The sequence below is a fragment of the Marinobacter mangrovi genome (genome assembly GCF_016798325.1).
Taxonomy (GTDB): Bacteria; Pseudomonadota; Gammaproteobacteria; order Pseudomonadales; family Oleiphilaceae; genus Marinobacter_A; species Marinobacter_A mangrovi.
Genome location: NZ_JAERVO010000002.1, coordinates 230175 through 286371 on the forward strand (window position 1 = coordinate 230175; position 56197 = coordinate 286371).

The following is a 56197-nucleotide window of genomic DNA, read 5'->3' on the forward strand; positions in this document are numbered from 1 at the left end:
TCAGCCACACGCCTTCGCCCATGCTGGCCTTGGGTGCTTTGGCGACAAAAGGCAGGGGCATCGAATCCCAGATCAGATCCCGTTCCTGCGGGCCATTGGGCTCGATCATCGTCCACGGGGTATGGTCCGGTGCCACGGTCTGGAAGGCGCGGGTCATCTCGACCTTGTCATGGCCGATGCGGTAACTGGCTTCACTGGGAAACACGCGACAGCCCAGCCCATACACCAGGGCGTTGAGTTGCCAGTATTCCGGGAACAGGACCCAGTCGGCTTCGCTGAGCGCGTCCTTGTGTTTCAGGAAATGCTCCGGCTTGATCACTGTCGTGTCGGGAAAGCCCAGAGTGCGGAAAACATCGAATGAGAGACAGCGCATTGCCGTAAAAGCCGGAAGCCAGAATTGGGCGCATTTTAACCAGAATGCGGCAAAAGGGAAGCGCGTTTTTATCCGTATTCTGGCTCAGGACGGGGTGGACGTGGAGCGATGTCGCGCCTCGAAATCCTCCAGTTCCACATTGATGGCGTTGGTGGAAATGATGATCTCGTACAGGGAGTAGAGCAGCGACAGCGACAGCAGCACCAGACTGATGCCGAAGCAGACCACACCCAGCCAGTGGGCGCCCATGAACAGCGCGAACATGGAGATGGTGCATAGCAGGAAACTGAGTACCCCGCAGGCCTGCATGCGTTTGGTCAATGTGATGCGCTTGCGCAATCCACCGATCTGGCGCGCCAGGATTTCATATTCCCGCTCGGTTTCCATCTGCTTCAGTTGGCGAATCAACTGCGCCAGCACGAGAAACCGGTTGGTGTAGGCCAGAAGCAGCAGGGAAATGGCGGGAAACAGCAGTGCAGGCGTCGTCAGTGACAAGGCGGGCTCCTTGCTTGGGTGAAAAGGGATTGCCCGCTCATAGTGTAAGAATTTCCCGGTCCCGTCGAGAGGGACTCAGGCTGCCTGCTTCAACGGGTAGTGCGCCAACACCGCCAGGGCCTGTTGGGTATCGCCTTCCGACTCCGGGTGAAACCCCGGACGCATCCAGCGCAATGTGCCCTGAACCAGGGTACTGAAGGTGGGCACCCGCCGGCTTTGACGGCCGACTTTTTCGACTTCCCAGAGCACGCGCAGGAGAGAGGCTCGCCCCAAGCGCGCATTCCGATCCTCAGCATCCTGGCGGGCGAGGCCGCGGTAGCCATCCACCAGGAAATGCACGAATAGGGGAAACACAATCGCCATCAGCGCCTGGCGGCTGACGTAGAAGCCCAGCTGGCTCTCGCACAGGTGAGCGTAGAGATCGTAGGCGACGCTGCGATGTTCGACTTCCTCGGCCAGATGCCAGCGGAAGAGTGCCGTCACATCAGGGTCGCCATCGTCCCAACCTTCCGTGTTGAGGCTCCAGTCACCCAGCAGGCCGGTAAAATGCTCGATGGCAGCGACCAACCCAACGCGCAGTATCAGCCAGCGCTTTTCCAGGGAGGGGCGCTTCAGGCGCGTCACTCCCAGCGGTGTGTCGCCAAGCAACCGGTTGAAAAGCCAGTGGACCCGCTTCAATATCAGATCCACGTCGTATCCATTGTCGGCCAGCACTGCCTGACCGGCATCGTGAGCACGCGCGTGGGAGGCTTCCTGGCGGATAAAGCCCTGAACCTCCTCGCGCAGCCGGTCGTCGGTGACCAGGGGCAGAGCCTTGTTGAAGACCCGGCAGAACCAGAGTTCGCCGGCAGGCAGCAGGAGATGGACGCCGTTGATCATCTGTGACGAGAAAGGATCGTCCGGGAGCCAGTGGACCGGACTGTCCTGCAGATCAAAGGTAACCTGTCGAGCTGTGAGCGTGTGTGGCGCGTTCATGGTGCATCTCCTGCGGACGTCATTGACGGGGTCTAATCTACGCCGGAGTCTCGGCAGGACCGTACGCGCCGCAGGACAGACTGTTGGGAGATTGGGACGACTCCACGTCCCGATGGGATGAATCAGGGAGGAGCTATTGTGTCGTTCGTTATGGGGCTGACGGTGGTGACGGCGATGGGCTGCGGCCTGATTGCCGGCCTGTTTTTCGCGTTTTCCGTCGCCGTGATGGATGCCTTGGGCCAACTGGCCCCATCCGACGGCGTGGCGGCGATGCAGCGGATCAACCGGGTGATCGTGAATCCGGTTTTCCTGGGGGTGTTTTTCGGGACCGGTGCCCTTTGTCTGGCGCTGATGATGATCGCCGTACCCTGGCGGGGCGATACGGTGTGGCTGGTGCTCGGGGGCGTGCTGTACCTGGTGGGCAGCCTGGGCATCACGCTGATTTGCAACGTGCCGTTGAACAACCGTCTGGCGCGGGTTCCGGCCGATTCCCTGGAAGCCGATATCGTCTGGGCCGACTACCGCGCCCGCTGGACCCGATGGAACCACGTGCGCACCGTGTCGTCGCTGCTGGCGTCGGCGTCGCTGGTGTTGGGGGTCTAGTGTCCCGTCTGGGTAATTCGTTGACCTACTGCGTACCGCTGACGTCTCTGGCCAAGGCGCCAGCCCGCCGGTGTGGTGGTTCCACATCCAGGGTTGGCAACGCAGGTCCAGAGGCGTCAGCGGTGCGCCCTTCGGGAGCGCCTGAACGCTTTGATAGCGGTGTTGCGGCAGCTCGATTTGGAACCACCGGAGCGCCGGCCGCCAAACCTTCGCTACCGCGCCTTGCTCTCAAAGCGTTCAGGCGCTCAGTAGATCAGCGAATTACCCAGACGGGACACTCGTGTCCCATCAGTTTAAGAATGAACCAGACGGGACACTAGTGTCCCATTGGTTAACGAATGAATTCGATGGGACGCGGCCACTTTCCGCCCTGCAGGGCAGAAAGTGGCCGGGTTTCATCAGGCGATCGAGTCCACGACGCCGCCATCCACACGCAGGGCCGCGCCCGTGGTGGCTGACGACAAGGGCGAGGCCACATACACCACCAGGTTGGCCACTTCATCCACCTCTGCCGGGCGCTGGATGATGGAGCTGGGGCGCTCGGCCTTGACGAAGTCGATGGCGGTTTCCTGAACGCTCTTGCCGGACTTCTCGGCCGCCTCCTTGAGCATGCCTTCTACGCCTTCGGACATCGTGGGCCCGGGCAGTACCGAGTTCACAGTCACACCGGTGCCCGCCATGCGCTTGGCCAGACCGCGGGACACCGACAGGTTGGCGGTCTTGGTGAAACCGTAGTGGATCATGTCCGCCGGAATGTTCAGCGCCGATTCCGAGGAAAGGAAAATTACCCGGCCCCAGCCTTTCTTCTCCATACCCGGCAGGTAGGCCCGCGACAGGCGCACGCCGGACATCACGTTGACGTCGAAAAACCGCTGCCACTCGTCGTCGGGCGTGTCGAAGAAGTCCTGAGGGCCGAAGATGCCCACGTTGTTGACCAGGATATCGGCGGTCGGCTCGGCTTCCACCAGCGCCTGGCAGCCTTCGGCGGTGCCCAGGTCGGCCGCCACCCCACGGACTTCGGCGCCGGGCGCGCTTTCCTGAACCTTCGCCACGGCGGCATCCACCGCCGCCTGTTTGCGACCGTTGACCACAACCGTGGCCCCACTGCCTGCCAGGCCCTTGGCGATGGCCAGACCGATGCCCTGTGTGGAACCGGTGACGATGGCGACTTTGCCCAGAAGATCAATGTTCATAGCAGACTCCTTTCAGGTTGGTGTTCGGGTTTCAGGGTGAATCAATCACTCGGACAGGCCGAGTCGAATGAAAGTTCGGGGCTCGTCCGGCGGCTCTCCAGGCGTAGGCTGAACAGGGCCGTCGCCACCGCCGCCAGCGGGATGATCGCGGCGACCCAGGGCAGTGCCGCCAGGCCTGGTCCCTGATCGATGACGGCGCCGCCCAGCCAGGCACCCAGGGCATTACCCAGGTTGAAGGCGGCAATGTTGACACTGGAGACCATACTCTGACCGGCCCCTTCGGCTTTTGACAACACCCACATTTGCAGTGGTGCGACGGTGGCGAAAGCGGTCACGCCCATCAGGCCCACGAAGAGTACGGTCAGCCATGGATTCTGGATGGCATAGGTCATCAGGCCCAGTGTGGCGGCAAGCGCCAGCAGGCTGCCGAGTACTGTGGCGACCAGGTGGCGGTCGGCCAGACGCCCTCCCAACAGGTTACCGATGATCAGGCCGCCACCAAAGACCAGCAGGATGGGGGAGACGGTCGAGGCTGCAAACCCGGTGATCTGCGTCAGGATCGGGGCGATGTAGGTGAACACCGCGAATACACCGCCAAAGCCCAGCACCGTGGTGAGCAACCCCAGCACGACCGGCGGTCGGCTCAGGGCGCGTAGGTCGGCCCGCCAATCAGGTGTTTCCGGGGCTTCCCGGTCTTTCGGGACGAAGAGGGCAATGACGGCGAGCGCGGCGACGCCTACCAGGGTGACGGCCCAGAAGGTGGCGCGCCAGTCGATGGTCTGGCCCAGCCAGGTGCCGAATGGTACGCCCAGGATGTTGGCCACCGTCAGGCCGGTAAACATGACCGCGATGGCCGACGCCTTACGTTCCGGTGCGACCAGCCCGGTGGCCACGATCGATCCGACGCCGAAGAAGGTGCCGTGGGCAAACGCCGTGATGACGCGGGCCACCATCAGGACTTCGTAGTTGGGCGCCAAGGCGCAGGCCGCGTTGCCCAGGGTGAAGACCACCATCAGGATCAACAGGGTCAGCTTGCGCGGCCAGGCGGCCGTGAGCGTGGTCATCACCGGTGCGCCGACGACCACACCCAGGGCGTAGCCGGAAATCAGCAGGCCGGCGGAAGAGATCGTGACGTCCAGGTCGGTGCTGACGTCCATCAGCAGACCCATGATGACGAATTCGGTGACGCCAATGCCGAAAGCGCCGACTGTGAGAGCCAGCAACGCAATAGGCAGGCGGGGGGATGGTGTGTTGGGTTTAGAGGTCATGGTGTGCTTGTCCGTGTCCTTCGCAATGCGCGATGAATGATGAGCGCTATTGTCTTGGTTGGAAGGGCGTCTGATAATTGGGTTAACCGATAAAACACTTTCAAACAGAATTTGAAAATGACCAATCTTGGAGATCTGAGACTGTTCGTGGAGGCGGCCCGGCTGGGCTCGCTGAGTGCGGCGGCCCGCAACCTGGAACGCTCGCCCGCAGCCGCCAGTGCCAGCCTCAAGCGGCTGGAGGCGGAGCTGGGCGTCCGACTGGTGGAGCGCAACACGCGCAACCTGCGCCTGACGCCGGAAGGGCTGCTGTTTCGCGAACGGGTGGCGCCGGGGCTCACGTTGATCGACGAGGCGCGGCATTCGGTGAGTCACGACTGCGCCGAAATCAGCGGTGAAATCCGCTTTACCGCGCCGGTGGATTTTGCCCGGCAGTGGCTGCGTCCGCTGATGGATGAATTCCGGGGCCTGCATTCGCAGGTGCGTTTTATCCTGCAGGCCGGGGATTCCATGCGGGATCTGGTGTCCGAGCCGCTGGATCTGGCCATTCGCTACGGTGAGCTGCCGGACTCCGCCCTGGTTGCCCGTCGTCTGCTGGACAACCGCCGCATCGTGGTGGGGTCGCCGGACTACTTTGCCCGCCATGGCCGGCCCAGCCATCCGCAGGATCTTGCCCATCACAACTGCGTGACCTATTTCTTCGGCGGCAGCGCCTATCGGCGCTGGTCGTTCCGTCGCGGCCGCGACACCGTGGTGGTGGAGGTGAGCGGTGACTGCACCAGCAACGATGGTTCCATCGTGCGGGACTGGGCACTGGATGGCGTCGGCCTGGCTTACAAGAGCGAGCTGGACGTCAAGGCAGACCTGCTGGCGGGTCGCCTGGAACCGGCCTTCCGCGACTGGCGCGGCGACTCGGTTCCCCTTAACGCCGTGTATCCGGGAACCGGTCCACGGCCCGTGCGGGTACGCCAGTTTGTGGATTTCCTGCGGGAACGACTCAAGGCCCAGCAGGCGACAGGGCCCGGCACCTGACGGACTGGTGCGGCGGGAACCGCCGTCAGTCGCCCCGGTACACCCGCGGCACCCGCTGGGTGACGCCGGTGAACAGATGATAGGCAATGGTGTCGCAGCAGGCCGCCACCTCATTGGCGCTCAGGTGTTTGCCCCAGAGCTCCACGTCACTGCCGGTGCCGGTCTCCGGCAGGTCGGTCAGGTCCACGGTCAGCATGTCCATGGACACCCGACCCGCCAGTGAGGTGCGCTTTCCGTCGACCAGGACCGGCGTGCCTTCGATCGCCTGGCGCGGATAGCCGTCGGCGTAGCCCATTGCCACCGTGCCAATACGGCAGCGTCGGGTGGCCACGAAACGCGCGCCATAACCGACCTGTTCGCCCGGTTCGACCCAACGGGTGGCAATGACCCGGCTTTTCAGCGTCATCGCGGCCTGGAGCTGGCGGCTGTGGCCGTTGTCCTGCTCCAGGGGCGATGCGCCATAGAGCATGATGCCCGGCCGCTGCCAGGTCCGCCGGGCCGGTTCGTGATCCAGCAGTCCGGCGGAGTTGGCCACGCTGGTTTCCACCCCTGGTGCTCTGAATGCCGCCGGCAATCGCTCGATCTGACTGGCCACAGAAATCCCCCGGGAAGCCACCAGATCGGCGTTCGCCAGGTGACTCATCACGACGACGCGCCCGACCTGGGGTAGCGACTGCAGGCGCTGATAGGCGGCGACGGCCCGGTCGGGTGAGAATCCCAGACGGTGCATCCCGGTATCCACTTTCAGCCAGACCGTCAGCGGCATCGAAACTGAGGCGAGCTCAATCTGGTCCAGTTGTTCCGCGCTGTGGACGGCGGTCCAGAACCCCTCACGGGCGATGACGTCCAGTTCGCCGGCTTCGAAGAAGCCTTCCAGCAGCAGGATCGGGTGTCGGATACCGGCCTGGCGGAGTGCGACGGCTTCCTCAATGGAGGCCACGGCAAACGCTTTGGTCTGATCTGCCAGGCTGTGGGCGACCCGGGTGGCGCCGTGACCATAGGCGTCGGCTTTGACGACGGCCAGCGTGTTGCTGTCCGGCGCCAGTGAGGCGGCCAGGCGGAAGTTGGCGCGGATGCTGTCCAGGTCGATCTCGGCAACGGCCGGTCTGGCCATGGGATTACCTCAATGGTTCGATGAGTGTTGGATGCGACGGCCTTAAGACAGATAACGCTGGATGGACAGACCGTCCGTCGCGATATCCGGAGTCCGTCCGTTCACGATGTCGGCGACCAGCCGGGCCGACCCCTGCGACATGGTCCAGCCCAGGGTGCCGTGGCCGGTGTTCATGTACAGGTTGCGCAGGGGCGTCTCGCCGATGACCGGCACGCTGTCCGGCGTCATCGGGCGCAGGCCGCACCAGAAACGGGCGTTGTCCAGATCGCCGGCTCCCGGGAACAGGTCGTTCACGACGAAAGCGGTCGGCTTACGGCGTTTTTCCTGGAGGCTGAGATCGAAGTCCGCAATCTCGGCGGTACCGCCCACCCGGATGCGGTCATCGAAGCGGGTGACGGCCACCTTGAACGCTTCGTCCATCACGGTGGATTGTGGGGCACGATCGGCGTCCAGAATCGGCAACGTCAGGGAATAGCCCTTGATGGGGTAGATCGGCAGGCGGAAGCCCAGCGGGTTCAGCAACAGCGGGGAATAGCTCCCCAGCGCCATCACGAAGGCATCGGCCTGAATCGTTCCGTGGGAGGTGCGTACGCCGCTGATGCGATCACCATTGGTTTCCAGGGCCTCGATGGTGGTGTTGAACCGGAACTCAACACCGGCCTCAGCGCAGTGCTGGGCCAGCCCCTTGGTGAATTTGTTGCAGTCGCCCGTGCCGTCCTGCGGAAAGCGCAGTCCGCCCACGAACTTGTCGGGTACGTTGGCCAGGGCGGGTTCATGGCGAATGCAGCCGGCATGATCGATCACCTCGTGTTCCACACCGCAGGCCCGCAACGACGCCAGATCGGCGCCGATGGAATCCATTTTCTGCTGATCGCGGAATAATTCGATCGTGCCGCGGTTGCGGTGATCGAAGTCCAGCGGGACCTGTTGGGTCAGCTCGGCCAGGCAGGTCCGGCTGTACTCGGAAATGCGCAGCATCCGCTGCTTGTTGATCTGGTAGGCCTGCTCGTTGCATTGCCCCAGCATGCGGAACAGCCAGCCGGCGGTACGCGGATTGAGGGAGCTTTTGCTGACCAGAATGGGCGCCATGTCCTGCATCATCCACTTCATCGCCTTGAACGGCACACCGGGCGCGGCCCAGGGGCTGGTGTAGCCGAAGGACAGCATGCCGGCATTGCCGAAGCTGGTTTCGTCCGCCACCGTCTCACGCCGCTCGACGACCGTCACCTCATGCCCGGATTGAGCCAGGTACCAGGCCGTCGATACGCCCGCTACGCCGCCTCCCAGAACCGCAATTTTCATCGCCCATGCACTCCCATCGTTGTCCTGATAGCAACCTGGTTGCCGTGTCTTTAACGGAATTCTAATGGAAGTGTTGGATGAAAAAGCTTCGAATAAAGCAATTTTGCAGTGTTATTATCTGCAATTAATCGTTGTATCAGTGGATAGCACTTATTAAGTGAGAAAGAAGGACAAGGCAGACGCACAGAGGGCCGGCAAGCCGCCTACCCTTGGGCAGGCGGTGGGCGCTGAAGAGGGGGCTCAGCTGTTCTCGGCAGCAACGACCGACATTTCCACCAGAATCGGCGGCCGTGCCATGTGCGCTTCGACACAGGCGCGGGCGGGTTTGGGCAGGTCGGCAAACCAGGCGTCCCACACCTCATTCATGGCAGCAAAGTCGGCCATGTCACGGATGTAGATGGTGACGGACAGCATCCGGTCGACGCCGCTGTTGGCCTCTTCGAGCAGGTCCCGGATCTTGCCCAGACAGCGTTCCGTCTGCTCGCGGATGTCCCAGGCCTCGTCTCCGGCGGTCTGGCCGCACAGGTAGACGACACCCTGGTGCTTGACGATGCGGCTCATCCGCTCGGTGGAGTGGATACGTTCGATCTCGGACATGGTGGGCTCCTCTCAATCATTGGGGATAGGGTTGGCCCTATTCTAGTACAGGTAATGGCATGAAAATGCCGGATAAACCGAACCGGTCCAGTGAAATCATCTGCTATCGGTTATGATGGCAGGCGGAACCTCCGGGTAATCGTCTTTACCCCGGGCCAATGCCTACCCTCTGGAGTCAAGCTGTGCCGACGGATAAGAAAAAACGCACCCTCGATCGTCTGGATCGTCGCATTCTCGCTGCCTTGCAGGACGATGGCCGCCTGAGCTATGTCGACCTGGCCGAGCGGGTCGGACTCAGCTCAACGCCCTGTATCGAGCGGGTTCGCCGGCTTGAGAAAGAAGGCTATATCGAAGGCTATTACGCCCGCCTCAATCCGGACCTGCTGGGATTCTCGATGCTGGTGTTCGTGGAGATCTCGTTGTCCTACCAATCCCGGGACGCCTTCGAGAAGTTCAACGAAGCGGTGGAAAAATTGCCGTTCATGCTGGAGTGTCACCTGGTTTCCGGGGACGCGGACTACCTGATCAAGGCCCGGATCAGCGATATGTCCGAGTACCGGGCCTTGCTTGGCGAGATGCTGCTGGTCCTGCCGGGGGTGAAGAACTCCAAGAGCTACATCGTCATGGAAGAAGTGCAGGAGTCGATGCGTTTGCCGATTGACGTCAGCTGACGAGCACGGCGCCGCGATCAGGCTGCGCCATCGGCCAGTGTTCCGGCTTCACGATCCTGATTGACCTCGGTCGGAAACGCATGCGTCTCCCCGTGCTGCATAACACGGAAATCCGCCTCGGCGACGCCTTGGCCCTCCAGGGCCTGCTGCAGGCGGCGAGGCGGTTCGTCCATGGGTTCATCGGTCAGCACGAACGTACCCCAGTGCATGGCGACGGACTGTTGAGCGCCGATGTCCTTGTGAATATGCACCGCCTCTTCCGGTGACACATGGACCGGCGACATGAACCAGCGCGGTTCGTAGGCGCCGATCGGCAGCAGCGCCAGGTCGATCGGTGCGAACAGATCGCCAATCTGGCGGAAGACACCGCCGTACCCGGTGTCGCCGCCGAAATACAGCCGGTAACCGTCTATCTCGATCAGCCAACTGCCCCACAGCGTGGCGTTGCCATCCCGTGGCCCGCGACCGCTGAAGTGCTGGGTGGGGAGAAAGAACACCTCGTCGTCGTCCGATAGCACCCGGGACTCCCACCAGCCCAGTTCCACCAGGTTTTGGATGCCGCGTTTCTCGAACCAGGGACGCAAACCGGTCGGAATGCAGAAGCACAGGGCATCGCCGAATCGGCGGTGCAGCTGGCGCACCGTGCTTTCGTCCAGGTGGTCGTAATGGTTGTGGGAAAGGAGCACGCGATGGATGGTGGGCAGGGCGGCCACGTCCAGCGGCGGTGGTGTGTAGCGCTTGGGGCCGACAAAGGTGAACGGGCTGGCGCGCTCGGACAAAACCGGATCGGTCAGCACATTGAGCCCGCCATACTGGAACAGGAACGATGCGTGCCCCAGCCAGGTCAGCTGGGGTGCTTCCGGTGGCTGGTTGAGGCGGTGGGCGTCCGGACGCAGCACGTTGTAACGCTTGCCCTTGGGAAAGCGGCGGCCGGGGCCCAGTTGCCAACGCAGGAAGTCGCCCAGACCATGGCTCACCGTGGGTTCAATATTGCGAAAACGGTGACCTGTCGGGCCGTGTTGGGCGGCCAGAGCGGCCAGTTTCTCACGATCAATGGGCATGGTCCTGGTTCCTGAGTGCGACCGGCATGGTTCTGCGAGCTTGCGTGACATGGCCGGGCAATGCAACGGGTTGGCTTGCCCCCGGTTCAATCTGGCTGGCCCGCTCAGGCCGGTTGCCCTTGGCGGTCCAGGTGAACCGAACCCGCCCCGGTCGGAACCAGCACCGGATGATGTTGGGGCATCTCCACCGCCATTTCCGGTGCCTCGTCGTGCCAGTCGGCGGTCCAGCTGACCCGGGGCCTGTCGTCCCCCGGCTCGATCCGGATGGTGATTGCGCCAAAACGTGTGGGTGCCGGACCAAACCGGATTGGCTGCGACTGCTCGAGCCAGCGCGACGGGATGCCGGCGCACAGGATCAGCCGATTGCCTTCTTCCCGCACGAAGCAGTTGCGGACCATCAACACCCATTCGGCCGAGGCCCAGACGTGATGGCCATCCCCCATGCAACCGCCGCCGGTGCCGGGGTGGATGGCTTCGGGCCACTGTCCGGTGGGTGAGGCCAGGTCGGCGACGGTGTCCATCAGGTCCAGGTAACGGGGATCGCCGGCCCTCAGCAGCACCTGTGCCACGTGCAGGGTGAGATAGGCGTTCAGCCCGGAGTGAATCATGTCCTGGTAAAAGGCGCCGTTGACGAAGCAGCGCTCCAGCAGGAATTCCACACAATCCAGCAGGCGGGGATCATCCGGCTCGCAAAGCTGGGTCGGATAGCCCAGTGCCAGCGAGCCGATCGCTCCCGCATCCAGCCGGCGATAGGGCGAAGCCGGCATGCCCAGGCGACCCAACCGGTTCTGGCAACGTACCAGGCTGCGGTCCACCGCGCGCGTGAAATCGTCAGCGCCCTGACGGAAAGAGTGGCTGTCCTCCGGGGCGCGCTCGGCGGTCAGCTCGGCCGCCGCCTGCAGCCCGGCAATGCCCCAGAAATCATCCCAGAAGTAATAGTCGTTGGGCCCCAGGTGTTCGGCACTGAAACCGGCGGGCAACAGACCGGCATGGGGCGCGTCCAGGTTGTCGTCCAGGCGTTTGCGGATGATCCATTGGGCGCCGCGGCGGATCGGGTCCAGCCAGTGGGCGTCAGGCTTCTGGCCGGTCAGGTCGAAATACTGCTTGAGGATCCACAGCACCTCGCCGTTGGCGTCCCATTCGCCTTCCTGGGAGCGGAAATAGCCCCGTGGCGTCTGGCGTTCCGGGAAGCGGGCCAGCGCCCGTTCGGCGCGCCGGGTCAGGCCCAGGTTGAGCAAGGCATTGATGATGAACGCGGCATCCCGGAACCAGAAGCGCTTGTAGGTGAAGGGGCCGGGGTAGACGTCGTCCGGTGAATGCAGGATCAGCGACGCGACGGCGGCGTCATAGAGGAACTGGTAGCGGGGTTCCGGGCACTCCAGCCGGGCGTGATCTTCCCGTTCCTCGCGCCAGGCGTGAGGGGAAGGCAGGCGGGCGGTCTGATCGGTCAGTGGGACGCTGGCCGTGACTTCGGTGGTTTCGCCCGCCTTGACCGGAAACAGGGCGGCGGCGGTCACCATGCCCACGTCGCACACGCCGCGGGTCTGGTCATCCCGGTCCTCCAGGTGGATATGCACATCCCCCTGCCGGTAATCGGACACGTGGTGCGTGTTGGCCGGCTTGCTGAACGTGACGTGACGCTTGCCGTCGACGATCCAGGCATTGCGGTCGTCTGAGAGCTGTACCTTGTGGATGAAGCTGATCCCCTCGGGATTGTAAGGGCGCAGGGACAGGACCAGGCTGGTATCGCAGTCGGCATGGGCCCGCAGGCGCAACTTGCACACCGGTACGCCGTTTTCGACGGTCACCCAGGCGTGGCTGGTCAGGCGCAGGCCGTTCAGGGCGCTGTCGGTGGTCACGCTGACGCCGTCGTCCAGGGATTGCCACTGTTTGCAGTCTTTCAGGCGGGACGGCAACAGGCAGCGCCCGTCCTGCGCCAGCAGCCAGCCGTCCAGGGACCAGCTGTCGAAAAAGGGCGTCAGCAGGCCGCGGGGATCGACGACTGGCAGCTCGTCGCAGTCCGGATGGCCGATGGCGGTCCAGTTGCGATGCGTCAGGTTGATGTGGGTGATGGAAAAGGCGCGCGGCACGAACGAGGCATCCAGCGGGTCGAATTGACGCTCGATCCAGTAAGGCCAGACCCAATCGAGGTTGTGTTGCACGACGCGGCTGTTGATCAGCCCCCGGGCGTGGAAGACCACACCGGCCCGCAGCAGCTCGATCGGTTCGCCCACTTCGGAAGGTTGCGCGAATTTGTGCAGGCGCGCCAGCAGGCCAATCGGGTCCAGGAAACCATGCTTGCGGGCGACATAGCGCACCACGAAGCGCCAGGGAAGCCATTTAAGCCAACTCACGGGGTATCCTCCACGATCTCTTCCTGTTCGGTATAGCGGGCCAGGGCGCGGCGGGCCAGCCGATTGAGGTAGATGACGGCGATCACCGTGCCGACGAAGCCGGCGCCGTAGATCGACCATTCCAGCGGGGTGCGCCCGGTTTCCCGAACGCCCAGCGTCGTCAGGTCGGCGGCCAGCGAGCCGAGATACACGTTATGCAGCGAGAAGGGAATGTAGCCCAGCAGACAACCGAAGAAGAAACCGCGGAACGAGAAATGAGTCAGCCCGAAAAAGAAGTTGGACAGCTTGCTGGGAAAGAATGGAATCAGCCGCGTCAGCAGGACGATCTTCCAGCCGTTGGGGGTCATTTCGTCGCTCATCACCCGCAGATGTGCCCGGGTCATGACGAATTGGCGCGCCCGATCGCCAAACAGGTGGCGGGCGATCAGGAACGCCAGGCAGGCGCCCAGTACCGTGCCGGCGACCACATAGACCGTGCCCTTGAAGACGCCGAATACAAAGCCGGCGCCGGTGGTGAACAGGACCCCGGGCAACAGCAGGACCATCACCGCGGCCATGATCAGGATGAACAGAAGCGGTGCCCAGGCGCCCTGGGCGTCGAACCATTGCAGCAGATCCACCACCCGTTCATGGATACCCAGGGCGTACAGGATCGCCAGCAGGATCGCGACAAACACGATGCTCGCCGCAATCCCCAGCAACGGGGACTTCTTCCAACCGGCCCGTCGTTCCAGTTCAGCCTGTTCCATGTGTGTGGGCACCTCCCGGCAAGCTCTGCTCTAGGCCGCTCTGCGGTTATTTGTCGCCGTTAAACTCTTCGCGGGTGACCACCCCGTCGTCGTTGCTGTCGTGTTTCTCCAGCAGCGAGGAGGGGGCATCGTCGGCAGACGTCTTCGCTCCGCCGGCCGCACTCTCGCCATAAGGCGTCAGCTCATCGCCGCTGAGCACGCCGTCGTCGTTGGTGTCCAGTTGTTCGAAGGTGGTCTGGTCCAGGGCGCCGCGATCCATGCCCAGCCCCCAGATATGGGAGTTGCTTTCCTGCGCCGGCTCGCCGGTGGCGGCGTCACCAGCGCCCAGGGCCGGCACCGCCAGCAGGCTAGTTGTGAATGCCAGGGCAAGGGTCGTTAATGAGATCTTCATAAGCACCCCCTTCGTGAGATCGTCGAACCGAGGACGCGACAACGTCCCCTGAAAAAAGGCTTTCTGACTATCACTGTGGTGCAGGATCGGGCTTGTCTCAACCCGTCTTACGGAATGGCAATGGCCCATGCGGATCTCAGCTCGCATCCGCGCAGGCCATCCCACGCTCGTCAGACAGGCGCCGCCCGACAGAAATAGACCGAGAACAGGGACTGGGCATCGCTCCATTCGGATTCCACCCGGAACCCGGTGGTCCGCGCCAGCCGGTCGAACTGGTCGTGGGTGTATTTGTAGGAGTTTTCCGAATGGATGGTTTCCCCCTCGCGAAAGGTGATGGCCTCGCCGGCGCAATGGACCATTTGGTCGCACTCGCTGCGCAGATGCATCTCGACCCGTCGCGCGTCTGTGTTGTAGAACGCCCGGTGACTGAACCGGTTCGTGTCGAAGTCGGCGGGCAGGATGCGGTTCAGGTGGGTCAGGGCATTGAGGTTGAACGCCGCGGTGACGCCGGCCTGGTCGTTGTAGGCGGCATCCAGTATGCGGGTGTCCTTGTGTCGGTCCACCCCGATCAGCAGGCCGCCGTCGTCGCCCACCAGATGCCGCACGGCAGACAAAAAGCGTTGTGCCATGGCGGGACTGAAATTGCCCAGCGTCGATCCCGGGAAGAAGACCACCCGGCGACCTGAGCTGTCGGGCACAGGCAACTGATCCAGCTGCGAAAAGTCGGCGCACACCGCCTGGATATCCAGGTCCGGAAAGGCCTGGGCGACTTCTCCGGCCGAGTTCAGCAGGAAGTCGGCGGAAATATCCATCGCCAGGTAGTGGGCCGGTTGCAGGGCATCCAGTAACAGGCGGACTTTCTCGCAGCTGCCGCAGCCGGGCTCGATCAGGGTCGCATCCGGCCCCAGATGATCGGCAATCTCGCCGGCCTTGTTGCGCAGCACCATGCGTTCACTGCGGGTGGGGTAGTACTCCGGCTGCTCCGTAATGGCCTCGAACAGCTGCGAGCCCTGCTCGTCGTAAAAGAACTTCGGGCTCAGGGTTTTCTGGGGCTGGCTGAAGCCGCCCAGTACCTCGGCAACCAGATCGTGCCGGGGCGGGTGCATGTTGGTGTAGGTGACGCGTGGGTCGATAGCGGTGGCGGTATTGGGCACGGTTCAGCCTCCATTCCGGGCCAGACGCAAACCGCTGAACTGCCAGCGATCCGGTGGGTAGAAGAAGTTTCGATAGCTGGAGCGCACCTGGCGCCGATCGGTGACACAGGAGCCGCCGCGAAGCACCAGCTGGTTGCACATGAACTTGCCGTTGTACTCACCGATGGCCCCGGGAGCCGGCTGGTAGCCGGGATAGGGACCGTAGGCGCTGCTGGTCCACTGCCAGATGCTCCCGAACAGGGTGTGATCGTCGGCCCGGCCTGGGTGATAGCGGCCCCGCTCGACGAAGTGGGCCGTGTCGCGGGCGGCGTCGGCTTCTTCCTGTGCTGCATACTCCCATTCGAACTCCGTGGGCAGGCGGGCCCCGAACCAGCGGGCCATCGCATCCGCCTCGTAACCGCTCAGGTGGCAGGCGATGCCGTCCGGGTCGAGCGGTTGCAGGCCATGCAGCGTGAACTCGAACCAGGCGTCGTCCTGGCGGACCCAGTAGAGCGGTTGCGTGGTGCCGGTGGTCTGAATGTGGGCCCAGCCGTCGGCCAGCCAGAGAGACGACTGGTGATAACCGCCGTCGCGCATGAAGGCCAGCACGTCGGCGTTGGTCACGGGGCGACTGGCCAGTTGGAAGGGCTCGAGGAAGACCCGGTGACGCGGCGTCTCGTTGTCGAAGCAGAAGCCATCCTGTGGTGTCGTCCCGATCTGGCGAATACCGCCGGAAAACGAATGCCAGGCGAGTTCCGCTGCCGGAGAGGCATCCTCAACGGCCGGCACCTCGGTGTACGTCGGAAACAGCGGATTACGGGCGAGGTTGTACTTGAGGTCGGTGAAAAACAGTTCCTGGTGCTGCATCTCATGTTGCAGGCCCAGTTCCGTGCGCGCCGCAACGGTGGCACGGTCCGGGAGGTCGCGGCTCAGGAGCTCGTGCATCGCGGTATCGACGGCATGCCGGTAGGCATAGACCTCCTTTACCGTGGGCCGCGACAGCAAGCCGCGCTGCGGCCGGGGAAACGGATCGCCCACGCCGTTGTAATAGGAGTTGAACAGATACTCGAAGCGCGGATGGAACGGCGTGTAGTTGGGGAGGAAGGGCTTGAGCAGGAAAGTTTCGAAGAACCAGGTGGTGTGGGCCAGGTGCCATTTGGCGGGGCTGGTTTCCGGCACGGCCTGGAGGCCGTAGTCTTCGATTTCGAGTGGCGCACAATAGCGCTCAAAGCGACTGCGGACATCATCGTATTCGACGTGCAGCGCATTCTGGAGACGGGTAGAGATCTCCCGATCAGCAAGCTCGCTGTGTGTCGGCATGGTGCACTCCTTTGCAGGGGCATCGTGGGTTAAATGAGGTTATGTCATTAACCGTCGCCGACATGGCATTCGCATGACAGACCAAGCCGGCGAATTTTCCCGACTGCCGTGTTGCAGGAAATCACTTGAGGACATCTACCCAGCATAGCTGGGCTGGCGGCATTCAGCCGTTCCGACCAGTCTACTCACGTCCCCGGTTCTTTAAAGTTACGCAGCCGTCAGGTCATGGATCTTTTTCGGGATGGAACGGTTAGAGGCGGGGAGAGCCGGGATGCCCGGAGCGGCCGGGTGCGGTGATGCCGGGCTCAGCGACACCATGCGGGCCTGGTTTCTGCTCGCTGCGTTTGCGAACATCGCACCGGCCCGGGGCGAGGCCCGGACCGGCTGGCACTGAATGCCCCGTCAGAGTCGCAGTGCGGTGTCGCTGGCCCATTGGGTCGACAGGGACAGCACACCGGTGCCCTGCAGGATCGACCAGGCGATACCCAGTACGGAGCTGCTGTCGGTCGCAATGTACCACTTGGCTTCGCGAGCCCGGTAACGGCTCTTGTGGTAACCCAGCGCGCGGAAGGCATAAAGCCGGTTGCCGCGGTTGTAGAGGAATTGGGCAACCCGGCGGATCATGGGGCGGTCATGGCTCATTGCCTCGATGTTGTAGAGCGGGGCAATGCCCAGTGAGACTTCGTTGACGCCTTCCTCACGGAAACGCTCCATGGCCTGCAGGATGATGTAGTCGAGCAGGCCGGTCGGGGCCCGCTCCAGATCCTGGCGCAGGATGTTGGCGGTGTAGCCGGCCACACGGCCGTCGCGGAAATAGGGGTCAAAGAACACATAGCCCGCCAGTTTGCCGTCCAGGTAACCGTAGAACTTGCGGACCCCCCACTCCTCGCTCATGACTGGCGGGCGTGTCAGCAGGCTGAGTTCCCGGGTTCCCACGGCCTTGGTGCTGCGCCACTGGCTGGAAATGGTCGCAACCTGGTAGGCGTCCACTTCGTCCCAGGCCTGTTCCTGAACCGTCACCGGACTGCGTTTATGAAGGTTGGCGGCATGGCGCAACTGTTTTTTGTGCTTGCCGGCCAGTGAGAATTCGGTCAGGTCGATGCTGAATTCGGTGCCGAACTCGTTGATGCGGAACCCCAACGCGGCAAGATCCCGGCTGACCGCGGCATCGATCCCCACGAACAGATGGCGGCCGGGCACCTGTTTCAGGAAACGGCCGAGCAGCCAGGAACGCGCTTTGGGATCGCAGACCGGATTGGCGAAAACGATATTGAACCGAAACCCGGGAATGCGCACGACCCGGTAGGCAATGAATCCGATGCTGCGTGCGCCGAAGCGCGGTGTGTCCTGTTGCAGTGTGAAATAGGCGCTGGACTGGCTGCCGTAACGGGCCAGCAGGGCCTGACAATCCGCCAGGGTCAGGTTGCCGTCGCAATCTTCGTTTGGCGAAAAGGCATCATGCAGTACCGTCGAAGAAGAAGGTAGCGAGGTCATGGACTTGAACTTCCTGTTTCGTGTTGGTCGTTTTTTGATCTTTTTCTTTATTTTTTACACCGGCCTGTTTCAGGCGTATACCTTCAATCCGTTCCGATTGCCGGATTCATGACCAGCCGCACACTATTGGATCAAATCACTGAAATATTAAGATTATTGATTGTTGGACAATAGGATTTAATCGATTGGCGAGCTTCAAGGGTCCCGCTATGCTGTAACGCAATGGCAAGATACGTGCGGATGCCCGGTCAGGGACGACAGACAACGGTAACCATGGGGGCCGGTAAACGGAGTTGTTGGATGTACAAAGGATTAACGGCGAGTGTTGTGGTGGTGCTGCTCATCGTGGGGCTGGTTCCCCCGGCCGGGGCAGACGAGATGTTACGGCAGCGGCTGGAAGCGATTCAGGCGGGCTATACGGTGGCCGCCGGTGGTGAGCCCCTGGTTGCGACCGCCGCACTGAGCGATTTCTACGAATCCCGCGGCTACACCCCTGCCTGGACCCGGCCCGAGCTGCGAGACGATTGGATGAGCGTGCTGGCCGGTATCGCCGGCGACGGTCTGGTGCCCGACGACTACCACGCCAGGGCGCTGGCCGAGCTGCAACAGGACAGCGAGACAGAACACTCGCAGGCGGCCCTGGCGGATCGGGATCTGTTGCTTTCCGACAGTTTCCTGTTGCTGGCGTCGCACCTGCTCGATGGCAAAGTCGATCCGGAAACGACCGACCCCGAATGGCAGGCCGAAAGGCATCAGCGCGAGCTCTACCAAATGCTGTCCCAGGCTTTGGATAGCGGCAACCTGGTGGCCACCGTCGACGCCTTGCGACCGACCCAGACGGGCTACCAGGCCTTACGCAGTGCCCACGGCCGATTGGCGGCCATGGCCAACATGGAGTGGCCGCCGATTCCCGCCGGACCGTCCATTGAGGTAGGGGATCGCGATGACCGTTTGCCCGTCATCCGGCAACGCTTGCGCCTGCTGGGGGATCTCCGGGACGCGGAGGCAGGTGACCCGGTTGCGGATGTGTTTGACGACCGGCTTGAACCGGTGATCCGCGCCTTCCAGCGCCGACACGGCCTGACGGACGACGGTATCATCGGGCGCAAGACCCTGGCGATGGTTAACCTGAGTCCGGCACAGCGGCTTGACCGGGTGGACCTTAACCTGGAGCGGTGGCGCTGGCTGCCGGACAGCCTGGGGCTGCGTTACGTCCTGGTGAACATCGCTGCGTTTGAGATGGAAGTCGTACAGGGCGATCAGGTCGTCATGGAAAAGCCGGTGATTGTCGGGCAGCCCTACCGGCGCACGCCGGTGTTCAGCGATCAGATCCGTTACCTGGTCCTGAACCCCACCTGGACCGTGCCCACCAAGCTGATCCTGCAGGACAAGCTGCCGCAGATCCTGAAGGATCCGGGTTATCTGGAGCGTCTGGGTTTCGAAGTCTACGAGGGCTGGGGTGCCGACCGGCGCCGCGTGGATGCGGCGACCGTGGACTGGAGCCGGGTGTCCGCCCGGAACCTGCCGTATCAGCTGGTGCAGGCGCCGGGGCCACAGAATGCGTTGGGGCAGGTAAAGTTCATGTTCCCCAACAAATACGACGTTTACCTGCACGACACGCCGTCGCGGGACCTGTTCCAGAAAAGCGCACGGACCTTCAGTTCCGGTTGCATCCGGCTCAAGGATCCGATGGAACTGGCCGCCTACCTGCTGAAGGGAAAACCCGGCTGGGATGAGGATCGTCTCAATGCCGTGCTGGCGTCCCGGAAAACCACCACCGTCCTGCTGGATGATCCGATACCGATCCACCTGCAATACTGGACTGTCTGGGTCGACGGTCATGGAACGCTGCAGTTCCGGCCGGACATCTACGATCGCGACCCGGCGGTGCTGGCCGCGCTGCACGAGTCACCGTCGGCAGGCTCGGCCGCCCAGGCCCGGCTGACCGGAGGCTGAGACGGAGCCCGACTAGTCGGGCTCTGGGACCAGCTGCCCGCCGTTCTCATGGCGCCAGGCCATCATGAAGATGCCCAGCCCCGCAACGGCCATCACCGCACCGACGTATCCGGTGGACTGCCAGCCCAGGCCGGCGGTAATCGCCATGCCGCCGAGCCAGGGGCCAAGGGCGTTGGCCACGTTGAATGCGGCGTGGTGGGACGCGGCAGCCAGCGTCTGGGCCTCGTTTGCCACATCCATCAGGCGAGTTTGCAGCGCCGGCCCGAGGGCGGACATCTGGGCGACCAGGAAGCAGATCAGCAGCAGACTCCAGACCGATCCCGTGGCGAGCGGAAACAGCATCAGCATGCCGATGGCCCAGATCAGCAGCAGGCCCACGCAGCGGAACTGCAGGCGGTCAAACAGCCAGCCGCCGAGGATGTTGCCGATAAAACCGCCCAACCCAAACACCGCCAGGGCGATGGGGATCCAGAACGGTTCCACCTTTGTCACGTTCAACAGGGTGGGCGCCAGGTAACTGAACACGCAGAACATACCGGCAAAGCCAATCGCGCCGATGGCGAGGGCGTACCAGAGCTGGGCACCGCGGAAGGCCCGGACTTCATGCAGCGGGCTGTTGCGCGGTTCGTCCCGGTTGAGGGGCAGGAAGAAAAACACCAGCACCGCGGTCAGGGCGGCGATGCCGCCGACAAACATGTAGGCGTAGCGCCAGTTCAGGGATTGGCCCAGCACCGTGGCCAGCGGGTTGCCGATCAACAAAGCCAGCGTCAGCCCCATCATCACCCGACTGACCGCTTTGGCGCGCTGGTTGACCGGCACCAGCGAGGCCGCCACCAGCGCGGCTACACCGAAATAGGCCCCGTGGGGCAGGCCGGCAATAAAGCGGAAAACCATCAGGGAGTCATAACCTGGCGCCAGGGCGCTGGCGACGTTCCCCAGTGCGTAAAACGCCATCAGCAGGATCAGCAGATGCCGCCGGAACAGCCGCGCGCCCAGGATGGCGAGCAGCGGTGCGCCCACCACAACACCCAGTGCATAGGCGCTGATCAGGTGGCCGACTTCCGGTTCGCTGACGCCCAGGTCACTGGACAGGTTGGGCATCAGCCCCATGATGGCGAATTCACCGGTACCGATCCCGAAACCGCCCATGGCGAGTGCCAGTTCGATCAGCAATACCTTGAATTTTGAAAATTCATGCAATGGCGCCTGGGCCGACATGGTATCCCTATTGTGTCTGGAGACCCCGCAGTGATCGCGCGAGTGGGATCAGGGGCAAACATGGAAGTGATTAGGATACGTATTATCCGTGTCGGTGGGCGTGAAAGGTATAAGCGATTCCGCGAATGCAGGATGATCCGGTAGCGGTTGGTTTTTATACCCATTTGGTCGTTGGTGGGTACCCGCGCTGGGCTATAGTCAAGGGACACCCGGTTTTGTGCCGTCGGGCGATCCTTTCGGATGCGATAGGGGAGGCGATGGCCATGCGCTGGCGGGGTCGACAGCAGAGCAGTCATGTAGAGGATCGGCGTGGCGACACCGCCGGGTACTCGGCGGCCGGCGCGGGCGGCATGATGCTGTTGCGCTTCCTGCCGGCCCTGTTGCGCAGCAAGGTCGGGCGTACCGTGCTGATACTGGCGGTTGTCGTGGTTGTCGGCGCCCGATTCATGGGCGTCGATCTTCTGCCCATGCTGCTGGGCACCAGTGTGTCCACCACCCAGTCTCCCCGGGAACTGAGTGCCGCCGATCAGGAACTGGTGGAGTTTGTGTCCGTCGTCCTGGCGGATACCGAGCAAACCTGGAACGAGCAGTTCGCCGCTCTGGGCGGGCGTTATCGTGAGCCGACACTGGTGCTGTTCTCGGGACGGGTCAATTCCGCTTGCGGTCTGGCCAGTGCGGCGGTCGGGCCGTTCTACTGCCCTGCCGACCAACAAGTGTATCTGGATCTCTCCTTTTTCCACGATCTGAAAACGCGCTTTGCCGCGCCGGGTGATTTTGCCCAGGCCTACGTGATTGCCCACGAAGTCGGCCATCATGTGCAGACGCTGATGGGCATCAGCGACAAGGTGCGCCAGGCGGGGCAGGGACGCAGTCAGGCGACCGTGAACGCCTTGTCGGTTCGCCAGGAATTACAGGCCGACTGCTTTGCCGGCGTGTGGGGGCATGCCGCTCACACCGAGCGGCAGATGCTGGAAGCGGGCGACCTGGACGAGGCGTTGAACGCAGCCAGCGCCATTGGTGACGACCGCCTGCAACGCCAGGCCGGCGGGTCGGTCGTACCGGACAGCTTCACTCACGGCACGTCCGAGCAGCGGGTGCGCTGGTTCCGGCAAGGCTTCGACAGCGGCGAGATCCGCACCTGCAATACCTTTGACGCGAATCCCCTTTAAAAGCCCGAACTAGGAGCCCGAGGTCTGTTGGGCGGCGCTGTTCATGGGCGGCACCGGCGCGGCTGTCCGAATATGGATATCCCGCTGCGGGAAGGGGATTTCCACGCCGGCTTCGCGCAGGGCCCGGGTGATTGAGGAATGCAATTCGTGGGACAGGGGCATGAAGTCCATCAGGTCCCGGACGAATGCCCGAATCTCGAAATCGATGCTGCTGTCGCCCAGGCCCACACAGAACACCGCCGGCGCCGGATCCTCCACCACCCGCTCGTTATCGAGGGTTACGCGGTAGAGAACGTCACGGACCTTGTCGACGTCCGAACCGTAGGCCACGCCCACCCGGATGATGACCCGGGTAATCGGGTCGGACAGGGTCCAGTTGGTCAGATCCTGAGTGACGAAGGTCTTGTTGGGAATGATCTGTTCCTTGCGGTCCCAGTCCATCAGGGTCGTCGCGCGGATACGGATACGGGTCACGGTGCCGGTGATGCCGTCGATCGTGACCGTATCGCCGACCCGTATGGGCCGCTCGAACAACAGGATGATGCCGGAGACGAAGTTGGCGACGATTTCCTGAAGACCGAAACCGAGACCGACGCCCAGTGCGGCCACCAACCATTGCAGTTTGGACCATTGCAGCCCCAGCACGGCCAGGGAAATACTCGCTCCCAGGAAAACGATGACGTACTTGGCGAGCGTCGTGATGGCATAGCCGGAACCCGGTTCCAGATTCAGCCGGCTGAGGATCATCACTTCCAGGGTACCCGGCAGGTTCCTGGCCGCGACCACGGTGCCGGCCACAAACAACAGGGCCACCAGCAGGTCCCCCAGGGTGATTGGCATCAGATCCTCTTTACCGCTGCCGGTGCTGATGTTCCAGAGTGTGACGCTGTCGAACAGCTGCAGGGCCGGTATGACGTCCTTCCACATGAACCACAGGCCGGTTACCGCGATGGCCAGTGCCAGGATTCTCAGCAGTGACGTACTCTGTTGGCTGATGTCCTTGAGGTTCATCTCCGGCATGTCCAGGGCTGGCGGGACGCCTTCACCCGTGGATTCGGCTGCCTCCCGTGCTTCGGCCATCTTGCGCTCATTGGCTCGCTGTTCCAGCAGGCGCTCCAGGGTCAGGCGCCGCTCACGCACCGACAGGGCGCGCAGGCCAAGGAAGTAAAGGAGGATGACAAAGGCCAGCCAGCAAATGGAAATAAACAGACTGCCTTCCAATTGGACGGCCGTGTAGTGGTAGCCCATCAGGGAGGCCAGGGCCAGGAGCATGGGGGTGGCGACGGCGAACCAGTGCAGGATACGCAGCGTCCGGTTGTTTAGCCGGCGGTGACGAACCGCCGCCATGGTGCGATGCGCAAAGGTGGCCAGGGCTGCCGACGCCACCAGGAACAGGATGCGCCCCAGACTATCCCGATAGACGGCCCCGTCCGGGGTTTCCAGCGTCGGCATGACAATGGTGATGGGAATCAACACGGCCATCAGGATGGGGATTTCCCGACGGATGCCCTGGAGGGTCTTCGGATTCCACTTGAAGTGACGTTCCCCGAGGCCGGCCTGACGGGCCACCTTATGCACGAGGTTCAGCAGCAGCATGATGAAGGCGGCGGCGCCGAAACCTTTGGATATGGCGCTGAAGAATTCGTTGCCTTCCTTGACCAGCAGCGTGCCCAGTGACAACAACAGCACTCCCGGAAGGGACAGCAGCAGGCTGTAAAGCAGGGCCATCAGTGTCATGGGGAAGGCATCGTGCCCCACGTTGCCGACGTATTCGCCGGTGTCGATCAGGGCCTTGCGGATCGTCCGGCGCTTGACCAGCAGGGCCGCCAGTACCAACACCAGCAAGGCCATGCGGAACCCCCGCTCGCTGACGGAGGCGCTGATCGCCGATTTCACTGCGGACCATTTGAACGAAGACGCGAACCAGGCCAGACCCTGGTAGAGCTGGTTAAAGGTGTCCTTGCTGACCACATCGGCGCTTGGCAGCCAGAACAGACGCTGTTGCAGCAGCTCCTGGTAGGCATCGACCCGATCCCGCAGCTGGGTCACCGTGCTGTAGTACTCGTTGAGCACTTCGATGTGATCGGTCACGGCCTTGTGGAGCTGGCGCAGCAGGTCGGCGCGCTTCTGTCGCATTTGCCCCTGGGCGTTGTTGTCCGGGTTCATGACGGCTTCGTATTCTTCCAGCCGCAGTTGTTCTTCCCGGGCAGCGGAAAGCTGGTCACGAATGCCTTCGGTGAGCCCTTCGGCAATGGTCTGGCGGCGCAGGCGGTCAAGCCGCTGGCGCAGCAGGCGGGCGTAGTCGTCCGTCAGGTTCAAGCCCGCTTTTTCCAACCGCAGCTCGAAGCTCTTGTATTCGTCATCCAGGCGCTTGAGCAGGCTGTCGGCATAGGCCAGTCGCTCGCGACTGTTCGCCAGCGCCACCAGGCGTTCATCCAGGGAGTTGCGCAGGGCCTGGATCTGCTGGCGGATATCCGCCGTCCGGGCGGAGGGCAACTGGCTTTGCAGCGGTTTGCCGGCATTGTCGTCGATCGCCGGCTGCACCGGGTTGGGAGACGGCTTCGGCGGTGGCTGCTTGTCCTTGTCCTGACGCTCTCCGGCCTTGTTCTCGCCGTCGTTGGCCTGGCCTGACTCGGACGGGTCTTTCTGTTTGTCAGCAGACTGTTTGTCGGTAGCGTCGTCCTGCTGATCCTGGCTTTCTGTGGCCGCTTTCTTTTCCTGCCCGGGGTGGGGCAGCAGGTCCATCAGCGACGATTGTGCATGGGCCGGTGTGCCGCAAAGGCACACCATCAGGAGCAGACAACGCATTACCCATACGGCTGGCGAAATCGGTCGGCGAGAAAGTCGGGGGTGTCTTAACGTCATGAATTGGAAGCGTCCTGTGCCCGGTTAGCCCCCATTAGTGTAACCACAAAGGCCGTCAGATGAGAGCCGGTACCGATGAACAGGTTGTCACGGACGACGTTTTCCAGTGTGACATTAGTCAACCGATGCAATTTCATGATGACTCAGTTGGCGGCATTCACCGGGAGCCAGGGACGGGTCCAGCTGTATGTCACCCATGCTTTCCCGGTGCAGGGCAACCACCCGGTTGCCGACCGCCGTAAACATCCGCTTCACCTGATGGTAGCGCCCTTCGTAGATCGTCAGGCGCGCTTCGCAAAGGCCCAGCTGTTCGAGCTGGGCGGGCGAGGTGGTCAGGCCTTCGTAGGGGAAGTAGATGCCTTCGGCAAAACGGACCGCCGTCTCCGGCGTGATCGGCTGCAGCGTGCGCACGTGATAGACCTTGGAATGCCTTTCCCGGGGTTCCGTGAGCCGTCGTGACCAGTGACCGTCGTTGGTCAGGATCAGCAGTCCGGACGTGGCCCGGTCGAGCCGACCGCCAATGTGGAGTTGTGGCCGCAGTACCGGATCCACCAGGTCGAGCACCGTCGGGTGCGTTGGATCGCGCGTGGCACTGAGATAGCCGGCGGGCTTGTGCAGCATCAGGTAATGCGCCTGACGGGACTGCAGTACTGATTCATCCAGCGTGACGGTATGGAAACGGCCGACGGTGACGGTCGGGTTGCGTTCCGTGACGCTGTCCATCTCGACGCGACCGCCGGCAATGGCCTGGCGTGCGGCTTTCTGGCTGCTGCGGGTGTGTTTGCTGATGAACCGGTCGAGTCTCATGGCGGCCATTATGCCACGGGCAGGTGTCGGGGCCGCTGTCATTGTGTGAGTGATACATCTTTTCACAAAAACACGGGCAGTATTGGACTAGTATTCAACGCGATGCGCCGGCCGGAGTCGGTGCTGTGCTGGATTTAAAAAAGAAAACAAAGCATTCGAGGGATCGTTCAATGGATTTGGTTTACAAACATGAGAAGCCGCTGTTCGTAATGGCGGCCGTCCTGTCCGGCCTGTTCTGGCTGGCGTTGGTCGTAGGCACACTGGGCATCGCGCTGCTCTACCTGTTGCTGGGTTACCTGGTGTTCCTGTTCGCCCATTCGGCGTTTATTTCGCACCTCAAGGGGTCGGGTGTTCGCATCAGCGAGGAGCAGTACCCGGACCTGCACCGCAAGCTGGTGGCCAGCTGCGAGAAAGTCGGGCTCAAGAAGGTGCCCGAGGCCTATCTGCTGCGTGCGGATTTCTTCAACGCACTGGCAACGAAGTTCCTGGGACGGCACTTCGTGGTGCTGTTTACCGACGTGGTGGACGCGCTGGACAGTCAGCCCGGTGCCATCGACTTCTACATCGGCCACGAGCTGGGCCATATCCATCGCAAGCACCTGTCCTGGCGTTCCTTCGTCATGCCGGCGTCGATCCTGCCGGTGCTGGGGCCAGCCCTGCGGCGTGCCGAGGAATACACCTGCGATCGCTACGGCGTGGCCTGCTGCGAATCCGAGGACGACATCAAGGCGGCGATTGCGGCCATAGCCGCCGGTGATACCCGCTGGAAAACCCTGAATGTGGACGCCTACCTGAACCAGGTACAGGCCACCAACGGCTTCTGGATGTCCTTCAACGAGCTGACCGGCGACTACCCCTGGCTGAGCAAGCGTATGGCGGCCGCCATTGCCCTGCATCGTGGCGAAACCGTGCGTCAGCCGCGCCGCCATGGGTTTGCCTGGTTCCTGTCGCTGTTCGTGCCCCGGGTGGGCGGCGGTGCCGGCGGCTTTGCTTCACTGCTTATCACCGTGGCGATCGTTGGTGTGCTGGCGGCCGTGGCCATTCCCGCCTACCAGGACTACGTGGAACGGGCGCGGTACCAGGACGCCTACAGCCAGATGCAGCAGATCCAGGGGGACGTGAACCGCTACGTCCAGGCCAACAACCAGTGGCCGGCATCGCTGCAGGCGGTGGGCTACCCGAGTGCGATGGTCACCGGCAATCACTATGAAGTCGGTATCTACGACGACGGTATTCTCGCGGCCAACATGGGGACCGACAGCTTTGGCGAGCCCCAATACCTGGTGCTGGAACCCGCCTCCACCGACAGCGGCCTGCAATGGAGCTGCTACGGGCAGAACGCCGAGGGCAAGTTCCTGCCACCGGCCTGCCGATAAGCCTTGACCGGCCGGGGCACCTGCGCGCCCCGGCTGTTTTTAAGAGGCGTACGCCTCGACCGGCAATACCGCCGTGGCTTCCACCTCGAACAGCATGCCGTCCAGGGCCAGGCGAGGAACCGGAATCAGGGTTTGAACCGGTGCCGGATCGGATCCCCAGGCCTGCCGGATTTCCTCGGCCAAAACGCGAAGCTTGTCCTCGTCATGATCGACCACCAGCGTCGTCAGCCTGGCGATATCCGACAGTTCCCCGCCGGCCGCATTGATCGCCACTTTAAGATTGGACAGCGCCCAGCGCACCTGCAGGTGGAAATCGCCCGGAAGTTCGCCGTTGGCGTTCTCACCGCCCTGGCCGGCAATCAGGACCAGCCGGTTGCCCGGAGAGACCACAGCGAGATGTGAGTACCCGTTTTCCGTTGGATCGTAGAGTCCTTCCGGGTTGGACAGTTGTATCGGTACATCATTCTGGTGACTCATGCGGGAACCTCCCGTTATCGCTTTTCGAAGCGTTCATCAACGATTCTGGTACGAGATGCGCCAGGTGATCCAGTTTATTCGGATTGCGGATCACATAAATGTCGGTAATCCGACCGTCATGCAGGGCTACCGACGTGACTTGCAGCATGCCATCGGCTTCCAGCGTCAGGAAGCCCGGCAGGCCGTTGATGATGACCCGGCGGGACCAGCGGGGCGGTTGGCCTTTCTTGCGAGCCACACCGGCAAAGAAGCGGCTGATCCGGTCCGCTCCATGAATCAGTCGCAGGGCGGCTGAACGGATACCACCGCCATCGGCGTGGAGCACCACGTGCTCAGACAGCACCGTCAACAGGGTTTGGGTGTCGCCGGAACGTGACGCACTGAAAAAGGCCTCGGCCAGGCGTTCGCCCTGATCCGGGTCGGCCTCGAAACGGGGGCGGGCGGACTGGACGTGGTGGCGTGCCCGCTTCGCCAGTTGGCGGCAGGCCGACTCGCTGCGATCCAGGGTCTTGGCCACGTCCCGGAAGTCCATGTCAAAGACATCGTGCAGCAGAAACGCCGCCCGCTCCAGTGGCGAGAGGCGTTCCAGGGCCAGCATCAGGGCAAAGGACACATCGTGGGCCAGGTCATGGATCGACGCCGGGTCGTTCGTCTCGAGCACAACAGGCTCCGGCAGCCACGGACCGACGTAGGTCTCGCGCTGGTGCCGGGCCTCTTTCCAGCGGTCCAGGCAAAGGCGGCTGACAACCGTCGAGAGGTAGGCCCCCGGGTTGTCGATGCCGCCGATGTCCATGCCGTGCCAGCGCAGGTAGGCTTCCTGCACCACATCCTCGGCGTCCGAGACGGTGCCGAGCATGCGGTAGGCCAGTCCTTTCAGGGCCGGACGATGGGCTTCGAAGTCAGTCGCAGATCCCTGGCTCATGAGGTGATTCCTTGTTTATGCCGTCGCCTTGGACCGAACCGATCCCTTGGGTGTGCGTGCGCCCCCGGTGGCGTGCACCCGGCGGAAACCGACGGCGATCCGGTTCCAGGTATTGATGGCGCCGATCAGCACCGTCAGCTTGACCAGTTCCGCTTCGCTGAACTGGGCGTTGGCCTGTTCGAAGTCCGCGTCCGGGGCGCCGGTGTCGGCGATTCGCGTCAGTGACTCCGTCCAGGCCAGGGCTGCCCGCTCGCGATCGCTGAACAGCGGCGATTCACGCCAGGCGGTCAGCACGTGGAGGCGTTCTTCCGTTTCGCCGGCATCCCGCGCATCCCGGGTGTGCATGTGCAGGCAATAGCCGCAGCCGTTGATCTGGGAGGTGCGAATCCGCACCAGTTCCACCAGAGAGTACTCCAGTTCGCAATCGTGGAGATAGCTTTCCAGGTGAACCATGGCCTGGATGGCGTCCGGTGCGGCGGTAAAAGGGTCGAGTCGGGATTGCATGGGTGTGGCTCCTTTACGGTTGGATTCACCCATAAGACGAGACAGCCGGACGGAATGTGACATCGACAGACAAAAAACTTGATCGGGATGCCTTTTCTCCGGGTGGCAGGCGCGTTAGCGTTAAGATTGATGTTCATTTTCTGCCAACCGGGAGAGGCCCATGAAACTCGATGGATCCTGTCATTGTGGTGCCGTTCGCTTTGCCGTGGAGTCCGCGCATCCGTACCCGTTCAACCTCTGTTACTGCACGATTTGCCGAAAGACCGGCGGAGGCGGTGGCTACGCCATCAACCTGGGGGCCGACTACAACACACTGCGGGTCTGGGGTGAGGACAACATTACGATTTACCACGCCCGGATGGCGGACGCCGAGACAGGTACCATCGAGGAAAGCTCCGGCCAGCGCCACTTCTGTAAAGTCTGCGGCAGTGTTCTTTGGCTGTACGACCCGAACTGGCCGGACCTGGTGCATCCCATGGCATCAGCGATTGATACCGAGTTGCCGGAGGCGCCGGAGCGCACCCATCTGATGGTCGCCTTCAAACCGGAGTGGGTACCGCTTGACCCCGGCCCACGGGACAAGGTCTTTGACGAATATCCGAAGGAATCCCTGGCCGAGTGGCACCAGCGACTCGGGCTTGAGGATCGCTGAATGCCAGCAGTGCCGGCGCCAGTATGACGGGAGTATTACCACTGTGTTGGATCCCTTGTCCCGCCGGTTGAAATGGGAAACGATCTGGGGCGTTTCGGGAGTCAATCACGGGTTCCCTGAAGACCCATGGACACAAGGAGGGTTTCACCATGTCGAGTAGCGCTGAGCTGCAGAAAACCATTGAAGACATGATCGACGCCGAGCGCGGTATTCTCGCCGCCGATGAAAGCACAGGCACCATGAGCAAGCGGTTAGCGGCCGTGGGCGTCGAATCCAACGAAGAGAACCGGCGCTGGTATCGCACCATGCTGCTGTCCACGCCCGATGTCGGAAAGTACATCAGCGGCGTCATTTTCTACGAGGAAACCCTGGGCCAGAAGGACGATAGCGGTACGCCACTGGCGGAACTGGCCGCCTCCCAGGGCATCGTACCGGGCATCAAGGTCGATAAGGGTAAGGGCGATCTGCCCGGCGCCCCCGGTGACATGATCACCTACGGTCTGGACGGCCTTGCCGAGCGTCTGGACGGCTACAAGGCCCAGGGCGCTCGCTTCGCCAAGTGGCGCGAGGTGTATCCGATCACCGATCACAATCCTACGGCACTGGGGCTGACCGCCAACGCGGAAATGCTGGCGCGCTATGCCGCCGTCTGTCAGGCCGCCGGCATCGTGCCGATTGTCGAGCCTGAGGTGCTGATCGACGGCAATCACACCATGGCGCGGGCCGCCGAGGTGAACGAGCAGGTCTGGCACGCGGTGTTTCATGCGTTGCACCAGCACGGCGTGGTCCTGGAACACATGATTCTCAAACCCAGCATGGTCACGCTAGGCAAGGAGCAGGGGCCGGCTGCGCCGGAAGACGTGGCGGAGATGACGCTGCGTATCCTGCGACGCACCGTGCCGGCGGCGGTGCCCAGCATCAACTTCCTGTCCGGCGGGCAGACCCCGGAACAGGCCACGGCCAACCTGAATGCGCTCAATCAGCTGCGTGATCGGGCGCCCTGGCAACTGAGCATGTCCTACGGCCGGGCGTTACAGGAGCATGCGATGAAGGCGTGGGGCGGCGATCCGGCCAACCGCGAGAAGGCGCAGCAGGCGTTCTTCAAGCGGGCCCGCCTGAACAGTCTGGCACGGCAGGGGCAGTATCAGGCCCAGCAGGAACAGGCGGCCTGATCGCACCGATCAGACCGGTTTGGTCAGCAGAAACACCTTGCCCGTGTAGGGATAGCACGGGTGAGGCACTACGTCCCGTGAATCCACAATCTGGTAGCCCAGGCGCTGATAGAGGCGCAAGGCGCCGGGGTTCTGTTCGAACACTTCCACGCTGGCGAGGTCGCAGCCGGCGGCGTGGGCCCATTCCGGCACGTTGTCCATGAGCGCCGTGCCAATGCCCTGACCGCGGAATGCGGGGTAGGTGGCCAGCATGTTGATGTAGTAGGACGCCGGCACCTGCTGCTCCAGCTCCACCAGAGGGCGGATGAAATCCGGAAGAGTATCCAGGTCTTCGGCCGCGTCGGCCGCGGGGAGACGATAGCCCAGCAGCATGCCGGTCACACGATCCTGGTCGACGGCCAGGTGGGCGTTTTTGAACGAGAAGTTCTGGTCCGCACTGGCCGCCCTCTCGGCCCCGTACTCGAGGCTGCTCTGGTCAGGACGCCGCGCCATCTCCCAGAAATAGTCGGGAATGCCTTCACCGGCCATCAGGGCCAGCTCGGCAATGGCGAAACCATGGTCGGGAGTTGCCTTGATAATGTCCATATCGGCCGATCCTGCGCCGTCCGCTTTCTTCTGTTATAGCGCGGCCCGGGCCGGCAGGCCAATCGAACGCGATGGTGTCCGTGCTGGCATCAGCGCGAGGTGTCCAGTGCAGCGTTCGGAGAGGCTTCGGGTGCGTTGCGCCACAGTGGATAGGGCAGACCGGCCAGCCGGTTGAGGGTGAAAGCCTGCAGCAGGAGCATGGTGACGCCTGCCATCAGCACCGGCAGCTGATCCAGCCCCGGCATCAGCCCCAGCGACACGATCAGGGCTGTCGCACCGGCCGGCGGATGCGGCACCCGCAGCCACACCATGGCAAAGCCAGTTGCGCCCAGCGACACCGCGGCCGCGCCCACGCGAGCCGGATCCACGCCGGCCGCCATGGCCGATGGCGCGTCGGCAAGCCCGAACAGGTGCAGGCTGGCATAGCCCATCAGGGCGCCGATCAGGTGACCGCACAGGGTATTGCGGGGCGAGGCCGGGGCGGCCATCGGCACGTGGAAGAGAATGAAGGCGGTGGCACCGAGCGATGGGAAAATGAACGCCTGTTGGGTCAGCAGTGCGACAAACGCGATCAGCGCGATGCTGACGGTACCGTTCAGAAAACTGAACGCCGCCATCACCGAACGGTGACTGTAGCGTGCGGTCAGGCGCTCCAGGTGCAGGGCGCGGAGCACGCCGGACACCAGTTGCCAGCGCAGTCGTTCGTTTTTGATTCCCATTGATCAAGACCGGTTGAAAAAAGGTCGGCAACGATATGTTCTGGTTTGGTGCGAAATCAAGAGAGCGTCCGTGTGTCAGATGACAGACGTCATGTTAGGGAACCTCTGTTTAACGCCTGAGCACGCAGAGACGATTCAGGCGTGAATCAGCGGCTCCTTGGGCGTCGGGCCGATGGGGGATCAGGGCCAGCGGACCTGCTCCGTCAGGGGCGGCTCGTCTGCTGCTTCCGGGTGGGTATGGGGGAAGAGCAGTTCCCGGAAGCGGCAGGGCCGGTGTAGACCGAAACCCTGCAGGAAGTCGACACCCACGTCTTTCAGCAGGTCAGCGGCTGCACCGTCCTCGACGCACTCGGCCACTGTCACCTTGTCCAGGGTACGGCTGATGTCGTGGATCGCCTGGACCATGGCCAGGTCGTTTCGATCCCGCGTGATGTTGCGGACAAAGGAACCGTCGATCTTGAGGCAGTCCACGGGCAGTTGGCGCAGATAGCCGAAGGAAGACAGGCCGGTTCCGAAATCGTCCAGCGCAAAGGTGCAGCCCAGTTTCTGCAGGCGTGTCATAAAGGCTTTCACGTCCAACAGGTTATGCACCGCCGCGGTTTCCGTGATTTCGAAACAGAGCTTGCTGCCCGGAATGTTATGGGCGTTGAGTTCGCCGACAATGAAGTCCGCCAGATCCGGCTGGTCGAACGATCGCCCCGACAGGTTGATGTGGCAGGCATCGAGGGTTTCCAGGTGCTGGCGGGCCCGGGCCAGTTGACTGACCACCTCGCTGATGACCCAGCGATCGATTTTGTGGACGATGCCAAACCGTTCGGCGGCCGGCAGGAATTCGGCGGGTGACACCCGCTCGCCCTGTTCGTTGGTCAGGCGGACCAGGACTTCGTAGCGCAGGCCTTTCTTGTCATCCCGGGCCGGCAGGATGCGCTGGGCGTCCAGGTAGAAGCGGTTTTCCGTGAGCGCGGCCTGAATCCGGTTGAGCCAAGCCATCTCGCCGCGTTGCAGGTGCAGCTGGCGGTCGTCCGGGGTCGACACGTAAACCCGGTTGCGTCCGCCGTCCTTGGCCATGTAGCAGGCGATATCCACCGACCGCAGCAGGTCGCTGATATCCGGAGCCTCAGCGTATATCGGCACGACGCCGATACTGGCGCCGATGCTGTGGGATTGTTCCTCCCAGGTGAAGACTATGGATTCCAGCGCCTGCCGGAGCTTTTCTGTCACGTTGGCCGCCGTATCCAGGTTGCAGTTCTGCAGGATCAGGCCGAATTCGTCCCCGCCCAGCCGGGCCAGCACATCGCCTTCGCGCAGACGCGATTCCGCCAGCCGCGCGATTTCCCGCAACAGCTGGTCGCCGGCGGCATGGCCGGACGTGTCGTTGACGATCTTGAACTGGTCCAGATCGATAAAGCACAGGGCGTGTTCGGAGTGCTCGGATCGGGCCCGACCCAGCATCATCGCCAGGCGGTGTTCAAACTCACGTCGGTTGAGCAGACCGGTGAGGGCATCGTGAGTGGCCTGGTAACTTAGCTCTGAAGCCAATCGACGGGACTCGGAGATGTCTTCGAGCATGACGACGAAATAGGCGGCCTGCCCGGAGCGCCGATTGACCATGGAGACGGTCAGTCGGGCCCACAGGTGGTCTCCGCTGCCTTTTTGCAGGCGTTGTTCCAGCGTATAGCTGTCCATTCGGCCCCTCAGAAGGGCTTTATGGGGGCCGCTGCCCAGAGGTAGATCGTCCGGATGGATGCGTTCCATGACCGGCGAGTTGAGCAGGTGATCGTCCGGGGTGTCGAGGATCTGGCAAGCAGCCTGGTTGGCATCGATCACAATGCCCCGAGTGTCCACCTGGATAATGCCCACGGCACTCTGCTCGAAAATGGAGCGGAATTTCTGTTCACTGCTGCGCTGGATCTGCACCAGTCGGTTACCCAGCCGCCAGGCCACCAGGGCCAGCAGGATCAAAAACACCGCACTCACTACGGACAGGGCCGTCGAGGTCCAGCGCGCGGCCTCGCCCATGGCGGTGCGGAATCGGCGGGCATACACTTGCAACTGCTGATTGACCGCGTCCAGCCGCGCCCGGACCGCCTCGATCTGGGCCGGGTCCGGTCGGGATGTGGACCAGGCTTCGGTAAGTGACTGGGTGATGCGGTTCAGTTCAAGCAGGTAGGGATCGGTGTCCCGCCAGGCCTCTACGGCTTTGCGGAACACGCCCACGTTGGAAAAGTAACGGTACAGCCAGATCATCCCGGCCAGGTCGTCCGGATGGTTGTCACCTCGCAGCATCCCCTGGCGAGCGGCCTCGTAGTCCATAGGACGTTGTTCCATCGCCAGCCGGGCGTCCATATCGCCGAGGGGGATGTCCAGCCACTGGCGGGCCAGGCGCAGATCCTCTGGATGCCCCTGGGCAGCGTAGTCGTCCAGGTGGGAAACAGCCGTCAGTTGCGCACGCGACCAGATGCCATTACCGCCGACGTAGCCGGTGATGGCCGACTGGATCTGGACCACGGACACGGTAAAAGCCACCGCTGCAATTAACAGAATAATCAGGCTAATCACCAGTCCCGCGGTTTTCAGCCGATGGGGCCGTCTGCCGGGGACAGCCGTCGATGCCATTCAGGCCTCCTTGCATCAAGCGAGTGCTGCCACGTGTTGACCTGTCCAGCCAGCGCAGCACACCTATCAGTAAAACTGTAGTCGCTGATGGCAAGGTTTGCGGCGTTGTTGACACAAATTGACAGTTGGCCGAATGCGTTATGATAAAACGTCAGTCAGTTAACCGGGAGGTACATCATGGCCGGAGGATGGAGTCGGGATGGTGCCGTTCAGGACCAGATCGACAGCACGGTGGAAGATGCGCTGGAGCGGGCGCGCAGCCGGCTGCCCGCGGGTGAGAGCCTGACCCACTGCGAAGAGTGTGACGCGGAGATACCGAAGGCGCGACGAGAGGCACTGCCGGGTGTGCGGCTTTGCGTGAAGTGTCAGGAAGAACGGGACCGTGAAGAAGGCCCCGTTGCCGGCTACAACCGGCGTGGGAGCAAGGACAGTCAGCTGCGCTAACAGGCCTGGGGCAGCGGCTTCTCAAGGCCGGCCGCCGCCAGGTAGTCGCTGCCGGTTTGCATGCCCTGGCGATAGCCCTTATCCAGTTTGTCCGCGTCCGTAGTCAGCCGTCCGACCGGGAAATCCTCGGGCGGTGCTATCACCCGGACCCGACAGTCCTCGGGCGGATTATCGATAAAATCCAACGTGTCGTTGTACCGGTCGGGCCGGGTTCTGACGGCCTCGTAAAGCGCGGGATGCTTACCGATCAAGGGGCGGATCAGTCCGGGAAAACGGCCGGGCTTCTTGCGGAAACCTTGGGGCTTGGACAGAACCACCGTGATATCCCGGGCTCCCTGTTCATAGGCCCAGCGGACGGGGATGGAGTCGGCAATACCTCCGTCGGTCATTGGCTCGCCTTCGATCTGAGGAAAGTCGCGGAAGGCGATCGGGATCGAACAGGACGCGGTAAACACATCGTGCAGGTTATTCCGGTCGATCTGGTAGTAGTGGGGCTCGCCGCTGTTGATGGCGGTGGTCGCGACCCACAACGGGATCGCCTGCTGGTGAAAACGCTCGAGATTGAGCCAGACGTCGGCGAAGGATTGCTGCCACAGCCAGCGCACATCACAGAGATGACCACCGCGGAGGAACCGTCGCCAGTTGATGAATTCCGGCCGGCAGGCGTGATCGGTGATGACCCGGTAATTGCGACCAAAGTCCCCGGCCAGATAGCCAATCAGGTTGGTTGAGCCCGCCGAAACGCCGACAGTGAAATCCCAGGGCAGGTAATCGTTGGCCAGGAAGGCATCGAGCACGCCCGCCGCAAAGATGCCGCGCATGGCACCCCCTTCGACCACCAACGCCTGTTTCGACGTCGTTTCTCCGGATACCGCGTTGTCAGCCATGAGCATCTCCTTGCCTGGGTCTCGATAGCTATCATGCTAACGATTCGAGGCGGCCCGTGAAAATCGGCATTCGCTATGGCTGTGATGGATTTTTCCCCCGACAGATGACCGAGATCAACGGTCCCGGTCGTCAGAGAATGTCACTCGGGCGGGCGTCGATTCAGCAAAAGACGGCGGTGATTGGGCGGCGCTTTCAATTGATAAAACCTCGGGAGAGGCGCAATCTTTAATGGTGAAGACCGTCAGGCGAAAGCGCCCGGTCAGTGACGAACCTCCGAGGAGGTGAGCATCATGAACCGATCCAAACAACCCACCATAAAGACGACCAAGTCGACGACACGACAGGTGCCGGAATTTTACATGCCGGCCATGCCACCGGTGGCTTTGACCGAAGGTATGGATCACTGGTATCGCCTGTGGCGTAAGCGGCGCCAGTTACGGCACCTGCTGGTGCTGGACGATGCGGCTCTCGAAGCACTGGGACTCAAGCGGGATGACCTTGAGTGGGCGACGCACCGCCCCTGGCGGGAAGATGCATTTGCGGCTCTGCGTGAGCGCCGGGAGCACGCCTGACAGCGCGCCCCGGCATGAAGCGACCGGCCTCAGGGGCCGGGAAAGACCGCTGACGACTTACTCGAAGTGACCGTGAACGGCGTTCACGATGTCCGAGAAGGACCGTGCCCGGGCGCTGCTATCAAGGGCGATATGCAGCCGGCGGGCGACCAGGCTGGCGGAGATCAGGCCGCACAGGCAGGTGTTGCCAGGATTTTCAGCGTCGTCCTCGAACACCAGGAAGTGGTCGGATTTGGTCCGGTTGAAGGTCTCCACCACATCGCCGATCCGCATGTCGTGCAGGTTGCGGATATGGATGCTCGGGAATTCGTTGGCCGGATGCATGATGTCACGCACCTGGACTTCTTCCACACCGACACCCATGCCGTGGGCCTTGGACATCGCCTTCTTGCCCAGGATGTCTTTCAGGGAAATGATCCCGATAAACTCGCCCACACGATTAACAACCAGCTTCAGGGGGACATCCGCCGTTTTCATCAGCACACGCGCTTCAGGAATATGAAGATCGGCGCTGATGGTGGCTGGACGCTTCTTGCGGAAATCCCGCATCACGGACGTGGCCGGGTCATCCGGCGTCAGTTCCGGGGACAGGTTGGGCTCTACAATACGCTGGCTGCCAATGACTTCACTGGTGGGTAATGCACGGTAATTCATCATAAAAACAATCACTCTCAATTCGATGTCGTTGGAGTCCGGCAGACGCCATCGGGACGTCACAGAACCGGAACGGGCATTCACGGAATCAGAATGGAGAGGGTGGGCCCTGGGGCTGGACCGGGTAATAGACTTCTTTGGCGCGTTTGGCGGGCTGTGGCGTACTGCCCACCAGTTGCTGCAAGCCGACCAGTGCGATGACACCGGTGGTCAGGAAGAAAATGAAAAAGTCGCCCGGCGACGGGCCGTCGTCGGCAAGGTCGCCGCTCATGTCCATGCTGTACCCGCTGACTACAGCCTGATCCACCGCCAGATTGGACGGATGGGACAGCGTACTGCCGACGACGAAAAGCGAAATCGCCAGTACGATCAGTATGCGGCTGAGCGCGGTGTTCTGCATGGCGTCTCCCTGAATGGGTTGACTGCAACGGTGACCTGAGAAAAGGACAACTTTCTTCAGGGTCTACTTCAAGTATAGGGGCGAACCCCCGGTTTTAAACAACGTAGATTCACTTATCTTTTGATAGCTCATGTCTATGAAAGCAATCCAATGAACCCTTCGGGTGCGGGATTGCCAAAATTGCACTATGGATGTGCGTCCGGATAGGCCATTCTTGCGATTTTCCGTTTTTATTGTGCAGGTTGCACAATAAATGCCGGTTCCGTAAAGCGGGATACCGACAACAGGGTGGGTCTGGCACAGCCATTGCCAATAGCTGCCGTGACGGATCACACGAACGGGAGACCAACCAATGAGCCATCCAACCCAACCTGAAGAACAGGATTATCCGCTGAGTGCTGTGCCCCAGACGGCCCGTAAGAGCGTCTGGTCGATGGGGCTGGTATTGCTGGGCTTTACCTTTTTTACCGCCACCATGTGGGCCGGAGGATCGGTCGGCACCGCTTTCGATTTCCATACCATGCTCCTGGTGCTGCTGGCGGGCAACCTGCTGCTGGGTGTCTACGCCGCCATCCTGGCATACATCGCCGCGCACTCAGGTCTGAACACCGCCTTGATGAGTCGGTTTGCCTTTGGCCAGATGGGCAGCCGGCTGTCTGACTTTATTCTCGGCTTTACCCAGATTGGCTGGTATGCCTGGGGCACGGCCACCATGGCGCTGCTGCTGGTCAAGATGACGGGGTTGTCCGAAGCCTGGACCTTGCCGCTGATGGTGGTGTTCGGCTTCGGATTCTGTATCAGCGCGTTTATCGGCTATAAAGGGCTGGAGTGGCTATCCCGCTTTGCCGTTCCGGCGATGATGGTTCTGATCGCGGTGAGCATGAGCATCGCCACCGAGGACGGGGGTGGCCTGGCCGGTCTGGGCGCCATCGTACCCACCGATGACATGGGCGTCGCTGCCGCCATTACCCTGGTGTTCGGCACGTTCGTCAGTGGCGGCACCCAGGCGACCAACTGGACACGCTTTGCCCGCTCCGGCAAGACGGCAGTCATCGCCACGCTGGCGGCTTTCTTCCTGGGCAATGGTCTGATGACGCTGGTGGGCGCCTTCGGTGCCCTGGTTTACCAGCAATCGGACATTGTCGACATCATGGTCACCCAGGGGCTGGCGACACTGGGCATCCTGATGCTGTTCCTCAATCTCTGGACCACCCAGGACAACACCGTCTATAACTTCGCGGTGGCCGGCTGCAACATGTTCCGCACCCGGCGCCGCAAGCTGGTGACGGTGATCGGTGCGGCGGTCGGAACCGTGCTGGCGGTGCTGGGAATGTATGAGTGGCTGATTCCATTCCTGATCCTGCTGGGCACCTTCATCCCGCCCGTAGGCGGTGTGATCATGGCCAACTTCTGGGTGGGTTGCCGGGGCCGTTATCCGGACCTCGATACGGCGACGATCCCGGCGTTCAATGTCACCGGTCTGGTGGCCTACGCCGTGGGGTCGCTGGCGGCCTACACGTCGCCCTGGGTGGCGCCGGTGGTGGGCGTGGTGATTGCGGCGCTGGGCTACAGCCTGATTCACCTGGCCACTGATGCCGTGCGGGCGAAGCGGGCCGGGCAGGCCAGGGCGGCCTGATCCGTGGCCATCACCTGCGCCGCTATTCCCGGTCTGTCCGGCCTCGAGGCCATCCAGCTGCGTGGTGGCAAGGCCGGTGCCGACCGAGTGGTGCGCTGGCCGTATGTGGCTGAAAACCGCTCGTTCAAACCCTGGGTAAAAGGCGGCGAGCTGGTGTTTATCACAGGCATCAGCCGCCACCGCAGCCCGGAAAATCTGTCCGAGCTGGTCTATGAGGGGGTCGATGCCAATATCGCCGGATTGGTGGTGCTCACCGGCGCTGCCTACATCGGTCAGTTGCCCGCGTCGCTGGTGCGTCTGGCGGATGAATGCCAATTGCCCCTGCTGGAGCAGCCCTATTCGCTGCCAATGGTGACGGTGACCGAGGTGGTCTCGCGGGCGATTATTGCCGACGAGCATCAGGCCCGTTTCAACACCGGAGACGCGTTGACCCTGGTCGAGCGTCTCCGGCAGAAACTGGGCCCACGCGAGTCCCTGGAAAGCCTCTTGGGGCCGGGACTCAACCACCGTTTGGCTTTACTGGACAAGCTGGCGCCCACATTGGATGCCTGGCTGGTTCATGGCGGTAACATCAGCGCTGCGGCCGCCTCACTGGGCGCCCACCGCAACAGTGTGCGCTATCGATTGGATAAACTGTTCCGCGAGACCGGACTGAACCCCGACTCGCCGGACGATCTGGAAACCCTGATACTGGCGCGGGCCCTACTCAGGCCGCCACGCGACGGTATGCACGTCCCAGGAGACACGACATGACCCCACAAGCAAGTGCCATCACCAACGCCCGGTTGCCGGGGCAGACCGGTCTGTTCCGACTGCCGATCCGCGATGGCCGGTTTGGTGCGCCACAGGCACTGGAGGATCTCACCCCGGTGGCCGACGGGGAGCTGGATGCCGGCGGTAATCTGGTAACGCCGCCGTTTGTCGAGCCCCACATCCACCTGGATGCCGCCCTCACGGCCGGGGAGCCCCGCTGGAATCGCAGCGGCACGTTGTTCGAAGGCATCGAGTGCTGGGCCGAGCGCAAGCCGATGCTGTCGCGGGATGACGTGATCCAGCGGGCCGAAGACACCCTGCGCCTGTTCGCCGCCCACGGCATCCAGTATGTGCGTACTCATGTGGATGTTACCGACCCATCGCTGGTCGCACTGGAAGCCATGGTGGAGGTACGCGAGCGGGTCAGCGACTTCGTCGATCTGCAGATTGTGGCGTTTCCGCAGGAGGGCATCCTGTCGTTTCCCGGGGGGCGCGACCTGATGGGCAAAGCCCTGGAGATCGGCGCGGACGTGGTGGGCGGTATTCCGCATTTCGAACATACCCGGGACTATGGTGCCGAGTCGGTGCGTTTCCTGATGGACCTGGCGGAGCGCCACGATCGATTGGTGGATGTCCATTGCGACGAAATTGACGATCCGGCCTCGCGCTTCCTGGAGGTCCTTGCCGCTGAGGCCCTGGCCCGGGATTACGGACGTCGGGTGAGTGCCAGCCACACCTGCGCCATGCACTCCTATGACGATGCTTATTGCAGCCGTCTGTTCCGCCTGCTGACCAAGGCTGACCTCCGCTTTGTCGCCCTGCCGACCGAAAACCTCCACCTGCAGGGACGTTTTGACGGCTATCCCAAGCGCCGAGGCATTACCCGCGTGCCGGAACTGCTGGATGCCGGACTCAAGGTGGCGATGGGGCAGGACTCGATCCGCGACCCCTGGTACCCGATGGGCAATGGCAACCTGCTGCGCACGCTGGATGTCGGGCTGCACGCTTGCCACATGTTGGGCATGGACCGTATTGAAACCGCGCTGGAGCTGATCACCGACAACGGCGCTGCCGTTCTCAACCTGTCGGAATACGGCATCGGGACCGGCCTCCCGGCGCGTTGTGTCGTGCTGAACGGCGCCACCCCCTACGATGTCCTGCGCAACCAGTCGCCAGTGCTGGCTTCGGTCCGGGATGGTCGCGTCCTGGTGGAGCGAGTCCCGACACCGCTGGCGGTCAACGGCTGGACTGCCTGACCCCCTTTGCAAAGTGACCCGGTCGGGTTGTCATATCCGGCCATTGTGAACAAAGCGTGACCGGTTGGCAGAAAACCACCGCGTCACGCTTCCTATACTCCGCTCATCTCCTCGCGGTCTGTGCCGGTCGAAAGAAGGCCTGTGCAGTGGAGATGTACTTCTGGGCGACACGGACATCGCCGGCAGTCAGAGGCTCAATAACAACAATCCTCTACATTACTGACTCATGGATGACACGCGATGCAATCGTCCAACCGCATGGCTTACAACGTGCCTATCGTTTCGGTGCGCTATGCGCGCCGTTTCGTTCGCTTTATGGAAGGCAAGGGCATCGGGCGTCGGGCGCTCCTGAAGGAATCCGGTGTCGATGTGGATCAGTTGGCCAACCCCGAGGCTTTCCTGTCGATGAATCAGGTCATCGGCATCATCCACCAGGCCGAGTGGCTGATACAGGACGAGCGAACGCCCTTCGAATTCGGTCAGCAACTGGATTTTCCGGCCCACGGGCTGCTCGGTTACGCACTGCTGGGTCAGCAGGAGCAGGATCGTCGCAAGCTGGTCAGCATGATCGTCCAGTATCTGCGGGTGTGTCTGCCGGTTATGGACATGGAATTGAGTTCGACCGGCTCCAGCGTCAGTATCCGCTTGCGGGACAACTGGGATCTGGGTGAGCTGCGCGCCTTCATGGCCAAAATCTACATGGGGAGCATCCACGCGCTGGCGTCGCAGGTCTGCAGTCATTTTCGCTTCGAGTTCGACTTCCCGAGCAGCGTGGATCCCCGGCACTGGGAGAAGCTGGCCCGGGGGTCGGAAATGCACTTTGGCTGTCCTTTCAACCAGGTCACCATGCCGCTGACCGGAGGGCCGACGAAGGATTCCGAGCAGGACCTGGCCTATTCCCTGGCGCGCGCCCGCTCTCGGGAGGAAATGGAGCCGGAATCCGTCCGCGAGATCGTTACCCGGGTGCGTGAACGTTTGATGAATCACCCGGGGCGGGGCGGGGACCTGGACACCGTCGCCGCCGACCTCGATATGAGCCCACGCTCTCTGCGTCATCACCTGGCGCAAGCGAACACCTCGTTTCGCGACATCCGCAACGACATCCGGCGCACCTTCGCCACGCGCTACCTGACCGAGACGGACCTACCGCTGGATGTGATTGCCGACAGGATGGGGTTCAGTGACCAGGCCAGCTTCACCCGGGCTTTCCGCAGTTGGACCGGTCAAACACCGGGCGAAGTGCGTCGTCAGGGCCGCTGATCCTTGATGGCTGATCGGGCCAGTCTGCGAGACATTCAAGAAATTTGACCCGTTTCACGATTCCCGCGAATAGCCGCTCCGCTTTCCGTTTTTGTCAAAGCCCTTGCCGTTTCTGGCAATGACCGTCTTGCCTCTCAACCCGCTTAATAACAGTGACGCACTGTGCCCGAGCCGGCCGGTGCGAACGGCCCTGCCTGCTTTCACAGGGCCCTGGCAGTTATCTGTCATGACGAATGCAGATGACAAGGAGACGCCGCAAGATCGGACCTCATCGATGCAGTCTGCGAGCCCTACAAAAACAGTAAATACGCTCACTTAGAGGACGAATCATGAATTCGACGACTGTACGCAGGAAAACGCGCCTGTTGCCGTCCGCCATTGGCGCCGCGGCACTCATGGCGGCCAGTGGCGCTGCGACCGCCGAACCTGTATCCCTGACCCTTCAATACACCTGTCCGTTCCCGCTGATCGGGGAACAGCCCATCGTGGCCGAGATCTCATCGGACATCCCGTCCGAGGCGACGGTGGGTGAAGCCGTTGGTCCGTTCCAGATCGAAGCAATTACCACCGTCAACGAGACCTCGCGCACCGGCCTGAAGCTCGTGGGCTCGGCGACCATTGAGGGCACCGCCACATCCACCAACATCATCAGTACGGTCACCGGTGACCAGGAAATCGTGGTGCCGCTGACGATTCCGCAATCGGACATCCCCGATACCAGCGGGTCGTTCACCATTCCGGCCTCCGGCGAAGCGGCCGCCCAGACCTTCACCGCCGCCCAGGTGGGCGAGGGCACCATCAACGTTGGCGGCCTGGTGCTGGAAATGACTGCGCGCACCGCCGACGGCAGCATCGCGCCGGATCCCATCGGTCAGTTCACCGCGGACTGTACCCAGCTCGCGGATCAGGACACGGTCCTGCAGACCTTCCAGATCGTGAGCGGCGAGCCGGACCCCGAGCCGTCCATCGCCGTGGCGCCTGAGGAAGTGGACTTCGGTGACGTGCAGTCCGGCTTGACCGGCGAACAGTCGGTCACGGTCTCCAACGAAGGCGGTGCGGCCCTGGGCGTCAACGGCATTACCCTGGGTGGTGCCAACGCAGATGCCTTCATGCAGACCAACAACTGTACGACGGTGGCGCCGGGTGAAAGCTGCAGCGTCGACCTGACCTACTACGCCACCGGCGAGGGCGACCAGACCGCCACGCTGACCATCCAGTCCGGCGATCCGGAGAATCCGACCGTTGAGATACCGCTGACCGGCACCAGCTACATGCAGGCGTTGCCGGAAATCAGTGTCGACCCGGCCAGTGTCGACTTCGGCACCATCCAGGTGGGCACCAGCAGCGAGAAGACGGTGACCGTCAACAACACCGGTTCGGCGGCCCTGAACGTCACGGCGATCTCCCTGAGTGGCGCTAATGCCGGAGACTTCATGCAGACCAGCGACTGCGCCACCGTGGCGGCGGACGAAAGCTGCACGGTCACCGTGACCTACACCGCCAACACAGCGGCTGCGAGTGCCGCCACCCTGACCATCGAGTCGGACGACGCCGAGAATCCGGCGGTGGACGTGGCCCTGACTGGCGAAGGCGACGATGGCAGCTCCGGCACCGTCGACTTCCTGCTGGATCTGGAAGGCAACACCCACATCAAGGCCTCCGATTCCAGCCTGCCACTCAACGGGACCATCGATGCCGTATTGAACCTGGCGACTGGCATGTACACCGCTGACCTCAACATCGAACCGACCAGCGGCTCTTTCCAGGTGCTGAAGCTGTTCAAGCGCCTGAAAGCCACCGCGAACGTCGAGTTTGAGCCGGTTGATGAAACCACCGGCACCCTGATCGACGGCACCCTGACGGCCAAGTCCGTGCTGTATGTGAACGTGCCCAAGGTCACGGTCAACCTGTTCGGCTTCAAGCTGCCGATCGGTGGCGGTGACGAGTGCCGCACCGTCGAGCCGGTCACCATCAACATGCAGACACCGGACGGTGAAACCTTCGCACCGCTGGAAGGTGGCAACCTGACTGGCACCTATGCGCTGCCGCCTCTGGAACATTGTGGGGGTCTGACCGACATCCTGAACCTGTTCCTGGCCGGTGACGGCAACACCATTGATCTGGCACTGACGCCCAACCTGTAAGGCATGGCCGGGCGCCCCCTGGGGCGTCCTGATGCTCGCAGTAGGGGGCCAAGGCGGCCCCCGATAACAACAAGCAACAAGGGAACATCACTATGAAAAGCCTGAAACTCACAGCCCTGGCGCTGGCTGTATCCGGACTGCCCCTGGCGGCGCAGGCCGAACTGAAGGCGCTCGACGACTCCGCAATGGGCGGCATTACCGGCCAGGCCGGTGTCACCATTGAACTGGAAACCCAGGTCAACATCGGCGAGGTCCGTTACACCGACGAGGGCACGCTGGCGGTCAGCGACGTCTTTATCGGCGGCGCCAACCGGGACGACATGTTCTCGGAGCTGGGCTTTGCCATCCCCAATGAGGCCACCGATCTGATCGATAACATCAAGATCAACATCGACGTGTTGGAGGACGGCGATGCGGCGATTGACGTCTTCCCGCTCTACGGCTCGCCGATCGACTTCGCGGTGCGCACCGGCGCCTGGGAACTGCGTGGCGATACCGACAGCACGGTGATTATGGACAACCTGTCGATCGAAGGCCTCGCCACCGAGCTGAAAATCCGTGTGGACACGGCCACCGACAAGCTCAACCTGAAAACCCGCTTCGCCATCGACGACATGGACGTGGACGTGCCGTTCATGGCGGTCGGTATCCGCGACCTGGAGCTGACCGGTGCCGGCTACGACGACTCGCCGAACATCGTGACCCTGGGTGCGATTGCCGATATCGACGTCTACAAGGCACCTAACGGTGCGGGGAACGACAGCCTGGCGGTGGATCTCAACACCTTCGATGCGGACATGAACATCGGCGGCGTCCTGGTGGGGGGCACCTCCATCGGGTCCGTGGCGTTTGACGATCTGTCCATACAGAACACGCAGATGCGCATCTACGGCCACTGAGCCGCTGCAGGCCTTATACCCCCGACGCCTGTCGTCGGGGGTGCTTTTCTCCTGGTCGGACATCACCGGCTTTGCCGACGGCCACCGTCGATCTTGCCCCTTACGTGACTTTCCAACAGCGCAACCCCGGCGATGTGATTGGGCACGCACGCATGAGCAAATGTCGCTGGCATATTACTGCCGGGTTCGAAATAATGAACTATCGTTAATATAAAGGCGGATGCAGGGACGTCTTAACTATTTTCGGCAAGTGGTTCGACGGGAGGTCCGGCCGCTGTCCCAGGCAAGAGCACACGGGTTTGACGGCGATTCCATTTCGCATTCTGCTGTGGGTGTTGTTATTGCAGTCCGGTTGGTGCTGGTCAGACGAGGCCGCGTCGACCGACACTGACGAGCCGGGTCGGGTACTGGTTGCCGCCCTGGCCGAAGTGGATTATCCCCCCTTTTACTACACCGAGGCGGGGCAGCTGACCGGCATTTCCGTCGATGTCCTCAACTACCTGGCCGATCAGCTCAAACTCCGTATCACTTATAAACGCTTATCCTGGCCGCGGGTCCTGCAATCGCTGGAGCGTGGCCGCGTGGATATCGTAACGACCTATTCCTACACGCCGGAGCGGGCCCGGGATGTGATCTATGTCCACGAGCCGCACGCCACGGAAATCAATGTGTTCTTCACCCGGACCGACTCGGATGTGTTATTTGATGGCGATCTCCATGCGCTGTCGGGCCAGATGATCGGCATGATCCGCGGGTACAGCTATGGGCTGGCGTTCGACGACGCGGATTTTATACGCAAGGACAGCGTGCTGGATGAGAGAACCCTGGTGCGGATGGTGGCCGGCGAGCGCTTTAATGTCGCGATCGGCAATCCTTTCGCGATTCGGCTGGAGGCCAAGCGGCAAGGGGTGGAGGACGAGATCCGGTTGCTCAGTCCACCGGTGGACATGAGCCCGATCTACATGGCAATCAGTCGTCAGTATCCGGATGCGGAAGGGTTGGCCGATGCTTTTGGCGACGCCATACGCTATCTCAAGGCATCCCCGATGTACGAAGACTGGCTCGAGCGCTATGGCATGAACGACTTCTCGGATGAATGATCCTGGCGCCGGCACCCTTCGGGAGCCGGCGCCACAATGCATTAATCGACGCGGGTCAGTGTGACGTCGATGTTGTTGCGGGTGGCGTTGGAGTAAGGGCAGACCTGGTGGGCCCGGTCGATCAGGGTCTGGGCCTGTTCATCGTCCATACCCGGCAGGCTGATGCGCAGTTCTACCTCAATGCCGAATCCGTTGTTGAGCGGTCCAATCCCGACCACACCTTCAATCGATGCATCCTTGGGCATGGACAGCTTGTCCCGACCAGCGACGAACTGCATCGCACCGATGAAACAGGCGGAATAGCCCGCGGCAAACAGCTGTTCCGGGTTGGTGCCGTCGCCGCCGGCGCCACCCATTTCCTTGGGCACCGTCAGGGAGACATCCAGCACGCCGTCGGATGAAACGGCACGACCGACACGGCCCCCGGTGGCTTCTGCATAGGCGCGATAGGCAACACTTTCAAGAGACATAGAATCACTCCTCAATTGTTCAGGCCCTGATGGGCTTTAGCTGGTTGCCGGAATTAACCTTGTCCCGGCGGTTGCAGAGGCGCGCTGTCACGTCATGGCCTCGCTGTGTTTATTAAATTAGCGCACAAATATATTGTGCGCAAGTTAAATGGGTGAATAAATCGTCACGCGCTCGGGCCAGGTGCCGTCAGAGCGCATCCTGCAGGCTCTTGCGCAGTTTCAGAAGGTCCTCTTTCAGGGCCACGAGGCTATCGACGTCCCGGTCACTGGCTTTGACGATGCAGGCGGGAATGTCCCGGGCGCGGTCGCGCATGGCTCGGCCGGCCTCGGTCAGGTGCAGTTCTACCACCCGTTCGTCGGCCTGGCGGCGTACGCGCTTGAGCAGGCCGTCGGCTTCCAGGCGCTTGAGCAGCGGGGTGAGTGATCCGGAATCGGTCAACAGGCGTTTGCTCATCTCACCGACGGTAATGCCATCCGACTCCCACAGCACCAGCATGGCCAGGTACTGCGGGTACGTCAGGCCCAATTCTTTAAGGAAGGGTTTGTAAACCTTGGTCATCAGCAGCGATGTGGAATGCAGGGCAAAACACAGCTGGTTTTCCAGCAGCAGTTCGCGACAGTGGTCCTGTTCGGCCATGGGGGACTCCTTGGGTATCTGCGGGTAATTTAACGCGCCAGATAATGGTCTGCCAAATAGTGGTACCGCGAAACGCTCAACCCTTGGCGACGGCAGCCCGTGTCTCTAAAGTAGAAGCATCGAAAGAGAATGCTGTAAACGTTTCAGGAGTGTAGGTTGGGCTGACGCAGGAAGCCCAACAATAAGGGGACACCGGACGTCTCCGTTATCGCGTACAGGATTGAACCATGAATTTTCAAGAACCGGCTGGTTAGAGAAGATTGGCCGCACACTCTGTGTGTTGGGCTTCCTGCGTCAGCCCAACGTACGCGTCGCTCGCAACGTTCTCGACTGTATTGGAGCTCATCTATGACCACCGACCCTGCCCCCGAAGTCAATGAACACTCCCGGCAGGCGGGCGAGCAGCTGTCGGCTTTTATCCAGCATCATCCCAACCTGCTGATCCTGACCGGTGCCGGCGTCAGCACCGATTCGGGCATTCCCGATTACCGTGACGGAAAGGGCGCCTGGAAACGCAAGCAGCCGGTGCAGCATCAATCCTTCATGACCGAGGACAAGGTGCGTCGGCGCTATTGGGGGCGCAGCCTGATCGGCTGGCCGGTCATCCGCAACGCCCAACCCAATCCCGCTCATTTCCTGGTGGCCGAACTGGAGCAGAGGGCGCACACCCGTCTGGTGGTGACCCAGAACGTGGATCGTTTGCACCAGCGGGCCGGCAGCCAGTCAGTGCTCGACCTGCACGGTCGGGCCGACGAGGTGATCTGCATGGATTGCGGGTATCGCTGCAACCGCGACGAGGTTCACGAACGCTGCAGCGACATGAACCCGGATTTCCGGCACTTCAGCGCCGCTACGGCACCGGACGGGGACGCGGACCTGGACGTGGACTTCAGCGAATTCCAGGTTGCCGACTGTCCCCATTGTGGCGGCATCCTGAAACCGGACGTGGTGTTTTTCGGGGATTTCGTGCCCAAGCCGCGAGTAACGCGGGCACTGGACGTCCTCCGGGAAAGTGACGGTCTGCTGGTGATTGGCTCGTCATTGATGGTGTATTCAGGATTTCGTTTCTGCCGTTATGCCCGGGAGTGGGGCAAACCCATGGCGACGCTGAACCTGGGACACACCCGCGCGGACGATATGTCCACCCTCAAGCTCGACGCCCGCATCGGCGAGACGCTGCAGGCCGCGCTGGACAGCCTGCCGGCCTGATGCCGTGACTCTGCCTTACTGGGGCACACTCTATTGGATGGCCGCCAGGTAATCGTCCATTTCCTGTTCGCTGGCGAATATGTTGAGGGCGGCGTCGAGTTCCGGTGCGGTCTGGCTGTCAAGCGAACCGGCCAGGGACACCTTCAGCGCAGTGGTGCCGGACGATCGGATATCGATTGACAGAGTTACGGCGTTATCCCTTTCTGGGACGGGGATTGAAGTAACGGGTCAGTTCAAGCACGTTGTGTTGATCGGCGCGCCGGTAGTGTTGCTCGTCCGTCAGTTCGCGCATCAGCAAGAGCCCCGGACCACCGACCGGACGTTCCTCAAAGGGGCCAAAGCCCGTTTCCAGAGGTGAGGACAGGGGGTCGAACGGTTCGCCGTTATCAATGAAACGCAGTACCACGTGGCCCGGCTCAATTTCCAGTTCCACGGACAGCTTGACGCGCTGGTTATCCGCGTTGCCATGGTCGAGGACATTCGCCACCTGTTCGTCCAACACCACCTTCAGTTCAGCGCTGACCGTCTCGTCGGCGCCGGCTTCGGCAAAGTGGCCGTCCAGCCAGGCCAGGGCATTGGGCAGCTCAAGGCTGTTGGTCAGTTGCAGGCTCAGGGTTGTCGTCGTCATGTGCGCTTGAGGGTCAGTACGGTCATGTCATCGGACTGCGGAGCATCGCCGGCGAATTCGGCGACCGCCTCAAGGCGTGTTGCCATGAGTGCCGTATCCGCATGTGGGGCGGAATCGGCGACAGTGAGCAGGCGGTCCTCGCCGAATTCATCATGATTCCCTTTGAAAGCTTCCGTCACCCATCAGTGTAGTGGATCAATGCCGATCCGGCATCCAGATGTAATGGCGTAGCGGGGCGTTATGGCCGGCCGACGCCATTTCGATTTCGCCGGATCGGGTGTCGATCACCAGGCACAGCAGGGTCACGAACATGCAGCTGTCTTTGTCCTGGTTCTGCCCGCCCATCAGGCGGGCACCGGTCCGCCTCAGTCGAGGGCGAGGCGGACGATGTAGATGCTGCGCGGCTGTTTGAGGTGGGTGGTGAAAATGACCAGTCGGCGGATTTCGTCCATGTCCATGGTGCGTGTCTTGGGCGCATTCCGGATGTCCGACATGGGAATGTGGAAGCGATTGAGGCCGGGTTTGACGTGCAGGCGCTTGTTGAAACGGTCGCTGTAGACCCCGTGGCCACGGTCGTGGACGATGTCGTTGACGCGAATGGTCATGTCCAGCGGCGTGCTGTCCGGGTTATACAGCACCACATCCAGCGCCTCATAACCGCGCCAGTCCTCCGGCAGGTTGTCCAGCGAGGCGCCGGAGTAGAGATTGATGCCCAGCAGATCCATGCGCAGGCTGTGATGGAAGCCATCGACATCGCTGGCGTTGTCCTTCGTTCGATGAACGCGACCGCGCCAGTAGTGCAGGGGATGGGGATCATCGAAGTTGTACAGGGTCGGGAGCTGGTTGGCGATCCGGTACTGTTGCTCTGCCACCGCGGCCACGGTCTGGAGCTCCATCATCAGCAGTACGACGGCCGTGAGACGCAGCACCCAGTTGAGGGCCCGGCGCCAGGTAATGGCCGGTGGGCGATAGCCCCAGGCCAACACCAGCCAGGTGCCGATCAGGTTGCGGAAGATGTCGTGCCAGTCGCTGTCCCGCCCGACATTGCCCTGGATCAGTTCAATGATGACGCCGACGCCGGTCACGAACGCCGTACAGGCCAGCCACAGCCAGACGCCACTAAGCCAGCGGCGTGGGCGCACGGCCAGCGTGAACAGGGTGAAGAAGATGATATGGCCGAGGTTCCAGGCCGCCTTGAACAGCGGACCGGAAGACCAGTCGGGGCCTCCCACGAAAAAGAACGGCAGGAGGACGAGTGCGGCGACGGACGCCGGCCAGTGGTAATTGGAGCGGCTTAACATGGAATGCGATCGTACTGTAAAGCGGGGCCCGCTGTCCCGTACCTGTCTAAACTTTAAATTGCCCGACAAGCGGGCGCAGGGTGTTGTCCGACCGCGCCAGCACCTGGCTGGTTTCGTTCGCCTGGGTTACGCCGTGAATGACGCCGACAGGGCTTGATCCGGATCAACTAACAGCCTTTTACAGGGCCATTTCATCACGCCCGGGGCCACTCAAGGGCCCGATGAACATGATATGTTGATCCATATAGCCACAAACTGACTGAGTGATAAAAACGATCTAATTCTGAATCCCGATAGCGGGACGTTACTTTCAAGGGGGTATTTCGACGAGTCGTCCGACATCAGTAGCAGGAGTGACGCGTTATGGATAGGGCTACCCAGCCAAAGTCGCCGTACCTGTCCGAGAACAAGTCCGTTCATCGCCTGATGGTGGATCTGATGGCGCAGGCGGGCATCGAGATTGGCGGTGAGCAGCCCTGGGACATGCAGCTCAATGCAGAAGGTGTCCCTGAGCGGGTATTTGCCCGAGGCAGCCTCGGTCTCGGCGAAAGCTACATGGATGGCGAGTGGGACGTCGAACAACTCGACGAATTCTTCCACCGGGTGGTGCGGGCCCACCTTGAAGAGAAAGTCCGTCCTTCCACTGCCATCTGGCAGGCCCTCAAAAGCCGGCTGGTCAATCGCCAGACGCGGCGCCGGGCGCGCCAGGTGGGCGAACAGCATTACGACCTGGGTAACGACTTCTACGAGGCGATGTTGGATCGTCGTATGACGTATACCTGTGGCTACTGGAAAGACGCCACCACCCTGGATGACGCGCAGGAAGCCAAGCTCGACCTGATCTGCCGCAAACTCCAGCTGGAGCCCGGCATGCGCGTGCTGGACATCGGCTGCGGTTGGGGAAGCTTCATGGCCTATGCCGCTGAACACTACGGGGTGGAATGCGTTGGCCTTACCATCTCTGAGGAGCAGGTGCACTGGGCCAGGCAGCACTACCCCGACTTGCCGCTGGAATTCCGGTTGCAGGATTACCGCGAGGTCGACGAAACGTTTGACCGCGTAGTGAGTGTCGGCATGTTCGAGCACGTCGGCGACAAGAACTACCGCACCTTTATGGAAGTGGCGCACCGCTGCCTGAAAGAGGGCGGTCTGTTCCTGCTACACACCATCGGCAAGAACGAACGCAAACCCTACTCGGACCCCTGGATCGACCGCTATATTTTCCCCAACGGCGAACTGCCGTCCGTTGGCCAGATCGGCGATGCAGCGGACAACCTGTTCGTGGTGGAGGATCTGCACAACTTTGGGCCCGACTACGACCGTACCCTGATGGCCTGGTACGCCAATTTCGAGGCCGCCTGGCCACGGTTCGCCGACAAGCTGGGAGAGCGGTTCTACCGAATGTGGCGCTATTACCTGATGTCCTGCGCCGGCATTTTCCGGGCCCGGGATATCCAGCTCTGGCAGTGGGTGTTGTCCAAAGGCGGCACCGCCGACGTTTTTCCGCGCTACAGCTGACGTCGCTCCGTGCCCAGCAGTGCCAACAGAGGACGGTCACTGCCGTACACATCCGGTCGGTAGGTGATCTGCCCGTTAGCGTCCGCCTCGGCGGTCCAGTAGGCCATCAGGATATAGACGCCGTGGGGCAGGTGGACGTTGTGGGATTCGCCGGAGGCCAGCGCGGCGTTGAATGCTTCCTTGAGCATGGGGCTGGCATCCCGGAACAGCAGGTGAGTCAGCGTCATCGCGCCCTGGACCCGCACGCAGCCGGAACTGTAGAAACGGTTCGGTGAATTGAACAGGCCGGCGGCGGGCGTATCGTGCAGGTACACCGCATACGGATTGGAGAAGCGAATCACCACCCGGCCCAGCGCGTTTCCTGGCCCTGGATCCTGGCGGAAAGTCAGGTATCGCGGGTCGCTCCAGTCCACCTCATCCTGCTGCCATTCCTGACCCGAGCGGTCGAAAATGCGGATGTGGCGATCGCTGAGATAGGATGGATCGCGTCGGATGGCGGGCAGGGCATCCTTCAGGAAAATGCTGCGGGGCATGGTCCAGTGCGGATTGACGGTGACATGGGTGATCACGGATTTCAGCTCCGGCGTGGCCCGCTTCGGGCGCCCGACCTGGGCCTTGCCGGACCAGACCCGCTCGCCGTCCTGGTAGAAATCGATCCGGGCGGCGGCGATGTCCACCAGCAGCAGTGTCTTTTCCATATCCTGCGCCAGCCAGCGCAAACGCTCCAGGTTGGCCCGGATCTGCTCCAGCCGCTCCTGCGGGCTGACGTTCAGCTGCTGCAGCGTCCGCGGACCGATTTTGCCATCCACGGCCAGGCTGTGACGGGCCTGGAAGTGTTCCACCGCCAGCGCCAGTTCGTCGTCGAAGACCCGGCTCATGACATCCGGTCGCGGTGGTAACGGCAGGTAGCCCTGGGTCAGCAGCCGTCGACGCACCAGCGCAACGCGCTCGTCGTAGTCGCCGTGCTCCAGGGTTGGCCCTTCCGGAAGCTGGACCCAGTGATCCGGCAGGGTTTTGCGGGCCTGGGCATAGCCCTTGCGCAGGTTGCGATAACGTTCGGTATGGGGGCGGGCGTTGGCAAAGGCGCCGCCCATATCGTGCAGGCCTGATACCGCCTGATCCACCAGGGCAGCCGGGTCGTCATTCCGGGCGACGTTGGGGGAATACCAGATCGGCGGCGGTTGCTTCTGGAAAGCCCTGCCGTAGCGCAGATCCGACAGGGCGCGCAGGTAGGCATCCGTCGCCAGGCGCTTGTCGCAGTCCGGCAACTCGCCCCAGGTGGTCAGGTGATCCAGCGCCTTCTGCAGCTCCGGTGCCCAATAGTCCGCCGGCACCAGACCGTCGTCCGAGAGCGTGTTCAGTTGAGCCAGGAGGCTGCGCAGTTGGGCCGGATCGGTCCAGAGTGTGTGGTGATCGGTTTGTGCCGCGAAGCGGGCCATGGCTTCCAGATGGAAGTCCGACGTGTCCGGAAGGGGCTCGCACTGGTCGGGATTAAGGCGATGTAATGCCAGGGCCTGGGTGGCAAAAAGGCAGAGGCAAAAGGCAGTTACAACGTATCGCGTCTGCATCCGTACGTTCCGGAGTGTATGATTTTTGTACAGCTGGATTTGCATCGCAGAAAACCTTGATAGAATGCCTCATCCTTTCGGGGCATCGCATGATTTCGGCTCCGGAAGCCGCCATTGGCGCAGCCCATGCGGATTCGAATGCACCCGAGGGGGAAACTATGATCGACAGACGCTTACAACGCGTTCTGGCAGTCGTTCTGGGCGTACTGTTTTCAAACTGTCTGGCCTTACAAAGCCACGCAGCGGCCTTTGACAAGGCCCTGTACAACAAACTCAGCGAGGCCGCTCCCAACCTGAGTCACAAGGTCCTGCAACGGGCGCTTCAGGCTTCCGAATGCGCGGTTAGCCACGGCATTCACGCGCCCAGGCGACTGGCTGTGATCGACTTCTCCCTGCCGTCCTCCACCAAGCGCCTCTGGTTGTTGGACCTGGAAACCGGGTCGCTGGTTCTCCGCGGACTGGTTGCCCACGGCAAGAATTCCGGAATGACCGACGCCACCACCTTCTCCAACGTCGAGGGCAGCTACCAGTCCAGCATCGGTCTGTTTCAGGCCGGTGAAACCTACCGCGGCCGCCACGGGTACGCACTACGCCTGGACGGTCTGGAAAAAGGCGTCAACGACCTGGCGCGGCAACGGGCCATCGTGATTCACGGCGCAGACTACGTGGCCCAGTCCTGGGTCCAGCGCTATGGCCGAATCGGCCGCAGCCATGGCTGCCCCGCGGTGAGCAACAAGGTGATCCGCGAGGTGGTGGACAATCTCAAGGGCGGTCAGTTGGTATTCACCTACTATCCCGACCAGCAATGGCTGCAATCGTCCAGCTACCTGCACTGTGGTGCCACCCGGATGGCCGGTGCCGACAGCCAGGGCGACGACGGCAATATCTGATATGGGATGGCGGGTTGCTCCGGCGACCCGCACGACCCTGCGACCGTCTGCCTATTCCCTTCGCCGTGAATTCCTGAAATCCTCCTGTCTAAACCCCCGAACGGCCGTTTGCAGCCTCTCTCTCAACCATAGCCAATACCGTCGGCCACTGGCCACGTTTGCAGTGCGTCATGCACATTAAATCTGCCCCGAGTGGGTTGGCCGACCCGATGAACAGGATGACCATGAACGCATCGATACCCGCCTTTCAGGACCAGATTCCGGACAACCACTGCTACGGCTGTGGCCCCCTCAATGACCAGGGGCTGCAGATCAAGAGCTGCTGGACCGGCCCGGATACCGCCGAATGCCGCTTTACGCCCGCACCGCATCATTGCGCCGGGCCGACGCACTTCCTGAACGGCGGCATTATTTCCACCATCATCGACTGTCACTGTATCTGTACTGCGATGGCCAAGGCGTATCAGGTGGCTGGCCGTCCGATCGGAGAAGGCGAGCGCCTGTGGTTTGCCACCGGCGACCTGCAGGTGCGATTCAAACGCCCGGTGCCCATGGGGGAGGACATCCTGCTGGAGGCGACGGTGGAAGACGTCAGCGAGAAGAAGATTCGGGTGAGCTGCACGCTGATGGCCGGTGGCAAGGTGTGCGTCGAGAGCGATGTGCTGGCCGTGCGGGTGCCGGCGGGCTGGTTCGAGTAAACGATCACTGGCGGGAAAGGGTTTCCCGCCGGCATGGATCCGGGCCGGTCAGGTTTTCAGGTAGCGTGACAGGTCCAGGTTGAAGTAGCGGTAGAGAACGCTTTTCTGTTCT

The 56197-nt window shown here is 62.2% G+C and carries 57 protein-coding genes (2 of these 57 only partly in view); 22 read left to right on the top strand and 35 right to left on the bottom strand.

The features are described from left to right. From JL474_RS07005 to JL474_RS07015, 3 genes are all read right to left on the bottom strand, one after another. A protein-coding gene (locus tag JL474_RS07005; protein ID WP_203141489.1) for an ATP-grasp domain-containing protein crosses the window boundary here: on the bottom strand, positions 1-373 show its beginning. Its footprint begins 446 nt before the window's first position; only the first 373 of its 819 coding nucleotides appear in the window; its start codon is at positions 371-373; its stop codon lies beyond the left edge, outside the window. Between the two features lie 84 nt (positions 374-457). Continuing rightward, positions 458-868 (bottom strand): DUF2721 domain-containing protein, encoded by a 411-nt coding sequence (locus JL474_RS07010; protein WP_203141490.1) that lies wholly within the window; start codon positions 866-868, stop codon positions 458-460. A 75-nt stretch (positions 869-943) separates the two neighbouring features. Next, positions 944-1843 carry a metal-dependent hydrolase gene (locus JL474_RS07015; RefSeq protein WP_203141491.1) on the bottom strand — a complete coding sequence of 300 codons (900 nt, stop codon included), beginning with the start codon at positions 1841-1843 and terminating at the stop codon, positions 944-946. Positions 1844-1981: 138 nt separating this feature from the next. Here JL474_RS07015 and JL474_RS07020 point away from each other — a divergent pair, with 138 nt between their 5' ends. Then, on the top strand, positions 1982-2446 hold the full coding sequence (locus JL474_RS07020; protein WP_203141492.1) for an anthrone oxygenase family protein: 465 nt from the start codon (positions 1982-1984) through the stop codon (positions 2444-2446). A gap of 398 nt (positions 2447-2844) precedes the next feature. On the opposite strand, the gene JL474_RS07025 is transcribed toward JL474_RS07020, so the two are convergent. Both JL474_RS07025 and JL474_RS07030 read right to left on the bottom strand, forming a co-directional pair. Beyond that, positions 2845-3639, bottom strand: coding sequence for an SDR family NAD(P)-dependent oxidoreductase (locus JL474_RS07025; RefSeq protein ID WP_123632915.1), 795 nt, complete (start codon positions 3637-3639; stop codon positions 2845-2847). A gap of 41 nt (positions 3640-3680) precedes the next feature. Next, complete coding sequence (locus JL474_RS07030) at positions 3681-4874, bottom strand: MFS transporter (protein ID WP_407944050.1); 1194 nt, start codon at positions 4872-4874, stop codon at positions 3681-3683. A gap of 150 nt (positions 4875-5024) precedes the next feature. Between JL474_RS07030 and JL474_RS07035 the strand changes: the two genes are divergently transcribed. Further along, complete coding sequence (locus tag JL474_RS07035) at positions 5025-5936, top strand: LysR family transcriptional regulator (protein WP_203141494.1); 912 nt, start codon at positions 5025-5027, stop codon at positions 5934-5936. A gap of 25 nt (positions 5937-5961) precedes the next feature. Here JL474_RS07035 and alr read toward each other — a convergent pair whose 3' ends face one another. The 3 genes from alr to JL474_RS07050 form a co-directional block, all read right to left on the bottom strand. Then, complete coding sequence (gene alr / locus JL474_RS07040) at positions 5962-7050, bottom strand: alanine racemase (RefSeq protein WP_203141495.1); 1089 nt, start codon at positions 7048-7050, stop codon at positions 5962-5964. A 42-nt stretch (positions 7051-7092) separates the two neighbouring features. After that, entirely contained in the window at positions 7093-8352 is a 1260-nt protein-coding gene (locus JL474_RS07045) for a D-amino acid dehydrogenase (protein WP_203141496.1), read from the bottom strand. Positions 8353-8592: 240 nt separating this feature from the next. Then, entirely contained in the window at positions 8593-8949 is a 357-nt protein-coding gene (locus tag JL474_RS07050) for a RidA family protein (RefSeq protein WP_123632907.1), read from the bottom strand. Between the two features lie 182 nt (positions 8950-9131). On the opposite strand from JL474_RS07050, the gene JL474_RS07055 reads away from it, so the two are divergent. After that, positions 9132-9620 (top strand): winged helix-turn-helix transcriptional regulator, encoded by a 489-nt coding sequence (locus JL474_RS07055; protein WP_328797797.1) that lies wholly within the window; start codon positions 9132-9134, stop codon positions 9618-9620. 17 nt (positions 9621-9637) lie between these two features. Here JL474_RS07055 and JL474_RS07060 read toward each other — a convergent pair whose 3' ends face one another. The 6 genes from JL474_RS07060 to egtB all read right to left on the bottom strand — a co-directional run bounded on the left by JL474_RS07060 (position 9638) and on the right by egtB (position 16628). After that, positions 9638-10681, bottom strand: coding sequence for an MBL fold metallo-hydrolase (locus JL474_RS07060; RefSeq protein WP_203141498.1), 1044 nt, complete (start codon positions 10679-10681; stop codon positions 9638-9640). A gap of 104 nt (positions 10682-10785) precedes the next feature. Further along, a complete protein-coding gene (locus JL474_RS07065) occupies positions 10786-13035 on the bottom strand; it encodes a glycoside hydrolase family 15 protein (RefSeq protein WP_203141499.1) in 2250 nt (749 codons plus the stop codon). After that, on the bottom strand, positions 13032-13784 hold the full coding sequence (locus JL474_RS07070) for a TVP38/TMEM64 family protein (protein WP_203141500.1): 753 nt from the start codon (positions 13782-13784) through the stop codon (positions 13032-13034). Before JL474_RS07070 ends, JL474_RS07065 begins: the two co-directional genes overlap by 4 nt. 46 nt (positions 13785-13830) lie before the next feature. Beyond that, positions 13831-14175: an EF-hand domain-containing protein gene (locus tag JL474_RS07075; RefSeq protein ID WP_203141501.1), complete on the bottom strand. Its 345-nt coding sequence runs from the start codon at positions 14173-14175 to the stop codon at positions 13831-13833. A 170-nt stretch (positions 14176-14345) separates the two neighbouring features. Beyond that, positions 14346-15329 (bottom strand): L-histidine N(alpha)-methyltransferase, encoded by a 984-nt coding sequence (gene egtD, locus JL474_RS07080; protein WP_203141502.1) that lies wholly within the window; start codon positions 15327-15329, stop codon positions 14346-14348. A gap of 3 nt (positions 15330-15332) precedes the next feature. Continuing rightward, positions 15333-16628 carry an ergothioneine biosynthesis protein EgtB gene (gene egtB / locus JL474_RS07085; RefSeq protein ID WP_203141503.1) on the bottom strand — a complete coding sequence of 432 codons (1296 nt, stop codon included), beginning with the start codon at positions 16626-16628 and terminating at the stop codon, positions 15333-15335. Positions 16629-16899: 271 nt separating this feature from the next. Between egtB and JL474_RS21615 the strand changes: the two genes are divergently transcribed. After that, the gene (locus tag JL474_RS21615; protein ID WP_268890277.1) at positions 16900-17022 is read left to right on the top strand and encodes a hypothetical protein; all 123 of its coding nucleotides are present in this window, start codon (positions 16900-16902) and stop codon (positions 17020-17022) included. Between the two features lie 8 nt (positions 17023-17030). On the opposite strand, the gene JL474_RS07090 is transcribed toward JL474_RS21615, so the two are convergent. Further along, entirely contained in the window at positions 17031-18122 is a 1092-nt protein-coding gene (locus tag JL474_RS07090) for a DUF2156 domain-containing protein (RefSeq protein WP_203141504.1), read from the bottom strand. A gap of 300 nt (positions 18123-18422) precedes the next feature. On the opposite strand from JL474_RS07090, the gene JL474_RS07095 reads away from it, so the two are divergent. Next, positions 18423-20078, top strand: a complete 1656-nt coding sequence (locus tag JL474_RS07095) for a L,D-transpeptidase family protein (RefSeq protein WP_236012100.1) — start codon at positions 18423-18425, stop codon at positions 20076-20078. Between the two features lie 12 nt (positions 20079-20090). Here the strand turns inward: JL474_RS07095 and JL474_RS07100 are convergent, their stop codons facing one another. Further along, positions 20091-21296 (bottom strand): MFS transporter, encoded by a 1206-nt coding sequence (locus tag JL474_RS07100; protein WP_236012101.1) that lies wholly within the window; start codon positions 21294-21296, stop codon positions 20091-20093. Between the two features lie 263 nt (positions 21297-21559). On the opposite strand from JL474_RS07100, the gene ypfJ reads away from it, so the two are divergent. Beyond that, positions 21560-22465, top strand: a complete 906-nt coding sequence (gene ypfJ / locus JL474_RS07105; RefSeq protein WP_203141505.1) for a KPN_02809 family neutral zinc metallopeptidase — start codon at positions 21560-21562, stop codon at positions 22463-22465. Positions 22466-22474: 9 nt separating this feature from the next. On the opposite strand, the gene JL474_RS07110 is transcribed toward ypfJ, so the two are convergent. Together JL474_RS07110 and JL474_RS07115 are read right to left on the bottom strand one after the other, a co-directional pair. Beyond that, positions 22475-25273: a mechanosensitive ion channel domain-containing protein gene (locus JL474_RS07110; protein WP_236012102.1), complete on the bottom strand. Its 2799-nt coding sequence runs from the start codon at positions 25271-25273 to the stop codon at positions 22475-22477. 171 nt (positions 25274-25444) lie between these two features. Continuing rightward, positions 25445-26137: a pseudouridine synthase gene (locus JL474_RS07115; protein ID WP_203141893.1), complete on the bottom strand. Its 693-nt coding sequence runs from the start codon at positions 26135-26137 to the stop codon at positions 25445-25447. Between the two features lie 170 nt (positions 26138-26307). Here JL474_RS07115 and JL474_RS07120 point away from each other — a divergent pair, with 170 nt between their 5' ends. Next, positions 26308-27513 carry a M48 family metalloprotease gene (locus JL474_RS07120; protein WP_203141506.1) on the top strand — a complete coding sequence of 402 codons (1206 nt, stop codon included), beginning with the start codon at positions 26308-26310 and terminating at the stop codon, positions 27511-27513. A 39-nt stretch (positions 27514-27552) separates the two neighbouring features. Here the strand turns inward: JL474_RS07120 and JL474_RS07125 are convergent, their stop codons facing one another. Genes JL474_RS07125 through JL474_RS07135 form a run of 3 tightly spaced genes read right to left on the bottom strand, consistent with a single transcriptional unit; the run spans position 27553 to position 29416 of the window. Beyond that, positions 27553-27990, bottom strand: coding sequence for a RidA family protein (locus JL474_RS07125; RefSeq protein ID WP_203141507.1), 438 nt, complete (start codon positions 27988-27990; stop codon positions 27553-27555). Then, complete coding sequence (locus JL474_RS07130) at positions 27974-28912, bottom strand: sigma-70 family RNA polymerase sigma factor (protein WP_203141508.1); 939 nt, start codon at positions 28910-28912, stop codon at positions 27974-27976. The genes JL474_RS07125 and JL474_RS07130 overlap by 17 nt, the downstream gene beginning before the upstream one ends. 15 nt (positions 28913-28927) lie before the next feature. Then, positions 28928-29416 (bottom strand): carboxymuconolactone decarboxylase family protein, encoded by a 489-nt coding sequence (locus tag JL474_RS07135; protein ID WP_203141509.1) that lies wholly within the window; start codon positions 29414-29416, stop codon positions 28928-28930. A 160-nt stretch (positions 29417-29576) separates the two neighbouring features. Here JL474_RS07135 and JL474_RS07140 point away from each other — a divergent pair, with 160 nt between their 5' ends. Continuing rightward, positions 29577-30068 carry a GFA family protein gene (locus tag JL474_RS07140; protein ID WP_203141510.1) on the top strand — a complete coding sequence of 164 codons (492 nt, stop codon included), beginning with the start codon at positions 29577-29579 and terminating at the stop codon, positions 30066-30068. Positions 30069-30217: 149 nt separating this feature from the next. Further along, entirely contained in the window at positions 30218-31240 is a 1023-nt protein-coding gene (locus JL474_RS07145; protein WP_203141511.1) for a class I fructose-bisphosphate aldolase, read from the top strand. Between the two features lie 9 nt (positions 31241-31249). Here JL474_RS07145 and JL474_RS07150 read toward each other — a convergent pair whose 3' ends face one another. The 3 genes from JL474_RS07150 to JL474_RS07160 all read right to left on the bottom strand — a co-directional run bounded on the left by JL474_RS07150 (position 31250) and on the right by JL474_RS07160 (position 35160). Continuing rightward, the gene (locus tag JL474_RS07150) at positions 31250-31825 is read right to left on the bottom strand and encodes a GNAT family N-acetyltransferase (protein WP_203141512.1); all 576 of its coding nucleotides are present in this window, start codon (positions 31823-31825) and stop codon (positions 31250-31252) included. A gap of 89 nt (positions 31826-31914) precedes the next feature. Beyond that, positions 31915-32544: an HPP family protein gene (locus JL474_RS07155; RefSeq protein WP_203141513.1), complete on the bottom strand. Its 630-nt coding sequence runs from the start codon at positions 32542-32544 to the stop codon at positions 31915-31917. Between the two features lie 180 nt (positions 32545-32724). Further along, entirely contained in the window at positions 32725-35160 is a 2436-nt protein-coding gene (locus JL474_RS07160) for a putative bifunctional diguanylate cyclase/phosphodiesterase (RefSeq protein WP_203141514.1), read from the bottom strand. Between the two features lie 177 nt (positions 35161-35337). On the opposite strand from JL474_RS07160, the gene JL474_RS07165 reads away from it, so the two are divergent. Then, entirely contained in the window at positions 35338-35604 is a 267-nt protein-coding gene (locus tag JL474_RS07165) for a DksA/TraR family C4-type zinc finger protein (RefSeq protein ID WP_123632864.1), read from the top strand. Here JL474_RS07165 and JL474_RS07170 read toward each other — a convergent pair. Beyond that, positions 35601-36491, bottom strand: a complete 891-nt coding sequence (locus tag JL474_RS07170) for a patatin-like phospholipase family protein (RefSeq protein ID WP_203141515.1) — start codon at positions 36489-36491, stop codon at positions 35601-35603. The genes JL474_RS07165 and JL474_RS07170 overlap by 4 nt on opposite strands. A gap of 291 nt (positions 36492-36782) precedes the next feature. Between JL474_RS07170 and JL474_RS07175 the strand changes: the two genes are divergently transcribed. Then, the gene (locus JL474_RS07175; RefSeq protein ID WP_123632860.1) at positions 36783-37064 is read left to right on the top strand and encodes a DUF1127 domain-containing protein; all 282 of its coding nucleotides are present in this window, start codon (positions 36783-36785) and stop codon (positions 37062-37064) included. 57 nt (positions 37065-37121) lie between these two features. Here the strand turns inward: JL474_RS07175 and JL474_RS07180 are convergent, their stop codons facing one another. Continuing rightward, positions 37122-37721: a CBS domain-containing protein gene (locus JL474_RS07180; protein WP_123632858.1), complete on the bottom strand. Its 600-nt coding sequence runs from the start codon at positions 37719-37721 to the stop codon at positions 37122-37124. 85 nt (positions 37722-37806) lie between these two features. After that, positions 37807-38118 carry a hypothetical protein gene (locus JL474_RS07185; RefSeq protein ID WP_203141516.1) on the bottom strand — a complete coding sequence of 104 codons (312 nt, stop codon included), beginning with the start codon at positions 38116-38118 and terminating at the stop codon, positions 37807-37809. 352 nt (positions 38119-38470) lie between these two features. Here JL474_RS07185 and codB point away from each other — a divergent pair, with 352 nt between their 5' ends. The 7 genes from codB (at position 38471) to JL474_RS07220 (ending at position 47166) form a co-directional block, all read left to right on the top strand. Continuing rightward, a complete protein-coding gene (gene codB, locus JL474_RS07190) occupies positions 38471-39754 on the top strand; it encodes a cytosine permease (protein WP_203141517.1) in 1284 nt (427 codons plus the stop codon). Positions 39755-39757: 3 nt separating this feature from the next. Then, positions 39758-40507 (top strand): PucR family transcriptional regulator, encoded by a 750-nt coding sequence (locus JL474_RS07195; protein WP_203141518.1) that lies wholly within the window; start codon positions 39758-39760, stop codon positions 40505-40507. Further along, positions 40504-41763: a cytosine deaminase gene (codA, locus tag JL474_RS07200; protein ID WP_203141519.1), complete on the top strand. Its 1260-nt coding sequence runs from the start codon at positions 40504-40506 to the stop codon at positions 41761-41763. The genes JL474_RS07195 and codA overlap by 4 nt, the downstream gene beginning before the upstream one ends. A 240-nt stretch (positions 41764-42003) precedes the next feature. Next, on the top strand, positions 42004-43023 hold the full coding sequence (locus JL474_RS07205) for an AraC family transcriptional regulator (RefSeq protein WP_203141520.1): 1020 nt from the start codon (positions 42004-42006) through the stop codon (positions 43021-43023). Positions 43024-43352: 329 nt separating this feature from the next. Then, positions 43353-45167 carry a choice-of-anchor D domain-containing protein gene (locus JL474_RS07210; RefSeq protein ID WP_236012103.1) on the top strand — a complete coding sequence of 605 codons (1815 nt, stop codon included), beginning with the start codon at positions 43353-43355 and terminating at the stop codon, positions 45165-45167. Between the two features lie 92 nt (positions 45168-45259). After that, positions 45260-46066, top strand: a complete 807-nt coding sequence (locus JL474_RS07215; protein ID WP_203141521.1) for a DUF6160 family protein — start codon at positions 45260-45262, stop codon at positions 46064-46066. A 299-nt stretch (positions 46067-46365) separates the two neighbouring features. Then, a complete protein-coding gene (locus JL474_RS07220) occupies positions 46366-47166 on the top strand; it encodes a substrate-binding periplasmic protein (protein WP_203141522.1) in 801 nt (266 codons plus the stop codon). Positions 47167-47207: 41 nt separating this feature from the next. Here JL474_RS07220 and JL474_RS07225 read toward each other — a convergent pair whose 3' ends face one another. Both JL474_RS07225 and JL474_RS07230 read right to left on the bottom strand, forming a co-directional pair. Further along, positions 47208-47636 carry an organic hydroperoxide resistance protein gene (locus JL474_RS07225; RefSeq protein ID WP_203141523.1) on the bottom strand — a complete coding sequence of 143 codons (429 nt, stop codon included), beginning with the start codon at positions 47634-47636 and terminating at the stop codon, positions 47208-47210. Positions 47637-47823: 187 nt separating this feature from the next. Next, positions 47824-48273, bottom strand: coding sequence for a MarR family winged helix-turn-helix transcriptional regulator (locus tag JL474_RS07230; RefSeq protein ID WP_203141524.1), 450 nt, complete (start codon positions 48271-48273; stop codon positions 47824-47826). A gap of 348 nt (positions 48274-48621) precedes the next feature. On the opposite strand from JL474_RS07230, the gene JL474_RS07235 reads away from it, so the two are divergent. Continuing rightward, positions 48622-49482, top strand: coding sequence for an NAD-dependent protein deacetylase (locus JL474_RS07235; protein WP_203141525.1), 861 nt, complete (start codon positions 48622-48624; stop codon positions 49480-49482). 193 nt (positions 49483-49675) lie between these two features. On the opposite strand, the gene JL474_RS07240 is transcribed toward JL474_RS07235, so the two are convergent. Genes JL474_RS07240 through JL474_RS07255 form a run of 4 tightly spaced genes read right to left on the bottom strand, consistent with a single transcriptional unit; the run spans position 49676 to position 51411 of the window. Then, positions 49676-50110 (bottom strand): ATP-binding protein, encoded by a 435-nt coding sequence (locus JL474_RS07240; protein ID WP_203141526.1) that lies wholly within the window; start codon positions 50108-50110, stop codon positions 49676-49678. Then, positions 50107-50289: a SpoIIE family protein phosphatase gene (locus tag JL474_RS21620; protein WP_203141527.1), complete on the bottom strand. Its 183-nt coding sequence runs from the start codon at positions 50287-50289 to the stop codon at positions 50107-50109. The genes JL474_RS07240 and JL474_RS21620 overlap by 4 nt, the downstream gene beginning before the upstream one ends. A gap of 16 nt (positions 50290-50305) precedes the next feature. Beyond that, positions 50306-50455, bottom strand: a complete 150-nt coding sequence (locus tag JL474_RS21625; protein WP_203141528.1) for a SpoIIE family protein phosphatase — start codon at positions 50453-50455, stop codon at positions 50306-50308. 20 nt (positions 50456-50475) lie between these two features. Continuing rightward, positions 50476-51411: a succinyl-CoA synthetase subunit beta gene (locus tag JL474_RS07255; protein WP_203141529.1), complete on the bottom strand. Its 936-nt coding sequence runs from the start codon at positions 51409-51411 to the stop codon at positions 50476-50478. A 363-nt stretch (positions 51412-51774) separates the two neighbouring features. Between JL474_RS07255 and cfa the strand changes: the two genes are divergently transcribed. Further along, positions 51775-52929: a cyclopropane fatty acyl phospholipid synthase gene (gene cfa, locus JL474_RS07260; RefSeq protein ID WP_203141530.1), complete on the top strand. Its 1155-nt coding sequence runs from the start codon at positions 51775-51777 to the stop codon at positions 52927-52929. On the opposite strand, the gene JL474_RS07265 is transcribed toward cfa, so the two are convergent. Beyond that, positions 52920-54497: a L,D-transpeptidase family protein gene (locus JL474_RS07265; RefSeq protein ID WP_203141531.1), complete on the bottom strand. Its 1578-nt coding sequence runs from the start codon at positions 54495-54497 to the stop codon at positions 52920-52922. The genes cfa and JL474_RS07265 overlap by 10 nt on opposite strands. A gap of 158 nt (positions 54498-54655) precedes the next feature. On the opposite strand from JL474_RS07265, the gene JL474_RS07270 reads away from it, so the two are divergent. Next, entirely contained in the window at positions 54656-55387 is a 732-nt protein-coding gene (locus tag JL474_RS07270) for a murein L,D-transpeptidase catalytic domain family protein (RefSeq protein ID WP_203141532.1), read from the top strand. Between the two features lie 224 nt (positions 55388-55611). Further along, positions 55612-56085: a PaaI family thioesterase gene (locus JL474_RS07275; protein ID WP_203141533.1), complete on the top strand. Its 474-nt coding sequence runs from the start codon at positions 55612-55614 to the stop codon at positions 56083-56085. 48 nt (positions 56086-56133) lie between these two features. Here the strand turns inward: JL474_RS07275 and JL474_RS07280 are convergent, their stop codons facing one another. Beyond that, positions 56134-56197, bottom strand: partial view of a sterol desaturase family protein gene (locus tag JL474_RS07280; RefSeq protein ID WP_203141534.1) — the 3' end only. Its footprint extends 806 nt past the window's final position; only the last 64 of its 870 coding nucleotides appear in the window; its start codon lies off the right edge, out of view; the stop codon is at positions 56134-56136.

Bases quoted from the DNA above. Each gene is read 5' to 3' on its own strand.
- JL474_RS07015 (WP_203141491.1), bottom strand. From the start codon at position 1,843: ATGAACGCGCCACACACGCTCACAGCTCGACAGGTTACCTTTGATCTG.
- JL474_RS07025 (WP_123632915.1), bottom strand. From the start codon at position 3,639: ATGAACATTGATCTTCTGGGCAAAGTCGCCATCGTCACCGGTTCCACA.
- JL474_RS07035 (WP_203141494.1), top strand. From the start codon at position 5,025: ATGACCAATCTTGGAGATCTGAGACTGTTCGTGGAGGCGGCCCGGCTG.
- alr (WP_203141495.1), bottom strand. From the start codon at position 7,050: ATGGCCAGACCGGCCGTTGCCGAGATCGACCTGGACAGCATCCGCGCC.
- JL474_RS07045 (WP_203141496.1), bottom strand. From the start codon at position 8,352: ATGAAAATTGCGGTTCTGGGAGGCGGCGTAGCGGGCGTATCGACGGCC.
- JL474_RS07050 (WP_123632907.1), bottom strand. From the start codon at position 8,949: ATGTCCGAGATCGAACGTATCCACTCCACCGAGCGGATGAGCCGCATC.
- JL474_RS07060 (WP_203141498.1), bottom strand. From the start codon at position 10,681: ATGCCCATTGATCGTGAGAAACTGGCCGCTCTGGCCGCCCAACACGGC.
- JL474_RS07070 (WP_203141500.1), bottom strand. From the start codon at position 13,784: ATGGAACAGGCTGAACTGGAACGACGGGCCGGTTGGAAGAAGTCCCCG.
- JL474_RS07075 (WP_203141501.1), bottom strand. From the start codon at position 14,175: ATGAAGATCTCATTAACGACCCTTGCCCTGGCATTCACAACTAGCCTG.
- egtB (WP_203141503.1), bottom strand. From the start codon at position 16,628: ATGCCGACACACAGCGAGCTTGCTGATCGGGAGATCTCTACCCGTCTC.
- JL474_RS21615 (WP_268890277.1), top strand. From the start codon at position 16,900: ATGCCCGGAGCGGCCGGGTGCGGTGATGCCGGGCTCAGCGACACCATG.
- JL474_RS07090 (WP_203141504.1), bottom strand. From the start codon at position 18,122: ATGACCTCGCTACCTTCTTCTTCGACGGTACTGCATGATGCCTTTTCG.
- JL474_RS07095 (WP_236012100.1), top strand. From the start codon at position 18,423: ATGTACAAAGGATTAACGGCGAGTGTTGTGGTGGTGCTGCTCATCGTG.
- JL474_RS07100 (WP_236012101.1), bottom strand. From the start codon at position 21,296: ATGTCGGCCCAGGCGCCATTGCATGAATTTTCAAAATTCAAGGTATTG.
- ypfJ (WP_203141505.1), top strand. From the start codon at position 21,560: ATGCGCTGGCGGGGTCGACAGCAGAGCAGTCATGTAGAGGATCGGCGT.
- JL474_RS07110 (WP_236012102.1), bottom strand. From the start codon at position 25,273: ATGCGTTGTCTGCTCCTGATGGTGTGCCTTTGCGGCACACCGGCCCAT.
- JL474_RS07115 (WP_203141893.1), bottom strand. From the start codon at position 26,137: ATGAGACTCGACCGGTTCATCAGCAAACACACCCGCAGCAGCCAGAAA.
- JL474_RS07120 (WP_203141506.1), top strand. From the start codon at position 26,308: ATGGATTTGGTTTACAAACATGAGAAGCCGCTGTTCGTAATGGCGGCC.
- JL474_RS07125 (WP_203141507.1), bottom strand. From the start codon at position 27,990: ATGAGTCACCAGAATGATGTACCGATACAACTGTCCAACCCGGAAGGA.
- JL474_RS07130 (WP_203141508.1), bottom strand. From the start codon at position 28,912: ATGAGCCAGGGATCTGCGACTGACTTCGAAGCCCATCGTCCGGCCCTG.
- JL474_RS07135 (WP_203141509.1), bottom strand. From the start codon at position 29,416: ATGCAATCCCGACTCGACCCTTTTACCGCCGCACCGGACGCCATCCAG.
- JL474_RS07140 (WP_203141510.1), top strand. From the start codon at position 29,577: ATGAAACTCGATGGATCCTGTCATTGTGGTGCCGTTCGCTTTGCCGTG.
- JL474_RS07145 (WP_203141511.1), top strand. From the start codon at position 30,218: ATGTCGAGTAGCGCTGAGCTGCAGAAAACCATTGAAGACATGATCGAC.
- JL474_RS07150 (WP_203141512.1), bottom strand. From the start codon at position 31,825: ATGGACATTATCAAGGCAACTCCCGACCATGGTTTCGCCATTGCCGAG.
- JL474_RS07155 (WP_203141513.1), bottom strand. From the start codon at position 32,544: ATGGGAATCAAAAACGAACGACTGCGCTGGCAACTGGTGTCCGGCGTG.
- JL474_RS07160 (WP_203141514.1), bottom strand. From the start codon at position 35,160: ATGGCATCGACGGCTGTCCCCGGCAGACGGCCCCATCGGCTGAAAACC.
- JL474_RS07165 (WP_123632864.1), top strand. From the start codon at position 35,338: ATGGCCGGAGGATGGAGTCGGGATGGTGCCGTTCAGGACCAGATCGAC.
- JL474_RS07170 (WP_203141515.1), bottom strand. From the start codon at position 36,491: ATGGCTGACAACGCGGTATCCGGAGAAACGACGTCGAAACAGGCGTTG.
- JL474_RS07175 (WP_123632860.1), top strand. From the start codon at position 36,783: ATGAACCGATCCAAACAACCCACCATAAAGACGACCAAGTCGACGACA.
- JL474_RS07180 (WP_123632858.1), bottom strand. From the start codon at position 37,721: ATGATGAATTACCGTGCATTACCCACCAGTGAAGTCATTGGCAGCCAG.
- JL474_RS07185 (WP_203141516.1), bottom strand. From the start codon at position 38,118: ATGCAGAACACCGCGCTCAGCCGCATACTGATCGTACTGGCGATTTCG.
- codB (WP_203141517.1), top strand. From the start codon at position 38,471: ATGAGCCATCCAACCCAACCTGAAGAACAGGATTATCCGCTGAGTGCT.
- codA (WP_203141519.1), top strand. From the start codon at position 40,504: ATGACCCCACAAGCAAGTGCCATCACCAACGCCCGGTTGCCGGGGCAG.
- JL474_RS07205 (WP_203141520.1), top strand. From the start codon at position 42,004: ATGCAATCGTCCAACCGCATGGCTTACAACGTGCCTATCGTTTCGGTG.
- JL474_RS07210 (WP_236012103.1), top strand. From the start codon at position 43,353: ATGAATTCGACGACTGTACGCAGGAAAACGCGCCTGTTGCCGTCCGCC.
- JL474_RS07215 (WP_203141521.1), top strand. From the start codon at position 45,260: ATGAAAAGCCTGAAACTCACAGCCCTGGCGCTGGCTGTATCCGGACTG.
- JL474_RS07225 (WP_203141523.1), bottom strand. From the start codon at position 47,636: ATGTCTCTTGAAAGTGTTGCCTATCGCGCCTATGCAGAAGCCACCGGG.
- JL474_RS07230 (WP_203141524.1), bottom strand. From the start codon at position 48,273: ATGGCCGAACAGGACCACTGTCGCGAACTGCTGCTGGAAAACCAGCTG.
- JL474_RS07235 (WP_203141525.1), top strand. From the start codon at position 48,622: ATGACCACCGACCCTGCCCCCGAAGTCAATGAACACTCCCGGCAGGCG.
- JL474_RS07240 (WP_203141526.1), bottom strand. From the start codon at position 50,110: ATGACGACGACAACCCTGAGCCTGCAACTGACCAACAGCCTTGAGCTG.
- JL474_RS21625 (WP_203141528.1), bottom strand. From the start codon at position 50,455: ATGGGCGGGCAGAACCAGGACAAAGACAGCTGCATGTTCGTGACCCTG.
- JL474_RS07255 (WP_203141529.1), bottom strand. From the start codon at position 51,411: ATGTTAAGCCGCTCCAATTACCACTGGCCGGCGTCCGTCGCCGCACTC.
- cfa (WP_203141530.1), top strand. From the start codon at position 51,775: ATGGATAGGGCTACCCAGCCAAAGTCGCCGTACCTGTCCGAGAACAAG.
- JL474_RS07265 (WP_203141531.1), bottom strand. From the start codon at position 54,497: ATGCAGACGCGATACGTTGTAACTGCCTTTTGCCTCTGCCTTTTTGCC.
- JL474_RS07270 (WP_203141532.1), top strand. From the start codon at position 54,656: ATGATCGACAGACGCTTACAACGCGTTCTGGCAGTCGTTCTGGGCGTA.
- JL474_RS07275 (WP_203141533.1), top strand. From the start codon at position 55,612: ATGAACGCATCGATACCCGCCTTTCAGGACCAGATTCCGGACAACCAC.